This is a genomic window from Streptomyces sp. NBC_00503, from assembly GCF_036346895.1.
GTDB lineage: Bacteria > Actinomycetota > Actinomycetes > Streptomycetales > Streptomycetaceae > Streptomyces.
The window spans coordinates 3,625,729-3,679,982 of the sequence record NZ_CP107855.1 but is presented as its reverse complement, the minus strand read 5'-3'; the positions used below and the strand labels follow the sequence as shown (position 1 = coordinate 3,679,982).

The following is a 54,254-nucleotide window of genomic DNA, read 5'->3' as shown; positions in this document are numbered from 1 at the left end:
GGTGGAGAAACCTGCCGCGCCCATCGCGAGCGGCAGCCCGAACGACCCCTGCATGAAGATCAGCGAGATCAGGAACGACAGCCCGACCACACCCATGAACCGCCCGTCGCGCAGCACCGTGCCGAGCCCGACCTCCGGCTCGGCGGCGGCCTTCTCCGCCTCGGTCCGCACCGGCCGCGACTCGGGCAGCTTGACGTACACGAGCACCGCGCACACCAGGGTCATGGCGGCCTCGCCGAGGAACCCGGCCAGGTAGCTGTACTCGGCGACGAAGCCCGCCACCGTCGCACTGACGGCGAACCCGAGGTTGATGGCCCAGTAGTTCAGCGCGAAGGCCCGTACCCGGTCCTCGGGGCGGACGATGTCCGCCATCATCGCCTGCACCGCGGGGCGCGAGGCGTTCGAGGTCATGCCGACCAGCAGCGCCACCGCCGCGATCGCCGCCGGGTGTTCCATGAACCCGAGCAGCGCCACCGAGAACGCGGTCGAGGCCTGCGCCGCCATCAGCGTGGGACGGCGGCCGAGCCGGTCCGTCAGCACGCCCGCGACGATCGAGGACACCACACCGCCGAGACCGTGGAGCGCCACCACAAGTCCCACGAACGAGGCCGAATAGCCCCGTTCCAGGGTCAGGTACAACGTCATGAATGTGGCGACGAAGGCCCCGAGCCGGTTGACCAGCGTGCTCGTCCACAGCCACCAGAACTCGCGCGGCAGACCGGACACGCTCTCGCGCGCGGCCCTTCTCAAACTGGCAGCAGACATAAGGAGTCCCCCCGGCGGTGTAAGTGTCCCTCTAGCCATTCGGACCCTACGGACGCGTGCCCTCCAGGGCCACTGGATTGACGGCCGCCGTCAATCGGGACCCTCGCCGCACCCCTCCGGGACCTTTGCCGCACCCCTCCGGGACCCTTGCGCGGGCCCTCCACGCGCCGTACACACCGCGCGCGAGCGGCCGGGTGTGTCCATTAGGCTCGTACGCATGGCCGACGCACCGTACAAGCTGATCCTCCTCCGCCACGGCGAGAGCGAATGGAACGCGAAGAACCTGTTCACCGGCTGGGTGGACGTCAATCTCAACGAGAAGGGCGAGAAGGAGGCGGTCCGCGGCGGTGAGCTGCTCAAGGACGCCGGCCTGCTCCCCGACGTCGTGCACACCTCGCTCCAGAAGCGCGCGATCCGCACCGCGCAGATGGCGCTCGAGGCAGCCGACCGCCACTGGATCCCGGTCCACCGCTCCTGGCGCCTGAACGAGCGCCACTACGGCGCCCTGCAGGGCAAGGACAAGGCCCAGACCCTCGCCGAGTTCGGCGAGGAGCAGTTCATGCTGTGGCGCCGCTCGTACGACACCCCGCCGCCGGCCCTCGAAGACGGTACGGAGTTCTCGCAGTCCGAGGACCCGCGCTACGCCTCGATCCCGCCGGAGCTGCGCCCGCGGACCGAGTGCCTCAAGGACGTCGTCGTCCGCATGCTCCCGTACTGGTACGACTCGATCGTCCCCGACCTCCTCGACGGCCACACCGTCCTGGTCGCCGCGCACGGCAACTCCCTGCGCGCCCTGGTCAAGCACCTCGACGGCGTCTCCGACGCCGACATCGCGGGCCTGAACATCCCGACCGGCATCCCGCTCTCCTACGAGCTGGACGCCGACTTCAAGCCCCTCAACCCGGGCGGCACCTACCTCGACCCGGACGCCGCGGCGGCCGCCATCGAGGCCGTCAAGAACCAGGGCAAGAAGTAACCTTCGTCCACCAATCGCCCCCCATCCGCGGACCCTTCGCCGGTGGGGGGCTTTTCGTGGCCTCGCGGGTGGGTCTTGTGGGCGGGCCGGGGGCGTGGTCGGGTGGCGGGGTGGAAGCAATCATCGCCAGTGCGATCGCGGTTGTGGGGACGCTGCTCGGGTCGGGGGTGACCTTCGCCTTCCAGCAGCGGGTGGTGACGCGGGGGCAGGAGTTCACCCGGTCGGAGAAGCTGCGCCAGGAGCGGCTCGACGCCTACACCTCGTACGCCGGGGCGCTGGTGAACTTCCGGCGCACCCTCGTCCACCTGTGGTTCTGCACCACCGGTCAGCGCTCCGGGCGACCCTACGGGCCGTACGAGGACCCGGCCGTGGTCAAGGCACGCTCCTACGACCTGCGCTCCAGCGCCCAAGAGGCCCTCTTCCGGCTGCAGATGCTCACCGCCGACGAGGCCCTGAGCACCCGGGCGCAGGCGCTGCTCTCCGAGATCTCCGTGGTGCACCGGACGGAGAGCCGGGCGGAGTTCCAGACCCGCCGCGACCGCACCCGCCAGGGCATATCCGACCTGGTCACCGCCGCCAAGCGGCAGCTTTGAGAGGAACAGGGACATGAGCCGTCGGCGCTACGTGGCCAGGGGAGTGCCCGGTGGCTACCGGATCTGGGACAGCACGGGGCGGCGCTGGTGGGGCGACCACTACGAGCTGTGCCCGGACGGCCTGCTGACGGAACTGAACGGCGGGGCCGACCCGGTCAAGCTGACGGTGCTCCTCAAGCGCTACAGGGCCCTGAAGCGGTGAACCCTTCCGGGCAGCACCTCCAGGCCGTCTCTTCCGGATCTTGCCGGGAACGGTGCGAAGGGCCCCGGCCGACGGTGGGTCGGCGGGGCCCATCGGGTACCTCGGGTGCGTCGAACGGGCGGAGGCGGTCAGCCGCCGCACTGGCAGGGGGCGCCGGACTGGCAGCCGCAGCCGCAGCCCGAGCCGCAGCCGCAGGCCGCCAGCAGCGGGAGCCGCAGGACTTCCGTCGGCTGGGGCTGTGCTTCCGCTCCCGGCGTGATGGGGACGGGGGAATCGGGCATGGATCCTCCTCGTAGGCGTTGTGCCTTCGACCTCATTCATGCCCAGCCGAACCCTTGCGTCAACGGCGCATTGGGGGCTCGTTGTTGATCCCGGACATCAAGGCCGACGCCGACCGGTCCCGCCCGATCCGGCCCCGTCGCGGCTCAGACGCCTTCGACCTGCGTCGGCGGCTGGAGCTCGTCCGCGTGCTCGCCCGTCACCAGGTAGACGACGCGCTTGGCGACCGATACCGCGTGGTCCGCGAAGCGCTCGTAGTAGCGGCCCAGCAGCGTCACGTCGACCGCCGTCTCGATGCCGTGCTTCCAGCGGTCGTCCATCAGGTGCTGGAACAGCGTGCGGTGCAGCTGGTCCATCTCGTCGTCGTCCTGCTCCAGCTGGAGCGCCAGGTCGACGTCCTTCGTGATGATGACCTCGGCGGCCTTCGCCATCAGGCGCTGCGCCAGCTGTCCCATCTCCAGGATGGTGGCGTGCAGGTCGCGCGGGACCGCGGTGTCCGGGAACCGCAGCCGGGCGAGCTTGGCCACGTGCTGGGCCAGGTCGCCGGAGCGCTCCAGGTCCGCGCTCATGCGCAGCGAGGTGACGACGATGCGCAGGTCGGTGGCGACCGGCTGCTGGCGCGCGAGCAGCGCGATGGCACGGGCCTCCAGGTCGTGCTGGAGGTCGTCGACCTTCTGGTCCGCGGCGATGACGCTCTCGGCCAGCTTCAGGTCGGCGTCGAGCATGGAGGTCGTGGCCCGCCCGATGGCGGAACCGACCAGCCGGGCCATCTCGACCAGGCCTTCTCCGATCGAGTCCAGTTCCTCGTGGTACGCGTCACGCATGTCTCGTGTCCCTCTCTCGACCTACTACTGCGGTACTGCCCGGTGGGGGCCGGGGCGGCCTGGCCCCACGTTTACACGTTGACCCCCGAACGCGACCGACTCCGGCATCACAAGTGAATCAACCCCGTCGTCAGGGTGAACTCTGGGCGACGAGTGTTCGAGCTGCCACCCGAACGGCTGTGGAAGTGTCCTCGCGCCTGCTTAACCTGGAGTCATGGACGTGAACGCGGCGGTCGCCGCAGCTGCAGCGATTGCCGGTCTTTGTACCGGCGTCATCGCGATGCTGGCGTTCCGCTGGAGCGAGCGCGACCAAGCCCGCCCCACCCGGAGCTCCATGCGCCCCGACATCAATGCGGTGCTCCCACCCGGTGTGGACACCGTGCTTTCCGTACTGCGCTCCTCCGCCGTGGTCCTCGACGAGGGCGACGCGGTGGTCAAGGCCAGCTCGGCGGCATATGCCCTCGGCCTGGTCCGCGGCGGAAAACTGGCCGTGGAACCCATGCTCCACATGGCCCGCGACACCCGTCGCGACGGGGAGATACGCCAGGTCGAGCTGGACCTGCCCCGACGCGGCACCGGCCGCGGCGAAGCCCTCGCCGTCTCGGCACGCGTCGCCCCGCTCGGCTCCCGCCTGGTGCTCCTCCTGGTCGAGGACCTCACCGAGGCCCGCCGCATCGAGGCCGTGCGCCGCGACTTCGTCGCCAACGTGTCGCACGAGCTCAAGACCCCGGTGGGCGCGATCTCGCTGCTCTCCGAGGCCGTCATGGACGCCTCCGACGACCCCGAAGCGGTCCACCGCTTCGCGGGCCGCATGCAGATCGAGGCCACCCGCCTGATCAACCTCGTACAGGAGCTCATCGACCTCTCCCGGGTACAGAACGACGACCCCCTGGAGGACGCCGAGCCGGTACGGGTGGACACGCTCGTGGCCGAGGCCATAGACCGCTGCCGCCACACGGCGTCGGCGAAACAGATCACCATGGCCGCCGGCGGCACCGCCGACCTGCGGGTATGGGGAAACCGGGGGCAGCTCGCGGCCGCCCTCGGAAACCTGGTCGAGAACGCCGTCAACTACAGCCCCGCCCGGACCCGCGTCGGCATCGCCGCGCGCCGGGTCACCGCGCCGGGTGGAGACTTGATCGAGATAGCCGTGACCGACCAGGGCATCGGCATCCCGGAAAAGGACCGCGAGCGCATCTTCGAACGCTTCTACCGCGTGGACCCCGCCCGCTCCCGTGCCACGGGAGGAACCGGTCTGGGCCTCGCGATCGTGAAGCACGTAGCGGCTTCGCACGGCGGGGAGGTGTCGGTATGGAGCTCGGAGGGCCAGGGTTCCACTTTCACCCTGCGACTCCCCGAAGCGGCCGCGCCGACCCCGGCGACGGCTTCCGCACCCGCTCATCCCCAGCTCGAACCTCAAACCGCACCAGCCATTCCTGCCCCGGAGGTCCTTCCGTGACCCGAGTGCTTGTCGTCGAGGATGAGGAATCCTTCAGCGACGCCCTGTCCTACATGCTCCGCAAGGAGGGCTTCGAGGTCGCGATCGCCGCGACCGGGCCCGACGGGCTCGACGAGTTCGAGCGCAACGGCGCCGACCTCGTCCTCCTCGACCTGATGCTCCCCGGCCTGCCCGGCACGGAGGTCTGCCGCCAGCTGCGCGGCCGCTCCAACGTCCCCGTGATCATGGTGACGGCCAAAGACAGCGAGATCGACAAGGTCGTCGGGCTGGAGATAGGAGCCGACGACTACGTCACGAAGCCCTTCTCCTCGCGGGAGCTGGTCGCCCGCATCCGTGCGGTCCTGCGCCGCCGCGGCGAGCCGGAAGAGGTCACCCCGGCCGCGCTGGAGGCCGGACCCGTACGGATGGACGTCGACCGCCACGTGGTCACCGTCGCCGGAGCCAAGGTGGACCTCCCGCTCAAGGAGTTCGACCTGCTCGAGATGCTGCTGCGCAACGCGGGCCGCGTACTGACCCGCATGCAGCTCATCGACCGGGTCTGGGGCGCCGACTACGTCGGTGACACCAAGACCCTCGACGTCCACGTGAAGCGCCTGCGCGCCAAGATCGAGCCGGACCCCGGTGCGCCCCGCTACCTGGTCACGGTCCGCGGCCTCGGCTACAAGTTCGAGCCGTAAACCGGCCCGGCCCGGAACACAAGAACGGCCCCCGTCCGCATCGAGCGGACGGGGGCCGTTCCCTTGTTCCTGCTGCTGTTCCTCTACGTTCTCCCGCGCTCGGTCAGTGACCGGCGCTGGAGGACGGGGACCCCGACGGGGTGCCCGCGGGGGAGCCGGAGGGGCTGCCCGACGGGGTGGTCGAGGGCGAGCCCGAGGGGCTGCCGGACGGGCTGCCGGACGGGGTCGCGCCCGCGGCCGGGGCGTCCGTCGGGCCGAAGCCCGCGTACATGCCGACGGCCGGGACGACGAAGGCCTGGAGCGCCACGTCACCCTCGGTGCTCAGCTTGAAGACGACCTTCTGCACGTTGCCGTCCTCGACGGCCTCGCGGCCGTTCGCGATGGAGGCCGAAGCGTTGCCCTTGCCGCCCAGGACGACGGAGCCGCCGGCCGGGACGACGACCTTGGACGCGCCGCTCGCGGGCGTCAGCACGATGGCGCCCTTGGCACCCTGGAGGGTGACGCCGTCGAGGGTCTGGTCCTTGGTGCCGGAGTTGAAGAGGGTCGCCGAGATGGCGGCCGAGCCCTTCTTATCCTTCTTGTCCTTCTTGTCCTGGGTGATCACCAGGGCGTTCTGGATCCTGATGTCGCCCTTGGTGATGGCGGCGTTGTCCGGCTTGACCTGGAGGGTCTGCGCGTCGTGGCCTGCACCACACGCGGCCAGCGAGGCGATCGAGAACACGACGGCGGTGGCGGCGAGGGCGCCGCGTCGAAGGCTGCGGCTCACGGCGGAGGCATCTCCTTGGACGTACGAAGCGGAAAGGTGGACGCTCGGAGCAGCCGAAGTAAAGCCGCTCTAAGGGTGTGTCAGCGGGCTTAGGTTACCGAGCCGCCGCCCCGCCCCCGCACCCGACCCTCCGCAGTGAGGGGGCGGCCCTGTCCGGGCGTCACCCCGGCCGCGCCGCGCGCGGACGATCAGTGGACGATCGGCGGGCGGGCGCCAGTGGATCAGTGCCCGATCGCCGGGTGGATCACCAGCTGGATCACCAGGGCGATCGGTCGCGCATCGGCCGACCGATCAGTCGGGCGATCTTCCATTCGGATAAGGCCCGCCGGCGGCCCGTTGATCAATTCCGGGATTCCTTCGAACACCGCTCGGTGATCAAATTGCGGATTGGGCCGGAACGGGACCGTACGGGTGGCCGCCAGTCGAACGGAGTAGTTCGGTTTCCTGCCCCGGAAACCGGCAAAACAGGACGTACATCACACCGGCGGGGTCCTCGGGCAGGTGTAACGTAGCCGTTTCGCCCGGTCCGCACAGAGCCTCCGACCTGCGAATACCCCCTTCCGGAAGCCTCCCGCAGCACGTTCCTGTCTGTGTTGTCAAGCCCCGAGATGTGCCCTGACCTGCGAAAACGCCATTCATAACAGTCAGTTCTCGTGTTACCCTGGATAGCCACGGAAGGGGTACCTGTCACATGACGTTCAAGGTTGGCGACACCGTGGTCTATCCCCATCACGGGGCCGCGCTGATCGAGGCTATCGAAACTCGCCAGATCAAAGGCGTGGACAAGACCTACTTGGTGCTCAAGGTCGCCCAGGGTGACCTGACCGTTCGCGTACCTGCGGACAATGCGGAGTTCGTAGGCGTTCGCGACGTAGTCGGCCAGGACGGGCTGGACCGGGTCTTCGAGGTGCTTCGCGCACCGTACGCAGAAGAGCCGACGAACTGGTCCCGGCGCTACAAGGCAAATCTGGAAAAGCTCGCTTCTGGCGATGTCATCAAGGTCGCCGAAGTTGTGCGTGACCTGTGGCGTCGTGAGCGTGAGCGCGGGCTTTCCGCGGGTGAGAAGCGCATGCTCGCGAAGGCGCGTCAGATCCTGGTGAGCGAGCTCGCGCTCGCCGAGAACACCAACGAGGACAAGGCCGAGGCCCTCCTCGACGAGGTGCTCGCGTCCTGACGCGATCGCCCGTACGTGTGGTCGTACACAGTTGTGCCGCGGTGCCCGATGACAAGGTGACTTGTTGCCGGGCGCTGCGGCATGTCTGGACCCATGTAGGCGCCCGGACCTATGTGGGCGCCCGGACCCATGCAGGCATCCGGACCCATGCCGGTACTGGTGTGCCGGGTCCGGTCAGCCGCCTCGACCGGTCGTCACGGAAGGGGCGAGGGGCGTCGCACCCGGCACCCTTCAGGCCATACCCATGTCGGCCGAAGTCACAAACCTGGCTCGGAGCTACTGATGTCTGACGAATCGCGCCCCCACCGCACCGCCGCGGTGATCCCGGCCGCCGGACGCGGAGTCCGCCTCGGCCCCGGCGCCCCCAAGGCGCTGCGGACCCTGGGCGGCATCCCCATGCTCATCCACGCGGTCCGCGCCATGGCGCGCTCCCGCGCCGTCTCCCTGGTCGTCGTCGTGGCTCCGCCCGACGGCGCCGCGGAGGTACGCCGCCTCCTGGACGAGCACGCGCTGCCCGAGCGCACGGAGATCCTCGTGGTCCCCGGCGGGGAAACCCGGCAGGAGTCCGTGCGCGCCGGCCTGGAGGCCCTCCCGGCCGATGTCGACGCCGTCCTCATCCACGACGCGGCCCGCCCGCTCGTCCCCGTGGACACCGTCGACTCGGTGGTCGAAGCGGTCCGCGGCGGTGCGCCCGCCGTCGTACCGGCCCTGCCGCTGGCCGACACCGTCAAGGAGGTCGAACCCGGCGTGCCGGGCGAGCCCGAGCCGGTCGTCGCCACCCCCGTCCGGGCCCGGCTGCGCGCCGTCCAGACCCCGCAGGGCTTCGACCTGGCCACGCTGCTGCGTGCGCACGAGAAGATCGCCGTGGACGGCGAGGGTGCCACGGACGATGCCGGGATGGTGGAGCAGCTCGGCGTCACCGTCGTGGTCGTACCCGGCCACGAAGAGGCCTTCAAGGTCACCCGCCCGCTCGACCTGGTCCTCGCCGAGGCCGTACTCGCCCGCCGGAGGGCCACCGATGTCTACTGACCAGCCCGCCCCCCTCATCCCGCTCGTCGGCATCGGCACCGACGTCCACGCCTTCGAGACCGGCCGCGAGCTGTGGTGCGCCGGCCTGCTCTGGGAGGGCGAGGACGGGCTGGCCGGGCACTCCGACGGGGACGTCGCCGCGCACGCCGCCTGTGACGCGCTCTTCTCCGCGGCCGGCGTGGGCGACCTCGGTGCGCACTTCGGCACCTCGCGCCCCGAGTGGTCCGGCGCCGCCGGGGTCACCCTGCTGGCGGAGGCCGCCCGGATCGTCCGCGCCGAGGGCTTCGAGATCGGCAACATCGCGATCCAGGTGATCGGCGTACGCCCGAAGATCGGCAAGCGGCGCGAAGAGGCGCAGAAGGCGCTCGCCGCCGCCGCGGGCGCCCCCGTGTCCGTCTCGGGCACCACCACCGACGGACTGGGGCTCACCGGCCGGGCCGAAGGCCTGGCGGCCATCGCCACGGCCCTCGTGTACCGGACGAACCGGGCCTAGTACCCCGTACGGGGGCCGCACCTGCGGCTCTTCGACAACAAAGCGGGCCCCGCGTACCGAAAGGGTCGCGGGGCACTGCTACAGGCCCACTACCCTGGATGCCGTGACTATTCGCCTGTACGACACCAGCGCCCGGCAGATCCGCGACTTCGTCCCGCTCGTTCCGGGCTGCGTCTCGATCTACCTCTGTGGCGCCACCGTGCAGGCGGCACCGCACATCGGGCACGTGCGCTCGTACCTGAACTTCGACATCGCGCGCCGCTGGTTCACCTACCGCGGCCTCGACGTCACCTTCATCCGCAACGTCACCGACATCGACGACAAGATCATCGCGAAGTCCGAGGACCAGGGGCGTCCCTGGTGGTCCATCGGCTACGAGAACGAGCGGGCCTTCAACGACGGCTACAACGCGCTGGGCTGCCTCCCGCCCACGTACGAGCCGCGCGCGACCGGCCACGTGCCCGAGATGATCGAGATGATGCGCGGCCTCATCGAGCGCGGTCACGCGTACGAGGCCGACGGCAGCGTCTACTTCGACGTCCGCTCCTTCCCCGGCTACCTGGAGCTGTCGAACCAGAACGTCGACGACCTGCGCCAGCCCGACGAGGGCGTCGCGGGCAAGCGCGACCCGCGCGACTTCGCGATGTGGAAGGCCTCCAAGCCCGGCGAGCCCGACTGGGAGACCCCGTGGGGCCGCGGCCGTCCCGGCTGGCACCTGGAGTGCTCCGCGATGGCGCACAAGTACCTCGGCAGCGCCTTCGACATCCACGGCGGCGGCCTCGACCTGATCTTCCCGCACCACGAGAACGAGATCGCCCAGGCCAAGGCCTACGGCGACGAGTTCGCGAAGTACTGGATGCACAACGCCTGGGTCACCCTCTCCGGCGAGAAGATGTCGAAGTCGCTGGGCAACTCCGTCCTGGTCTCCGAGATGCTCAAGGTCTGGCGCCCGATCGTGCTGCGCTACTACCTCGGCACCCCGCACTACCGCTCGATGATCGAGTACAGCGTGGACTCGCTGCGCGAGGCGGAATCCGGCTTCGCGCGCATCGAGGGCTTCATCCAGCGCGTCATCGAGAAGGCCGGCCAGACGGTCGAGCCGGCCGCCGAGGTCCCGCCCGCCTTCGCCGAGGCCATGGACGACGACATGGGCGTCCCGCAGGCGCTCGCGATCATCCACACCACCGTCCGCCAGGGCAACAGCGCACTCGCCGCCGACGACAAGGACGCCGCGATCGCGCGACTGGCCGAGGTACGGGCCATGCTGGGCGTCCTGGGCCTCGACCCCCTCGACCCCCACTGGGCGGGCGAGGCGGACCGCGGGGAAGACCTCCACGGCGCCGTGGACACCCTCGTGCGCCTGGTCCTGGAACAGCGCGAGTCCGCTCGCGAGCGCAAGGACTGGGCCACCGCCGACGCCATCCGCGACCAGCTCCAGCAGTCGGGCCTGGTCATCGAGGACAGCCCCACCGGACCCCGCTGGACGCTCGGCCCCCGCTGAGCCCCCGGAGCGTCCCTCTGGAGCATTCAGATTGGGCCGCCCGGCGTTCCGGGCGGCACACTCTTCATACGTACATATCGCAGCATCAACGAAACAGGTAGAGGTCATGGCCGGGAACAGCCAGCGCAGGAACCGCCGCACGTCCAATAAGAAGGGCGCGACGGTTGGCAGCGGTGGCCAGCGGCGCAGGGGTCTCGAAGGCAAGGGCCCCACGCCCAAGGCCGAGGACCGCAAGAAGCACAAAGCCAACCGCATCAGCAACGCCATGGCCCGCCAGGCCGCCAAGCGCCGTCCGGCCCCCCGCCGCGGCGGCCCCAAGGGCACCAGCGAGATGGTCGTCGGCCGCAACCCGGTCTTCGAGGCGCTGCGCGACGGCGTACCGGCCACCACCCTCTACGTCCAGCAGTTCATCGACAACGACGAGCGCGTCCGCGAGGCCCTCCAGCTCGCGGCCGAGCGCGGCAACATCAACCTGATGGAAGCCCCGCGCCCCGAGCTCGACCGGCTGACCAACGGGCTCAACCACCAGGGCCTGGTCCTCCAGGTCCCGCCGTACGAGTACTCGCTCCCGGACGAGCTCACCGCCAACGCGTACGACAACGGCGAGGACCCCCTCATCGTCGCCCTCGACGGGATCACCGACCCGCGCAACCTCGGCGCGATCATCCGCTCCGTCTCCGCCTTCGGCGGCCACGGCGTGGTCGTACCCGAGCGCCGCGCCGCCAGCATGACCGCCGGCGCCTGGAAGTCCTCGGCCGGCACCGCGGCCCGTACCCCGGTCTCGCGCGTCACCAACCTGACCCGCGCCATCCAGGACTACAAGAAGGAAGGCCTGACCATCGTCGGCCTCGCCGCCGAGGGCACCCACGAGGTCCACGAGCTCGAGGCGCTGGGCGGCCCCGTCGTCATCGTCATCGGCTCCGAGGGCAAGGGCCTCGGCCGTCTCGTCGGCGAGAACTGCGACTACCTGGTCCGCATCCCGATGCCGGGCGGCGCCGAATCCCTCAACGCCGGTGTCGCCGCGGGCGTCGTCCTCTACGAGGCCGCCCGCCGCCGCGCCACCCGCGGCCGCGTCTGAGCACCACGAGCGCCCGCCGCTTGATCCACTTGGCTCACCGGACGTGACCCGTGAGCGTGCCACCCCGCCCCTTCCGGGCGGGGTGGCTTGATTTGACGGGTCTCGGACACATCCCTGATGTCAAGGCAGTGTCCTAAACACTCATCACTCGGTTAGATGAGTGTGGACACCAGAACGCCAGGGTTCGACGACCAGCCCGCGCTGAGCATGGTCAAGGTGCCGTGCGACCCCGCACAGGTCATCGTCAACCACGCCAGCTTCCGCGTGCGGCTCGCACCAAGCCCCAGCGCGCGTCCCAAGCCCGCGGGCATCGCCGGCCTCGCCCCCGCGCTCGGAGGGGCCCTCGCGGCCGCCGGAGCCGGCGCGGGCCGCCGCCGCCCCGTCGTCTGGAGCGGCAAGTCCGCCCCTGGTGACGCCGCGGCCAGCGCCGCGATGGGAGGCCTGCTCCAGGCCGTACGCGAGCACGGGCGCGGCCACGACGAGTACGACGGCGGAGCCACCCAGGTCATCCCGCGCATCGACCTCGCCCACGACCTCGCCGAGGACACCCTCGCCACCCCGACCGTCATCGGCCAGCGCAGCTACGGCGACCCGGACGAGACCCGCATCCAGCCCGCGATCCGGGAGCTCTCACCGGAGGCCTACGAGGCCTACGGGGCCGCGCTCGCCGAGGGCTCCGGACCCGGCGCGGACACCCGCCGGGCACCGGGCGACGCCCGCGCGCAGGCCCAGTACTACCCCGGCCGCCGGATGAACCTGGGCGTCGTGCTGCTCCCGCTGCGCGTCTTCCTCGGCTTCATCTCCATCTACGCCGGCATGGGCAAGCTGTGCGACCCCGTCTACTTCGACGGCGGCGAGCGCGGCTCGATGGTCACCTGGCTGCAGACCCTGCACCCCTGGGCGCTGGCCGAGCCGCTGCGCGACTTCGCCCTCGCGCACCCCGTGGGCGCCGGGCTCAGCGTGGCCTTCCTCCAGGTGATCGTCGGCGTCCTCACGGTCTTCGGCCTGTGGCAGCGGTTCGCGGCCTGCTTCGGCGCGCTGCTCTCCGCCGCGCTGCTGATGACGGTCAGCTGGAAGACCGTGCCCGCCTACGACGCGCCCGACATCATCTACCTCGCCGCCTGGAGCCCCCTGATCATCGCGGGCGCCCCGGTGTACTCGCTGGACGGGCGGCTCGCGGGCGAGGCCTGGCGCACGCTGGGCCCCCGCACCGAGGTCTGGCGGCTGCGGCGGCGCGTGCTGCGGCGCGGGGCCGTCATGGCCACCGTGGTCTGCGGGCTCACCCTGCTCGTCGGCTCGCTCCTCGGCGGGGCCGTCCGCTCCACCACCGTGGTCACCGTGCCCGGGCCCGGCCAGGCCCCGAGCAACTACCTCCCCGGGCGGCCGCTGCCGCGCACCCCGCAGCAGCAGCCGACGCAGACGGCCCCCTCGAAGCCGGCCGCGCAGCCCTCGGCCGCAGCCTCCTCGCCGGCCGCCAAGTCCGGCCGCGGCGCGACCGGTTCGGCCACCCCGGGAGCCACCGGCTCCGGGACGCCCTCCGCCACCAAGGCCGCCGGCAGCAGCCCGCGGAGCACGCCCCGCCAGTCCACCCCGCAGAAGCCCCCGGCCTCCCCCTCGGGGACGGGCAGCGGCGGGTCCACCGGGGACACGGCGCCGAAGAAGCCCGGTCTGGTGGGCGGCCTCCTCGGCTGAGGGGGGCACGGACGGCATCACGAAGAGGGCCCGGCACGCGACACGCGTACCGGGCCCTCTTCGTTCGTTCGCGGTGCGGGCAGCCACCGGAGCCCACCGGAGCCCACCGGAGCCACCGGATCCCGCAGAGCCGCCAGGAGCCGCTAGGAGCCGCTCTGCGCGGCCAACTCCCTTGCGGCCTCGGTCAGGTCCTTCGCCGTGTCGATCGCCCGCCAGTAGGCCCCCTGGGGCAGCGGGAAGCCCGCGAGGCGCCGCTCGCGCGCCAGGCGCGGGAACGTCGTACGTTCGTGGTCCCCCAAGTCCGGCAGCAGCGCGGCGAATTCGGGCCCGAAGACGTACACCCCGGCATTGACCGGGTACGGGGACTGCGGCGCCTCGATGAAGTCCAGGACGTGCCCGTACTCGTTGATCTCCACGACCCCCCAGGGGATCCGCGGACGGGCCAGCGCGAGGGTGGCCGTCGCCCCGCGCTCGGTGTGGAAGGCCGCCATCTCGCGCAGCGAGAAACGCGTCCACACATCGCCGTTCGTCGCGAACCAGGCCCGGTCCGGGTGCGGAAGGTGGCGCGCGGCGTACTTGAGGCCGCCGCCCCGGCCCAGCGGCTCGTTCTCCACGACGGTGGTCACGCGCAACGGCAACACGGCCTCGGCCAGCCACTCCTGGAGCACCTCGGCGAGGTGCCCGCAGGAGACCACCGCGTCGGTCACCCCCTCGGAGGCCAGCCAGGCCAGTTGGTGCCCGATGATCGGCAGCCCGGTACCCGGGATCTCCACCATCGGCTTCGGACGGTCGTCCGTGTACGGCCGCAGCCGCGACCCCTGGCCACCCGCCAGGACCACTGCCTGGGTCGGGGAAGCCGGGAACGCGGCTGCGTGCGGGCGGGAAGGGAACGCGGCGTCGGCCGGATCGCTCATGTCGGTGTGCGGTGCGGTACGGGAGCTGTGTGCGGTGGCCGTCAGCCCATGGAGGCGACGCCGGACGCGTACCCGGTGTCGCACACCGGCCGCGCGAACGACTGCGCCTTCGTGGGCCCGTAGGCGTCGACGGCCGCCCGGCCCAGGGCGCGCGCGATCCCCACGCAGTGCTCGGCCAGCGAAGGCCGCCTGTCGACCTCCTGCTGGAGGTGGGTCAGTACGTCACCGGGCTGCTCGCCCTGTTGGATCTCGCTCACCAGCTTGTCGCGGAGCAGGTCCTGCGCGGGACGGGGCTTCGCGGGGACGGAGACGTCCTCGGCGGACGCGGTCAGGATCTGGGAGGGGGTGTTGTCCGCCCAGGGGACCATGGTGACCGCGAGGGTCCCGGACAGGACCAGGACGACGGGCAGGACCAGGGCGAGGGATCGGCCGATACGGCGGGCAGTGTGGGTCACGAGGGCGAGAGTAGCGCTCGGTGAAGATTTGGCGACATTTAGTCACCCGGTCGGGGGATGGTTCGACGTGGCTTTTCGAATTAAGGGTTGACGTGCGGGGCCGAATGGCCCGATCTGTCGGAAGTTGCGAAACCTTCCGAACCTCAGGAACTAGCGCCGAAGGGGCGCCCCTTGACGGGACGCCCCTTCGGCGGGTCCAACAGGTGGAGCGGACGGATCACTTGGTGAAGCGGGAACCCGAGTTGGAGAGACGGGCACCGGAGGACGTCGAGAAGACGTGGATCTCGTCGGCGCGCGGGACGACGTGCAGCGTCGAGCCCTTCTCGGGCACCTGGCGGCCGTTGACGCGCACCACGATGTCCTGCGAACCCTCGGAGTGCGAGGTCGAACCGTAGACGTAGCCGTCGGCGCCGAGCTCCTCCACCACGTTCACGGTGATGGTCAGGCCGCCCGTCTCGGCGACGTCGAAGTGCTCGGGGCGCACGCCGACCGTGACGGTGCGGTCGCCCGCGTCGGCGGCGGCGGTCAGCGCCTCGCGCGACACCGGGACCACGCTGTCGCCGAACTTCACGCCGCCGTCGGTGATCGGGACCTCGACCAGGTTCATGGCCGGGGAGCCGATGAAGCCGGCCACGAAGAGGTTCGCGGGACGGTCGTACATGTTGCGCGGGGTGTCGACCTGCTGCAGCAGACCGTCCTTCAGCACGGCCACCCGGTCACCCATCGTCATGGCCTCGACCTGGTCGTGGGTGACGTAGACGGTGGTGATGCCCAGGTCGCGCTGGAGCGCGGCGATCTGGGTACGGGTGGACACGCGGAGCTTGGCGTCGAGGTTCGACAGCGGCTCGTCCATGAGGAACACCTGCGGCTTGCGGACGATCGCGCGACCCATCGCGACGCGCTGGCGCTGGCCGCCGGAGAGCGCCTTCGGCTTGCGGTCGAGGTACTGGGTCAGGTCCAGCATCTTCGCCGCGTCCTCCACCTTCTTGCGGATGGTGGCCTTGTCCTCACCGGCGATCTTGAGCGCGAAGCCCATGTTGTCGGCGACGGACATGTGCGGGTACAGCGCGTAGTTCTGGAACACCATCGCGATGTCCCGGTCCTTGGGCGGCAGGTGCGTGACGTCGCGGTCACCGATGCGGATCGCGCCGCCGTTGACGTCCTCCAGGCCGGCGAGCATGCGCAGCGAGGTGGACTTGCCGCAGCCGGAGGGGCCGACGAGGACGAGGAACTCGCCGTCCGCGATCTCCAGCTCCAGCTGGTCGACGGCGGGCTTGTCGCCGCCGGGGTACAGACGGGTCGCCTTGTCGAAAGTGACAGAAGCCATGGTGATGAATCCCTTCTACCGGCAGGAACGTGCCGGACGATCCGAGTGGAAGGTCTAGTCCAGTGACCTGGACTCGGCCCGACGCTACCGGGCCGCGCCCCTCCTGTCAGTACCCGGACCGCAGTGACTTCCCCGACCTTCGCGGACGACTGTCAGAGGCGGCTGCTTTGATCACGCCCATGACCATCTACGACCTCACCCGCGCCCTGCCCGACCCGCAGACCCTGCGCGACCGCTGCCGGGCGCTGGCGGCACTGGAACTGGTGATCAGCGGCAACGAGGACGGCGGCTACTTCTCCTACGACCCCGCGTGGGGCCCGGGGGAGGAGGCGGCCTTCATGGAGAACGGCTCGGGCGACGAGTACGCGATCGTCTTCACGGAACACGGGGTCTTCGGACTCGGATTCGCCCACGAGTCGCCCATGAGTCCGTGGGGCGACGAGGACACGGCGCTGTGGCCCGGACTGCTGGACGGCATACCGGAGGCCTTCCGGCCGCAGCTGACGGAGCCGGCCTTCTGCGAGGAGGAGGGCGTGCTCCAGGCCACGGCCGTCTTCTGGCGTGAGACCGCAGACACGGCCTGGCGCGCGGGCAAGGTCGACTTCCCGGCGGACGAGCCCTACGCGGACGGGGTGGACGACCTCTTCGAGGTCCTGGCGGCAGGCACCCCGGAGGCCTACCGCGCCTTCGCCGAGGACTACTACGAGACCGACCTCCCCCTGGAAGCGATCCGCCACGTCTGGGAGCTGCGCCCCCTCACACAGGAGATCGTGGACGCCCTGAACCCGGGACTGCCACTGGAGGCGGTGGGTCCGCGGGTTGCCCGCTGCGGGTACCCGCAGCTGCGGTAAAGGGGCGGAAAGCCCTTCGCTGCGTGGTCTTGCCGATGTGTAGAGTGAAGGCGATTCCGTGCGCTGCACGGGGTCGTATGCCTCCTTAGCTCAGTCCGGCCAGAGCAACGCACTTGTAATGCGTAGGTCGTCGGTTCGAATCCGACAGGGGGCCCCGTTCCAGGTCAGAGGTTTGCCGGCCCAGGGGATTCGTACGGAAGCGGAAGGCCCCGGGTGATCACCCGGGGCCTTTCTTCGCCTGGTCAGCCGCGGCCCGAGATGCGGTCTGCCAGGCGGGCCAGGGGGGTTGTGGTCGGGGTGTGGGTGGTGGATTCGCGGCGGTCGGCCTCGCGGTAGGCGGCGTAGAGGGCCTGGACGCCGAGCCAGCGGAAGGGCTCCGGCTCCCAGCGGCGGACGCGGTGGTTGACCCAGGGGAGGGTCGTCAGGTCCGTCTTGTCGCCCAGGACCAGGTCGCGCAGGGTGCGGGCCGCCAGGTTGGCGGTGGCCACGCCGGAGCCCACGTAGCCGCCGGCCCAGCCGAGGCCGGTGGTGGCGTCCAGGGTGACCGTGGCGCACCAGTCGCGGGGGACGCCCAGGACGCCGGACCAGGCGTGGGTGATCTCCACGCCGGTGAGGGCGGGGAAGAAGGATTCCAGGAGGTGCGTGAGGGAGGCGATGGTCGCGGGCTGGGTGCGGCCGTCGTTGTCGGTGCGGGAGCCGTAGCGGTACGGGACTCCGCGGCCGCCGATGGCGATGCGGTCGTCGGCGGTGCGCTGCGCGTACATGTAGGCGTGGGCCATGTCGCCCAGGGTTTCGGCGCCGGACCAGTTGAGCTGGGACCAGAGGTCTTGGGAGAGCGGGGCCGTCGCGATCATCGAGGAGTTCATGGGGAGCCATGAGCGCTTCTGGCCCTTGAGGGCGGCGGTGAAGCCCTCGGTGCAGCGCAGTACGTACGGGGCGCGGACCGTGCCGTAGGGGGTGAGGGCCCGGCGCGGGGCGATCTCGGTGACGGGGGTGGATTCGTGGATGACCACGCCCAGGCGTTCGCAGGCGGCCGCCAGTCCCTTGACCAGCTTCAGGGGGTGGATGCGGGCTCCGTGCGGGGTCCAGCTGGCGCCGACGGCGTCGGCGACGTTGATGCGGGCGCGGGCGTCGGTGGCGTCGTAGAGCTCGCGGTCGGTTTCGCCGAAGGCGAGCTCGGCGGCGTGGAAGGCCTTGAGGCGGGTCAGTTGGGCGGGGGTGCGGGCGACTTCGAGGACTCCGCCACGGTGGATGTCCGCGTCGATGTTCTCCTTGGCGGCCACGTCGATGACTTCGGTGACGGTGTCGTTCATGGCGTGCTGGAGGCGCTGGGCGGCCTGGTGGCCGTGGAGGGCGGCGTAGCGGTCGCGGCCGGCGATCCCGTTGTAGAGCCAGCCGCCGTTGCGGCCGGAGGCCCCGTAGCCGCAGAACTTCTGCTCCAGGACGGTGACGCGCAGATCGGGGGCGGCGGTCTTGAGGTAGTAGGCGGTCCACAGGCCGGTGTAGCCGCCGCCGACGATGACGACGTCGGCGGTGGCGTCGCCGGTGAGGGGGGTGCGGGGTGGGTGGTCGGTGGCGGTCTCGTCCGTCGCGTACCAGAAGGAAATTCCGCCGTTGATGGTCATGGGGGAGTTGGTACACGGCGTTTCGGAGGGGTGTCCAGGGTCGTGATGTCGGGTTTTGAGGTGCGAGGGGTGGCCGAATGGTTGATGTGGGGGAGGGGGTTCCGTCTTTAGGGTGAGGCGGGGGTTTTGTTGGGTTTTTGCATGAGAGGTGCGGTTCGTATGGTGCGGGTTGTGGTGGCGGGACGGGTGGTCGCGGCGGTTGCGTCGGTGGCGCTGCTGGGCGGGGCCGTCATCGGCTGCGGGTCCGGAGCGGCGGGCGAAGGGGTGTCCTCGGTCGCCTCCGACGTGCAGGTGCGGACCAGTCCGATCGCCGATCGGCTCGCGAAGCTGCCGGCCGCGGTCGACGGGGACAAGGTCGTCGTGGGCAGGCCGGACGCGCCGTGCACCGTGCAGGTGATGGTGGACCCGAAGTGCGGCTACTGCGCGAAGTTCGAGGAGGCGGGCGGCGAAACGCTGTTCAAGCTCGCGGATGCCGGGCAGGTGAAGATCGAGTACCTGCTGGCTTCGTTCCTGGACCAGGGCGGGCAGAGCGGTTCGGTCAGGGCGGTGAACGCGCTGCGCGCGTCCGTCGACGCCGGGAAGTTCGCGGAGTACCACGCGGCGGTCTTCGCGAGCCAGCCGAAGGGGAGGTTCACCGACGAGGTGCTCCTGAAGATCGCGGACGCGGTGCCGGGGCTGCGCGGGGCCGGGTTCGACAAGGCCGTGAAGGACCAGACGTACAAGGAGTGGGTCGGCGAGGCCGAGAAGGGCTTCGAGGCGACGGGGGCGCAGGGCACGCCGTTGGTGCTGGCGGACGGGAAGCCGGTCGGGGCGAAGGACGGGTCGATGTTCGACGCGAAGGGGTTCGCGGAGGCGTTGAAGGCGGTCGGGGTCGGGGCTTCGTAGGCTCGGCGGATGCGCAAGGGTGAGGGTGAGGGCGGACTCGGCTGGGGCGGCCGGATTCCGGACGGGCTGGTGCGGGCGCAGCTCGATGACAACGGCGCCGCCGGGCGGGAGTTCGTCGACGGGCTGCCGGGCCGGGTGGCGCTGTTCCTGGAGCGGTGGGAGCTGCGGACCACGGGGCCCGGGATGTACGGAGTGACGGCCCTGGTGCTGCCGGTGGAACGGGCGGACGGGACGGCGGCCGCGCTGAAGCTGCCCGCGCCGGACGAGGAGAACGCGGGGGAGGCGCTCGCGCTGCGCGCGTGGGCCGGGGAGGGCTGCGTACGGCTGCTGGAGTCCGACGCGGCCACCGGGACCCTGCTGCTGGAACGCCTCGACGAGGCTCGGCCGCTGTCGGCGCTGGCGGTACGGGACTCCCGGCGCGCGGTGGCGGTCGTCGGGGAACTGCTGGCCCGGCTGACGGCGGTGCCCGCACCGGCGGGGCTGCGGCGGCTGGGGGACATCGCGGCCGGGATGCTGGAGGCGGTGCCGGGGGCGCTGGAGCAGGTGGCGGACGGCCGGGCGCGGGGGCTGGTCGCGGACTGCGCGGCGGCGGTCGCGGAGGTGGCGGGGGAACCGGGGGACCGGCTGCTGCACTGGGACCTGCACTACGACAACGTGCTGGCGGGCGGCGCGGGCGGCGCGGGCGGCGGGGGAGCCGGTGGCGGCCGTGCGGAGTGGCTGGCGATCGATCCGAAGCCGCTGTCCGGGGACCCGGGGTTCGAGCTGCTGCCCGCGCTGGTGAACAACTTCCGGGCGGGGGAGGTGCGGTGGCGCTTCGATCTGCTGGCGGAGGCGGTGGGGGCCGACCGGGAACGGGCCCGGGCGTGGACGCTGGGCCGGGTGCTGCAGAACTGCCTGTGGGACCTGGAGGACGGGGACCAGCCCGCGCAGGCCCAGCTGGCGGTCGCGGAGTCGCTGAGGGCGTGAGGGCGTGAGGGCGTGAGGGGCATGAGGGCGTGAGGACGGGGAGAACCGGGGCCTCGTAGGGTGCGGGGATGATCCGTAACGCAGTCGTCAGCGACATCCCCGTGATCCACGCCATGATCCGCGAGCTCGCGGACTACGAGAAGGTGCCGGACGAGGCGCGCGCCACCGAAGAGCAGCTGAGGGAGGCGCTGTTCGGGGAGCGGCCGGCGGCGTTCGCGCACATCGCGCAGACGCCGGAGGGCGAGGCGGTCGGGTTCTCGCTGTGGTTCCTCAGCTTCTCGACGTGGCGCGGGGTGCACGGCATCTACCTGGAGGACCTGTACGTACGCCCCGGCGTGCGCGGTGGCGGCCACGGGAAGGCGCTGCTGCGGGAGTTGGCGCGGATCTGCGTGGAGCGCGGCTACGAGCGGCTGGAGTGGTCGGTCCTGAAGTGGAACGAGCCGACGATCGCCTTCTACGAGGCCCTGGGCGCGCGGCCGCAGGACGAGTGGTCGGTGTACCGGCTGACGGACGGGGCACTGTCGGAGCTGGGCTCGGCCTAGGCCGAAGGAGACGGCCTCCAGCCGACGCGCCCTACGGCTCCAGGACGACCTTTCCGGTGGTGGCGCGGTTCTCCAGGTCGTGGTGGGCCGTGGCCGCCCGGGCGAGGGGGTAGCGCTGGAGGGCGGGGCGCAGGCGGCCGGAGGCGGCTTCGGCCAGGGCGCGGGTTTCGAGGAGGCGCATCGGATCGTCGCCGCCGGCGCGCTGGAGCATGGCGGGGCCGAGGACGTTGCGCGTGGTGATACCGCGGGCGTCGAGGGCGGCCCGGTCGGCGTCGGTGAGGGGGATCGGGCCGCCGGACCAGCCGAAGACGACGTGGGCGGCGCCGTCGGCGAGGAGGTCGAGCGCGGTGCGGGCGACGGTCCCGCCGACGGAGTCGAAGAGGACGGTGGCGCCGCCGGGGTGGTGCGCGCGGACGGCTTCGGCCCAGTCGGGGCGGGTGTAGTCGAGGGCGAGGTCGGCGCCGTTGGCGGCGGCCATGGCGGTCTTGCCGGGGCCGCCTGCGAGGGCGACGACGGTGGCTCCGGCCTGCTTCGCGTACTGGACGAGCAGCGTGCCGATGCCGCCCGCGGCGGCGGGGACCAGGACGACGGAGCCGGGGCCGAGGTCGGCGAACTGGAGGATCCCGAGCGTGGTGCGGCCGGTGCCGATCATGGCGACGGCGGTGGCGGGGTCGAGGCCGGCCGGGATGGCGTGCAGCCGGTCGGCGTCGGCGACGGCGTACTCGGCGTAGCCGCCGGGGGCGAATCCGAGGTGGACGACGACGGGGGTGCCGAGCCAGGCCGGGTCGGTGCCGGGGCCGAGGGCGTCCACGGTTCCGGCGACCTCGCGGCCGGGGATGGTCGGGAGCTCCGGGAGGGGTGAGGGCGGGCCCTGGACGCCGCGGCGGAGCATGGTGTCGAGGAGGTGGACCCCGGCGGCGGCCACGGCGATGCGGACCTGGCCGGGGGCGGGGACGGGGAGCGGCGCGGGTTCGTAGGTGAGGTTCTCGGCGGGGCCGAAGGCGTGGAGCCGGACGGCGTGCATGGCGCCGGGGGCGCCCGGGGCGTGCATAGCTCCGGCTCCGGGTGCGGGCGTGGGTTCGGGTGAGGGCGCGGCTGCGTGTGCGTGGGTGGTTGGCATGCGGTCAGCCTGTTACCTCAAGCGGGGTTGAGGTCAAGGGTGTGTGCGGGGGCGCGGGTCTGTCAGTGGGGTGGTCCAGGATGGGGGAATGGCACGCAAAGGGCACGAGCAGGGTGTGAAGGCGGCGCGGCGGCCGGAGGTGCGGCTGCCGGAGCTGAGCGCGTGGGAGGGCGGTGAGCTGGAGCCGGACGGGGACTACGACGGGCTGGAGCTCGTCGACGCGGACCTGGTGGGCCAGGACGGGGTGGGGGCCCGGTTCATGGACTGCGCCCTACGGCGCTGCGCGCTGGACGAGACCGGCCTGGCCAAGGCGCGGTTCCTGGACTCGGTCCTGGAGGGGGTCCGGGGAGTCGGGACCGACCTGTCGGGGGCTTCGCTGCGGGACGTGGAACTGCTGGAGGCCCGGCTGGGCGGTGTGCAGCTGCACGGGGCCGTGCTGGAGCGGGTCCTGGTGCGCGGGGGGAAGATCGACTATCTGAATCTGCGGACGGCGCGGCTCAAGGACGTGGTCTTCGAGGGGTGCGTCCTGGTGGAGCCGGACTTCGCGGGGGCGGTGCTGGAGCGGGTGGAGTTCAAGGACTGCACGCTGCGCGGGGCCGATTTCACGGGGGCGCGGCTGACGGACGTCGACCTGCGCGGGGTGGCGGAGCTGGACATCGCGCGCGGGGTGGAGGCGCTGGCGGGGGCGGTGATCAGCCCGGCGCAGCTCTTCGAACTGGCGCCGGCCATGGCCGCGCAGCTGGGGCTGCGGGTGGTGGCGTAGGCGGCGGAGGAGACGCAGGCCGGGCGGGGGGCCGGCCGGACCGGGGCCGGGGCGGCTACGCCGGGACGCGGGGGAAGCGGGACTGCAGGGACCAGATGACCGGGTTGTCGCCGAGGCCCTCGTGCATGTCGACGAGGTCCGCGATCAGGTCGTGGAGGAAGTCCCGGGCTTCGCGGCGCAGCAGCCGGTGGCTGAAGGTCAGCGGGTCCTCCTCCGACGGCATCCAGTCGGCCTCGACGTCGACCCAGCCGAAGCGGCGCTCGAAGAGCATGCGGTCGCTGGACTCGGTGAAATCGAGCTCCGCGTACTGCCGGTTGGCGGAGCGGCTGCCGCGCGGGTCCTGGTCGAGCTGCTCGACGATGTCGCAGAGCGCCCAGGCGAAGTCCAGTACCGGCACCCATCCCCAGGCTGTGGACACTTCCCGGTCCGCGTTGGTGTCGGCGAGGTAGACGTCACCGCAGAACAGGTCGTGGCGCAGCGAGTGGACGTCCGCCGAGCGGTAGTCGGTCTGCGGGGGGTCGGGGAAGCGCCGGGAGAGGGAGTAGCCGATGTCGAGCACGTACCCGATGGTGTCACGCCCCCGGCGGTCCCCCCACCGGGACCGGCGCCGGAGCGGGCCCGGGCCCCGGGATCGGCGGCCGCGACCGGCCGCCGGGTCTCAGGGGAGGAGGCGCTGCTCCTTGGCCACGGCCACCGCGCCCGCGCGGGTGTCGACGCCGAGTTTGTCGTAGATGCGGCCCAGGTGGGTCTTGACCGTGGCTTCGCTGATGAACAGGGCGCGGGCGATGTCGCGGTTGCCGAGGCCGCGGGCCAGCTGGCCGAGGATGTCGAGTTCACGGTCCGTCAGGGTGGGGCGGGTTCCGCGCATGTGGGCCATCACGCGGCTGGCCACGGGCGGGGAGAGGGTGGTGCGGCCCTGCGCCGCCGAGTGGATCGCGGAGAACAGCTCCTCAGGGCGCTCGGCCTTGAGGAGGTAGCCGGTGGCGCCCGCGCCGATGGCCCGGGTGATGTCCGCGTCCGTGTCGTAGGTGGTCAGGACCAGGACGTGGGGCGGGTTGTGGCCCGCCGTGATGCGGCGCGTGGCCTCGACCCCGTCGATGCCCTCGCCGAGCTGGAGGTCCATGAGGACCACGTCGGGGCGGAGCTTCGCCGCGAGCGCGACCGCCTCCTCGCCGCTGCCGGCCTCGCCGAGGACCTCGATGTCCGGTTCGCTGCCGAGGAGGGCGAGCAGCCCGGCGCGGACCACGACGTGGTCGTCGCACAGGAGGATCGTCGTCATGGTGTGGGCTCCAGGGGGATCGAGGGCGACACGGGGATCGAGGCCGAGAGGACGGTGCCCTCGCCCGGGGCGGATTCGACGGTCAGGGTGCCGCCGAGCTGGCGGACGCGGGCGCGCATCGCGGGTAGCCCGTGGCCCCGGTTCTCCGGTCCCGCGTCCGGTGCCGTGTCCTGGGCGAAGCCGTGGCCGTCGTCCGCGATGTCCAGGACCACCTGGTCGCCCAGGAAGCTCAGGGTGATGGCGGCGGTACGGGCCCGCGCGTGTTCCCGTACGTTCGCCAGCGCGCCCTGAGCGATGCGCAGCAGGGCCGACTCCGCGCGGTCGGGCAGCGGGACCGGGGTGCCCTCCAGGTGGAAGCGGACCTCGATGTCGGGGCCCGCGCCCAGTGCGCGCAGGGCGTCGGCGAGGCCCGCGCCGTCGGCGAGTTCGCGGGGCGCGAGGTCGTGGACCAGCCGGCGGGCCTCGGCGAGGCCGCGGGCCGTGATGTCGGTGGCGGTACGGACGTGCGCGCGGGCGGTGCCCGGGTCCGTGTCCCAGGTGCGGTCGGCGGCCTGCAGCAGCATCTGCTGACTGGACAGGTGCTGGGCCAGGGTGTCGTGGATCTCCATGGACAGGCGCTGGCGCTCGGCGAGGGTGCCTTCGCGGCGTTCGGTGGCGGCGAGTTCCCGGCGGGTGCGGATCAGGTCGTCGATCAGGGTGCGCTGGGCCTGGGCCTGGCGCTCCATGTGGATGAACACGGCGGTCGCGAGCGCGGCGACGGCGGGCGGTGCGAGGAGCAGGTTGGGGTCGAAGGGCTCCCCGGCGCCGGTACGGGCGGACAGCTGGAGCTGGGCGGCCACGACGAACACCGTCAGCAGCGCGACGAGGACCACGGCCGCGCGGGGCGGGAGGGTGCGCAGCGCGGTGTAGAAGAGCGGCACCGCACACCAGGCGAAGCTCGGCGCGAGGACGACCAGGACCACCCAGACGGCGACGACCAGGCCGAGCCAGAGGAGCCGGCGCAGGGTGGGGGCGGCGGTGCCGAGGGCGGGGCCGAGGACGTAGAGCAGGGCCAGGGTGATGCCGAGGGCCAGGATCCACGGGGTGCGGGGCTCGCCGGGGTGGCGCAGGAGGAAGCGGGCGATGGAGGCGCCGAGGAGGAGGAAGAAGGTGGTGTGCATGACCGTGGCGAGGGCGCGGGTGCTCTGTGGGGGTGGGGTGGGGATCCCACTGCGTGGGGGCGCGCTGGTCACGGGGGCTCCTGTGTTGTGGTGCGTATGTCCATGGTGCGGGGTGGTTGCGGTGGGTGCCGCTGCGCGGGGCTCTCCCCTACCCGCCCTTCCACCGTTCCCCGGGGCTCCGCCCCGGACCCCGCGCCTCAAACGCCGGCGGGGCTGGAATTTGCCCGGCGGGGCTGGAGGGTGTGGCCGGTGGGAGACCAGGTAAGCCGTCGCCGGAACCGCACCGCATCAGCCGATCGGTTGACCCCGGGGTCAACCGGTGCGCTGGCCGTTGGGAGCCGGTACGGGGACGGGTGGGCGGGGGGTGCGGGGAGAGGGTGGGAACACGGCAGGACACGGCAGGACCGCCCGCCGAGCCGACGACGTTCTCAGGAGCAGCAGACATGAACACCCGCACCCGCGTTCTCACCGGTACCGCCCTCGCCGTCGCTCTCGGTGCAGGCACCTTCGGCGCCGTCAGCGCCACCGCCGCGCCCGCCCCGGCGGCTGCCTCCGCCAAGAAGGACAACGACCGCAACTTCACCACCTCCACCCACCTCACGATCGACGCCGCCACCCGCGCCGCCCAGGCCGCGCTGGAAGCCGCCGAGAAGGAGAACCAGAAGGTGACCGTCGCGGTCGTCGACCGCAACGGGAACACCATCGTGACCCTGCGCGGCGACGGCGCGGGCCCGCAGTCCTACGAGTCGGCGCAGCGCAAGGCCTTCACCGCCGTGTCCTGGAACGCCCCGACCTCCGTGCTCGCGGGCCGCCTCGCGCAGGCCCCGAACCTGAAGGACATCCCCGGCACCCTCTTCCTCGCGGGCGGCACCCCGGTGCAGGCCAAGGGCGCCCCGGTCGCGGGCATCGGCGTGGCCGGCGCCCCGAGCGGCGACCTGGACGAGAAGTTCGCCAAGGCCGGCGCCGACTCGCTCGACAAGTAGTCCGAGCAGTCACACCGGAGAGGGAAGTAGGGTCGAGAGCGTGTATCCGCGCTCTCTTTCCCGTCTCGCCGCCCCCGCCGTCGCCGCCCTGCTCGCCCTCACCGCGGGTTGTACGGGCAGCACCGTGCAGGGGCGGCCGGGGGCGTCGGGGGTGCGCGACCCGTTCTTCCCGAAGGCCGGCAACGGCGGTTACCAGGTCGACCACTACGACTTGGACTTCGACTACGACCCTGCCACCGGGAAGATGGACGCCACGGCGGTCATCACCGCGCGCGCCGAGCAGGGGCTCAGCTCATTCAACCTCGATCTCAGCGGGCTCGACGTCGAGGAGGTCACCGTTCAGGGTGCCGGGGCCCGTTTCAACCGGACCGGCAAGGAACTGACCGTGCGCCCCGCGAAGGATCTGAAGCGGGGCGAGGTCTTCGTTGCGGAGATCGACTACGCGGGCGTGCCCAAGCCCCTCACGGATCCCGACGGCTCCCAGGAGGGCTGGATCCCGACCGCGGACGGGGACGGTGCGGTCGGCGTCGGCGAGCCGGTCGGGTCGATGGCCTGGTTCCCGGGCAACCACCACCCGAGCGACAAGGCCACCTACGACATCAGGGTCACCGTGCCCAAGGGGTACGAGGCCGTGTCCAACGGGGAGTTGAGCTCCCGGACCGAGGAAGCGGACGGGCGGACGGCGTTCGCCTGGCACAGCCCGGAGCCGATGGCGAGCTATCTGGCGACCGTGGCCGTCGGGAAGTTCGCGGTGACGACGGGGAAGACCGCCTCGGGGATCCCCGTCCACAACGCGGTGGCGCCCAAGGAGGCCGCGGCGAGCGCGGCCGTGCTCGCGCGGCTGCCCGAGATGGTCGAGTGGGGCAGCGCCAGGTTCGGCCCGTACCCCTTCTCCACGACGGGGGCGATCGTGCTGGCCAAGGGCACGCTCGGCTACGCATTGGAGACCCAGACCCGGCCCGTCTTCTCCGGTGCGCTCACCGGCGCCCGCGGCGAGTCGTTGCTCCTGCACGAGCTGGCCCACCAGTGGTTCGGGGACTCGGTGTCGCCGAAGTCCTGGAAGGACATGTGGCTCAACGAGGGGTTCGCGACCTACGCCGAGTGGCTGTGGTTCGAGGAGCACGGCGGGCCCAGCGCGCAGGAGCGGTTCCAGGCCTTCCTCGACGGTGACACCGATGTGGACGACGAGGCCGCCTCCGACTGGGCCGCCTTCCCACCGGCCGCCCCGCCCGGCGCCAAGGAGATCTCCGATCCTCCGGTGTACGCGCGCGGGGCGATGGTCCTGCATCGGGTCCGGCAGGAGGTCGGCGACGAGAAGTTCTTCGCCCTCGTGCGCGGCTGGGCCGCCGACCACCGGCACGCGAACGCGAGCACGGCCGATTTCACCGCCTACGCGCAGGAGAAGACGGGCCACGACCTGAAGAAGGTCTGGGACGTCTGGCTGTACGGGACGGAGCACCCCAAGGCCCCGTAGGCCCGCAGCCCCGTAGGCCCGCGTCCCCATCCCGTAGGCCCGGGTCCTATGCGTCCTGGAGCGGCTTGCGCAGCACCGTGCACGGGCGGCCCGCCTCGCGGTCGGCGGCCTGGCGCAGGGGTGCGTAGCCCTGGGCCTGCCAGAACGCGAGGCCCTTGGTGTTGCCGTCCAGTACGGCGATGCGTACGCCCGCGCGTCCGGCGGCCCGGAAGCGGTCCTCGACCAGGGCGGCCATGGCGCGGCCGTGGCCCCCGCGGTGTGCGGTGGCGTCGATGAGCAGCAGGCCGATCCACGGGTCCGGGTCCCCGGAGGCCGGGTCTGGGTGGTGGGCCCGGGTGGCGGCCAGGCCTACGAGGCGGCCGGCCGAGCGGGCGAGGAGGACTTCGGCGCCCTCGTGCGAGAGCTCGTCGGCGAGGGAGGCCGCGACCTGTTCGACCGTGATGCGGCCGGCGTCGGGGAAATCGCCGCTGAGCTCGAAGAACGCGTGGTTGGTCGCGTAGAGCGAGGCGATTTCGGTCAGGACCGGGCCCGGTAGGGCGCCGTCCTCGGCGGGGACGAGCGGGAGGAGGATCACCTACCGAACGGTAGCGAAGCCCCCTCCCCGGACGGCCGGGAGGGGGCTTCGGCTGTGCCGGCGTCGTGCGGCGTCAGGCCGGGGGCCTGGCGCCGTCGGACTCGGCGGTCGCTCGGACTCAGACGTTGACGCCGAAGTCCTGGGCGATGCCGGTCAGGCCCGAGGCGTAGCCCTGGCCCACGGCGCGGAACTTCCACTCCGCGCCGTTGCGGTAGAGCTCGCCGAAGACCATGGCGGTCTCGGTCGCCGCGTCCTCGGAGAGGTCGTAGCGGGCGATCTCGGCGCCGCCGGCCTGGTTGATGACGCGGATGTACGCGTTGCGGACCTGGCCGAAGTTCTGGCTGCGGGTCTCGGCGTCGTAGATGGAGACCGGGAAGACGATCTTGTCCACGTCGGCCGGGAGGCCGGCGAGGTTGACGTTGATCGACTCGTCGTCGCCCGAGCCCTCACCGGTGCGGTTGTCGCCGGTGTGGACGATGGTCTGGTCCGGGGTGGACTTGTTGTTGAAGAAGACGAAGTGGCCGTCGGAGACGACCTTGCCCATGGGGTTGACCGCGATGGCCGACGCGTCGAGGTCGAAGTCGACACCCGTCGTGGTCCGTACGTCCCAGCCGAGGCCGACCGTGACGGCCGCGAGGCCCGGGGCCTCCTTGCTGAGCGAGACGTTTCCGCCCTTGGAGAGGCTTACTGCCATGGTGACTGGTGTCCCTTCCTAGTCTCACGTGATGCCGCACTTGGTCCCGCTTGTCCCGACTTGTCGGTGACCGGCTTGTCGTATGACCGCGAGATTGCCCAAGTTACCGCTGCCCTCCATAACGCCGGGAGGGGGTCGGTAGGTTCCGGATCCGCGAAATGCGCGTGACGCGGGGTGGCGGGGGGCGGATCATAGGGGGCATGCCTGGTCCCCATGTCATCCGCGGTTCCGTCGTGCTCCCCGAGGGCGAGCTCGCCTGGCGCTTCTCGCGGTCCTCGGGTCCGGGCGGCCAGCACGTGAACACCTCCGACTCGCGCGTGGAGCTGCTCTTCGACCTCGCGGCGACCAAGTCGCTGCCGGACGTGTGGAAGGAGCGCGCCCTGGAGCGGCTCGCCTCGCGGCTGGTCGACGGCGTGGTGACGGTACGGGCCTCCGAGCACCGCTCGCAGTTCCGTAACCGGGAGATGGCGCTGGTCCGGCTGACCTCGCTGCTGGCGGAGGCGACGGCGCCGCCGCCGAAGGCGCGGCGGGCGACGAAGATCCCCCGGGGGATCAATGAGCGGCGGCTGCGCGAGAAGAAGGCCCGCGGCGAGACCAAGCGGGGCCGGAACGCCCGGGACTGGTAGGCCCGTGGCCCCCGGGGGCCACTGCCCCGCCTACGGGGCCAAGTGGCGGTAGCGCCCCCGGAAGTACGTCAGCGGCGGGGAGTCGGGCGAGGGCTGGGCGGCGGCCAGGACGCGGCCGATGACCAGGGTGTGGTCCCCGGCCTCGACGCGGTTCTCGGTACGGCACTCCAGGGTGGCCAGCGCCCCCGTCAGGAGCGGGGCTCCGGAGATCTCGCCCCGCACGTAGGGCACGTCCGCGAAGAGCAGGCGGTCGCTGATGCGGCCCTTCATCGAGAACCGGCTCGCGATCTGGACCTGCTGGTCGGACAGCACCGACACCGACCACAGCGGCTGCTCCGCCAGGAGGTCGTCCATCCGGGAGCCCTCGCGCAGGCTGACCAGGACCAGCGGCGGGTCCATGGACACGGACATGAAGGCGGTCGCCGTCATGCCGGCGTCCTCGCCGCGCGGGGCGCCCGCCCCCAGCGAGGGTTCGTGCGCGGTGATCAGGCACACGCCCGCCGCCAGTCGGGACATCGCGGCCCGGAATTCGTCGTTGCTCACCCCCTCAGGATGGGGTGCGGGGACGGAAAGCGTTGTCGTGGGGGTCGTGTTCGGCACGCTTCGGACGCTACTGCCGCCCTCCCGCGCGGCACATCGGGCCGAGGTCCTAGCCGCGTCCCCGCCCCTCGGCCTAGGACCGGGCGTAGGCTTTGCTTCCGGGAACGAACCGGCGCGCGGAGCGCGTGCGGAAACGGGTCGTGCGGGACACCTTTATTCATCTCATGTGACTTGAGTCACAGAGGGCAAGATTTGTTGACCCTGTGTACCTGCCGCACAGCTCACTGTGATTCAGTGGACGGGACACCGCAACGAAACGCCGATGACAAACCTGGAGTTGCTGTCGAGGTCTCGGGGAGAGCGAGCAATGGAGACCGAGTCGGAGCCGTACGTCCGTCTTGCGACCCTGCGGCAGCTGCACCAAGTGGTGGCCGAGCTCAATACGGCCAGGAGCCTGGCTGACACCCTGCAGACCGTCGTGGACGGCATCGTCGTGGGACTCGGCTACGAACTCGCCTGCGTCAACCTCGTACGCCCCGACGGAGACCTCGTCGTCGCCGCCTTCGCGGGCGACCCCGCCGCCGAAGCCCTGATCACCGGACGGGTCGGCTCGCGCGCCTCCTGGGAACGCCGCCTGACGATGGGTGAGGACTGGGACGGGCTCCGCTTCATCCCGCACACCGAGGGCTGGGTCCTCGTCGAGGACGACGTCCCCCAGTGGCACACCGAGGGCCCCGACCCGCGGTTCGAGGACGAATGGCACCCCGAGGACCGGCTCTACGCCCCCATGTACGCCTCCGGCGGCGAGCTGCTCGGCGTGGTCTCCGTGGACCGGCCGCGCAACGGGAGACGGCCCGGAGCCTGGGGCCGCGAGGCGCTCCAGATGTACGCCTTCCAGGCCGCGATTGCCATCAGCAACGCCCGACTGCGAGCCAACATGCAGCGGGCGCTGGTGCGGCTGGAGCGTGAACAGCAGGCGCTGCGCGCGAGTGAGGAGTCGTTCCGCCAGGCCTTCGAGTACGCGCCCAGCGGCATGGCCATCGCCGAGATGGGCGGCGACCAGCACGGCCGGCTGCTGCGCACCAACGACGCCCTGTGCCGGCTCCTGGGCCGGCCCGCCTCCGTGCTGCGCCGGTACTCCTTCTCCGACCTGGTCCACCCCGAGGACATCGGCACCCTGCTGCGCACCTCCGCCGAGGGCGGCCGGGCCGAGCTGCGGCTCGGGCGGCGCGACGGCACGTACGTATGGGTCTCGCTGCGCAATTCCGTGGTCGCGGACGCCGCCGACGGGCCCCGGTTCCTGCTGACCCACGTCGAGGACATCGAGGAGCGCAAGCGGCACGAGCTCCAGCTCGCCCACCGCGCCAGCCACGACTCCCTGACCGGCCTGCCCAACAGCGCCGAGCTGCGCTCCCGGCTCGGTGCCCGGCTGTGCCGCCGGCCGCAGTCCGTGCGCGCCACCGCCGTGGAGGCCCTGGACGCCGCCTTCGAGACGCGGCCCGCGGTGGACGGCGGCTCCGGCGAGCACGGCTTCAGGCCCGACGGCTTCCCCGACCCCTTCGAGTTCCCCGGCGGGCTGGGCGGGCAGGGCGGTCCCGGTTCGGCCGGAGCGGGCCCGTACGAGCACCACGTGCACACCGTCGCGCCCGCCACCGACATCGACGACGGTACGAAGGGGCTCGCGGTGCTCTTCTGCGACCTCGACGGCTTCAAGTCGATCAACGACCGGTTCGGGCACCACACCGGCGACGCGGTGCTGATCGAGGTCGCCCGGCGGCTGACGACCGGTGTCAGGGACGGGGACACGGTCGCCCGGCTGGGTGGTGACGAATTCGTCGTCCTCGCCGACGGCCTGGGCGCGGCCGACGCCGCCGACCTCGCCGTACGGCTGCGCAACGCGATCATCCCGCCGATCCGGGTGGACGGCCGCGCGGTCCGCGTGGGAGCCAGTTTCGGCATCGGCTGGGCCAGCTGCGGGATGTCCGCGGACGAGGTCCTGCGCTCCGCCGACCAGCGGATGTACATCGAGAAGCGCTCCCGCTCCAAGGCGCACCGGCGGGCCGGGTGAGGTCGCGGTCCACCCGTGGGCGCACCTGTTCGGGGTAGGCTCCCCGGGGTCGAAAGGAGTGACCTGCGATGACGACGCCCGCGAACCACGGCTCGAACAACGGGGCGAACAAGCCCGAGGATGACGATCCGTTCGGCTACCTCTACGAGGACGGCCAGGCCGCGGGGGCCACCCCGCCCGGACAGGGCGGCGGGTACGGCTACCCCGGACCCACGGCCGGCGGTCAGCCCGGCGTGCCCAGGACCTCGTACAACCAGGTCCGTACGGTCGGTGAGCGGACCTATGGCGGCCAGCGCGGGCCCCTTCCCTACCAGCAGGGTCCGCAGCAGCAGCAGCCTCCGGCCTACCAGGCCCAGTACCAGTCTCCCGAGGCGCTCCAGGCCGGCGGCTACGGCGTTCCCCCGCAGGGGCAGCCCCCGCAGCAGTACACGCAGTCCGTTCCGCTGCCGGGCGAGGGCCACGGCGGTCGCGGGAACGGCGGCGGGTCCAGTCGCAGGGGCATGCTCATCGCCGCCGTGGCGGTGGTCGTGGCGGTCGCGATCGGCATCGGCGCGGCGGTGGTCTTCGGCAAGAAGGACAACGACCAGAACGGCAAGAACAACGCGACCTCCGGCCAGAACCAGTCGGCGCCCCCGGTCAAGCCCTCGGGCCAGCCGAGCGGCTCCGCGTCCCCGGTGGCCGAGATGCCGAAGGGTGACGCGGGCGGTCCGGGCATGGTGATCTCCGGCGGCGCGGCGCTGCAGAACGCGGTGCAGGGAGCGAAGAGCGCGGGCGGCCAGTACGTCGGCAACTTCAACCAGCCGGGCGCGGCGGTGACCTGGACCCTGGACGTGCCGAAGGCGGGCACCTACCGGTTCTACGTGCAATTCGGCATCCCCGGCGAGGACGCGAACGGCACCCTCACCGTGAACGGCAAGCCCAACAGCTCGCCGATCAGCATGCGCAACTTCGCCAATTCCCCCAAGGGGGACTGGGAGAAGGGCTGGCAGTCCACCTGGGGCCAGGTGACCCTCAATCAGGGCAGCAACACGATCAAGCTGTCGTGCGAGGCGGGCAACAAGTGCCAGTTCAACATCGACCAGTTCTGGCTCCAGCAGGGCTGATCTAGGCCTCCGTGACCTTCACCGACCCCCGTACCTCCTCGTAGGTGCGGGGGTCGAATTCTCCCGCCGCGGGGGCCCGGACCGTGGCCGCCGAGAGGGCGACCGCGCGGATCAGGCGGTCCGGCCAGTCCAGGCCCTCGACGAGCCCCGACAGCAGGCCCGCGACCGCGGAGTCCCCGGCGCCCGTGGGGTTGCCCGCCAGGGTGCGGGGCGGGGCGGCCTGCCAGCTGCCCTCGGGGGTGGCGGCCAGGAGTCCGGCCGGGCCCAGCGAGGTGATCACCGCGTGGGCGCCGCGGCGGCGGGCGTCCCGGGTGGCGGGCAGCGCGTCCCGCGATCCGGTCAGCTCGGCGAGCTCCGCGGCGTTCGGTTTGATCATCTCGGGGCGGGCGGCGACCCCGCGGCGCAGCGCTTCGCCGCTGGTGTCCAGGAGCACGGGCACCCCGGCCGTGCGGGCCGCCCGTACGAGGACGGCGTAGGCCCCGACGGGCACGCCGGGGGGCAGGCTGCCGCACAGGGCCACCGCGCGGGCGCCGCCCGCCAGCAGGGCCTCGTAGGCCTCCAGGAACGCCGACCACTCGGCCGAGGTGATCAGCGGGCCCGGTTCGTTGAACTGCGTGGTGTCGCCGGAGGCCGCGTCGGCCACGGCGAGGGTGCGCCGGGTGGTTCCGGCGCAGGGGACCAGTGCGTCGCGCACACCGGGGGAGGCGGCGAGCAGTTCGCGGACGACGGCTCCGGTGGGGCCGCCCGCGAAGCCGGTCGCGGTCACCTCGTGGCCGAGCGCGGCGAGCACGCGGGCGACGTTGAGGCCCTTGCCTCCCGGCCGTTCGGCGACGTCGGTGACGCGGTGGGAGGTGTGCGCGTGCAGGCGCGGTACGCGGTAGGTGACGTCTAGCGCGGTGTTGAGCGTCACGGTAAGGATCATGGCAGGCCCCGGTCTCGGTGTGTGCCGACAGCTTCCAGGCCGACACGCGTTCCGAACAAGAGAGCGGTCGGCCCGGTGCCCGGGGCCGACCGCTTTTCTCAGCTCTTCTCAGCTTTTCTCAGTTCTTCTCGGCGCGGTTCGCTCAACTCTGTGCCGCGGCGGGGCGCACGATCCATTCGCCGCGCCGCATGACGCCCTTGACGTCGAAGGCGGCGTCGAGGACGACGAGGTCCGCGTACTTGCCCGGCTCCAGCGAGCCGACCTGGTCGTAGACGCCGATCAGCTTGGCCGGGTTGACGGAGATCGCCTGGACCACGGACTCGACGGGGAGCTTGTCGAGGGTGACGGACCGCTTGAAGGCGGTGTCCAGGGTGAGGGTGGATCCCGCGATGGAGCCGCCCTCGACGAGGCGGGCGACGCCCTCCTTGACCTCGACCGCCAGCGGACCGAGGTGGTAGATCCCGTCGCCGAACCCGGCCGCGTCCATCGCGTCGGTGATCAGCGCCACCCGGTGCGCGCCCGCGTGGTGGAAGGCCAGCTCCAGCATGGCCGGGTGCAGGTGGGTGCCGTCGTTGATCAGCTCGACGGTGACCCGCTCGTCCTCCAGCAGCGCCGCGATCGGGCCCGGGGCGCGGTGTTCCATGCCCGGCATCGCGTTGTAGAGGTGGGTGGCCACGGTCGCGCCGGCGTCGATGGCCTGGAGCGTCTGCTCGTACGTGGAGTCGGTGTGGCCGATCGCGGCGATGACCCCGTGCTCGGCCAGCAGTCGTACGGAGTCCAGGCCGCCCGGGAGCTCGGTGGCGAGGGTGAACATGCGGGCGGCGCCCTGCGAGGCGTCGACCAGCTTGCGGACCTCGGCCGGGTCGGGGTCGCGCAGCAGGTCTTCCGCGTGCGCGCCCTTGCGGCAGGGGTTGATGAACGGCCCCTCGAAGTGGATGCCGGCGATGTCGCCCTGCTGGGTCAGCTCGGCGAGCAGCCCGGCGCGGCGGGCCAGCTCGGCGAGGTCCCCGGTGACGGTGGAGGCGACCAGGGTGGTCGTGCCGTGCTCGCGGTGGGTCCGTACGCCCGTGAGGACGTCCTCGGCCGTGCCGGAGGTGAAGGAGGCGCCGCCGCCGCCGTGGTTGTGCATGTCGACGAAGCCGGGAACGATCAGGCACCCGGACAGGTCGACCACGTCGGCGTTCTCGTGGGCGCTGCCGGCGATGCGCTCGCCGTCGACGATGAGGCGCCCGCCCTTGACGATGCCCGTGGGCAGCACCACGTCGGCGCCGGAGAGAACGGTGCTGCGGCCCACATGTGCGCTTCCGGACATCAGGCAGGTACCTCCGTGGCGAGTAGATCCCAGGCGAGCAGCCCTGCGCCCAGGCATCCGGCGGTGTCCCCGAGGGCCGCCGGAACGATGTGGGGCAGCCGCTGGAACGTCACGCGTTCCTCCACGGCCGTCCGTAGTGGTGTGAACAAGGTTTCCCCGGCCTCGGCCAGCCCGCCACCGATGATCAGCGTGCGGGGGTCCAGCAGGGTGATCGCCGTGACCAGCCCGTCGGCCAGCGCGCCGATGGCGGCGAGCCAGACCTCGCGGGCGCGGGCGTCACCGGATTCCACGGCCTTGGCGCAGTCCGCGGCGTCCGCCTCGGGGTCGCCGGAGGCGGCCGCCCAGGCCCGGCTGACGGCCGAGGCCGAGGCGAGGGTCTCCAGGCAGCCGCGCTGGCCGCAGCCGCAGGCGGGGCCGCCGGGGCGGACCACGATGTGGCCGATCTCGCCCGCGTAGCCGTGCGCGCCCGCTTCGATGCGGCCGGCGATGCCGATCGCTCCGGCGATGCCGGTGCCGAGGGGGACGAACAGGAAGCGGTCGGCGCCGCGGCCCGCGCCGATGCGGCCTTCGGCGAGTCCGCCCGTGCGGACGTCGTGGCCGAGGGCGACCGGGATTCCGCCGAGGCGTCTGCCGAGGAGCTCGCGCATCGGGACGTCGCGCCAGCCCAGGTTCGCCGCGTAGACGGCGATCCCGTTCTCGGCGTCGACGATGCCGGGGACCGCGACACCGGCCGCGGACGCGGTGGCACCGAAGCGCTGCCGGCCGAGTTCGAGGAGCTCGGCGGCGAACTCCTGGATCGTCTCGACGACGGCTTCGGCGCCCCGCTCGCGACCGGTGGCGCGGCGCGCCTCGTGGAGCAGGGTGCCGTCGGCCGCGACGAGGGCGGCCTTCATCCCAGTGCCGCCCACATCGAGGGCGATGACGTGTTTCACGGGTTTCACGGGTGACAGTCTCGCGTGCTCGGAGGGGAAAGGTCTAGTCCACTGAGGGGGGATTGTTGAGCAGCCATACAAATTCGGGACCTTGGTCGCGCGCAGGGGCTCTCGTGCAGGACGTGTGCACGTTCGGGGCCGGATGTTGACCGGCCGGGAGAGTGGTGTAGACCTTTATCTGAATCGTACGGAACAACCTGGGGTGGAACGAGAACAGTGAAGGCCCGAACTGTGCAGACCCGAAAGCTGAACCTGGCCGCGTCCGGCGTCGCACTGTGCCTGACCACCATGACGCTGACCGGCTGCGGATCCCTGTCGGGCGTCACCGGGAACAACGAGGTCACCCTGCGGGTCGTGGCGGCCGATTACGGAGACAATCCGGCGAACTCCTCCAAGGGCTACTGGAAGGACCTCGCGGCGGCCTACGAGAAGACCCACCCCGATATCAAGGTCGAGGTCGACGTCCTCTCCTGGTCCGAGGTCGACGCCAAGGTCGCCGAAATGGTCAAGGACGGAAAGGCCCCCGACATCGCCCAGATCGGCGCCTACGCCGACTACGCGGCCGAGGGCAAGCTCTACTCCGCCGACGAACTGCTCTCCGTCAACACCGAGGCCGACTTCCTCGCGCCGCTCGCCGACGCGGGCAAGGTCAAGCGCGTCCAGTACGGACTGCCCTTCGTGGCCAGCACGCGGCTGATGTTCTACAACGAGAAGCTGCTCACCGACGCCGGTGTCATAGGCAAGGACGCCAAGGGCCCCTGGCAGCCCAAGAGCTGGGCCGAGCTCGAAGCGGCCGCCAAGAAGCTCAAGGCGGCCGGCGTCCCGACCCCCTTCGCGCTGCCCCTGGGCCGTGAGGAGGCGCAGGCCGAGACGATGCAGTGGATGCTCGCCGGCGGCGGCGGTTACAGCGACAACGAAGACCAGTACGCGATCGACTCCGCGGACAACATCAAGACCTTCGAGTTCCTGCGCGACAAGCTCGTCGGACAGGGCCTGACCGGCCCCGTGGCGCCGGCCAAGCTCGACCGGCAGGCCGCCTTCGACTCCTTCACGCGCGGCGAGGTCGGCATGCTCAACGGCCACCCCACGCTGATCAAGCAGGCCTCCGACAAGGGCGTGAAGTACGGCATGACCCCCATGCCGACCGCCGACGGCGCCGAGCACTCGGCGATGGGCGTCGCCGACTGGGTGATGGCCTTCAAGAACGGCCACCCGAAGGAGGCCGGACGGTTCCTGGACTTCCTGTACGAGCCGAACAACCAGACCGCCTTCACCGAGAAGTACGACCTCCTCCCCGTCACCACGAGCGGTGTCCGCGCGATGGACGCCTCCACGGGGGCCACGTCGGCGCAGCTGAAGACCTTCCTGCACGCGCTGCCGAACGCGCGCCTGTACCCGGTGGGCAAGAAGTCCTGGTCGACGGTGAGCGAGGACATCAAGAAGAACATCGGCACCACCGTGCAGCCGGGCGGCCAGCCGGCGAAGGTCCTCGGCGACATCGCGGACGCGGGGCGCAAGGCTGACCCGCGCTGACCCGTGCCGACCCGCGCTGACGTGTGCTGACGTGCGCCGAGAGGGTGCCGGCGCGCGGGCCGCTGTCGGTGGGCGGCGTTAATCTGGCCGTATGACGGACGAGGAGCGGCCGGCGGCCGGGCCGGCCGGTCTGAGCGCCGAGGAAGCGGCGGTGCTCGCCTACGAAGGCCGGACCTGGCCCGGACCCGGGGCCAAGGAGCGGGCCATACGGGAAGGGCTGGGCATGCCTCCGGTCCGGTACTACCAGCTGCTCAACGCGCTGATGGACGACCCGCGGGCCCTGCGGCACGCACCCGGCACCGTGAACCGGCTGCGGCGCATCCGCGAAGCCCAGCGGGCCAGGCGGTAGCAGTGCCTCAGGCGGAGCCCCACGCGGCATAGCCGTGGCCCGGCGGGGCCGTTAGGGTCGAGCGTATGGGGAGCCATCCGCACGACCTGCCGATGCCCGTCACCGCCGCCGGACGCGAGGGACTCGAAGCCCTCCTCCGCACACCGCGCAGCTCCGTCGTCGCCCTCGACTTCGACGGAACCCTCGCCGAGATCGTCCCCGACCCCGACCAGGCCCGGGCCCACCCCGACGCCGTCGCCGCGCTCTCCGCGCTCGCCCCCGAAGTCGGGTCGGTCGCGGTGATCACCGGCCGGCCCGCCGGGGTCGCCGTCCGCTACGGGGGCTTCGCCGGGGTCCCCGGACTGGAGCACCTGGTCGTCCTCGGACACTACGGAGCCGAGCGCTGGGACGCCGTGACCGGCATAGTCCACGCCCCGGCGGAGCATCCGGGAGTGGCGGCCGTACGGGCCGAGCTGCCGGGATTCCTCGACGCGATCGGCGCCTGGCGCGGGACGTGGATCGAGGAGAAGGGCCAGGCCCTCGCCGTCCACACCCGCCGGGCGCAGGATCCCGAAGGGGCGTTCGCGGCCCTGCGGGAACCCCTGGCCGGCCTCGCCGCCCGGCACGGGCTGATGGTCGAGCCGGGGCGGGCCGTGCTCGAACTGCGGCCGCCGGGGATGGACAAGGGCGTCGCCCTGACGGAATACCTCGCGGAGGTCGGAGCCTCGGCCGTCCTGTACGCCGGGGACGACCTGGGCGACCTGGCGGCGTACTCGGCGGTGGAGAAGCTCCGGGCGGACGGCCTGCCGGGGCTGCTGGTGTGCAGTGGCTCCGCGGAGGTCCCCGAACTGGCCGCCCGGGCCGACCTGATCCTGTCCGGCCCCGGGGAGGTTGTGGCCTTCCTGGCCGACCTGGCCGCCGCCGTCGCCGCCTGACGGGCTGGAAATGCCGCTGCGCGGCAAATCCAGCCTCGCCGGCGTTTGAGGCGCGGGGTCCGGGGCGGAGCCCCAGGGAACGGGCGAAGGGCGGGTAGGGGACAGCCCCGCAGGGCGGCGGGTCAGCCCCGTACGGCGGCCAGCTGGGCGGCGAGCCACGCCGCAGGCGGCAGCGCCGTGGCCGCCGCGGCCAACCGCTTCGTGCGGTCCGCGCGCTCGGCGGACGGCATGGACAGGGCTGCGTGCAGGGCCTCCGCCGTCTCCGTGACGTCGTACGGGTTCACCGTCAAAGCGTCCCGGCGGAGCTCCTCGTACGCCCCCGCCCCCGTGGACAGGACCAGCGCGCAGCCGGCCTCCGAGACCACCGGGATCTCCTTCGCCACCAGGTTCATGCCGTCCCGCACCGGGTTGACCAGCGCCACGTCCGCCAGCCGGTACGCCGCCAGGGAGCGGGCGAAGTCGTCCTCGACGGAGACGAGGACCGGCTGCCAGTCGGGCGTTGCGAACTCCGCGTTGATCGTCGCCGCCAGCTCGCGCACCGAGTCCGTGTACGCCCGGTACACCGACAGGTCCTGCCGGGACGGATAGGCGGAGGCCAGGTGCACCACCCGCTCCCGCCACTCGGGGTGGGTCGTCAGGAGCTCCCGGTACGCCAGGAGCCCGCGCAGGATGTTCTTCGACAGCTCGGTCCGGTCCACGCGGACGATCGTCCGCAGTCCGCCGACCTCCGCCCGCAGGGCCGCCAGCTTGTCGTTCACCTCGGGGCGGTGCGCGAGTTCGCGCAGCTCGTCCCCGTCCACCCCCAGGGGGAACGCCGCCACCGGCGCCGCCGCACCTGCCGAGTCCGTGAACTCCCGGGCCCACGCCTCGGTGTGGAAGCCCACCAGGTCCGCGCCGAGCATGCCCCGTAGCAGCTGTTCGCGGATGTCCGACGGGAGCAGGTCCAGGTACTGCTTCGAGGCCCACGGCGTGTGCGTGAAGTGGCCGATCCTCAGGTCCGGGCGCAGCTCGCGCAACTGCCCCGGGGCCAGCGCCAGGTGGTAGTCCTGGATCAGGACCGCCGCCCCCTCGGCGGCCTCTTCGGCCAGGGCCTCGGCGAAGGCGCGGTTGTAGGCGACGTAGGAGTCCCAGCGGCGGCGGAAGTCCGCGTCGAAGACCGGCTCGCGCGGGATGTCGTACAGGTGGTGGTGGAGGAACCACAGCACCGAGTTCGCGATCCCGTTGTACGCGTCGTCGTATACCTGCGGATCGATCGCGAGCATCCGTACGCCCGGCTCGGCCACGTCCCGGCGTACCGCCTCCCGGTCCGCGTCCGACAGCGCCGCGCAGATCCACAGCGCCTCCGGCTGCTGGGCCAGGGCCGCGGAGAGGCCGGATACGAGGCCGCCCCCGCCCCGGCGGGCACTGAGCGTGCCGTCCGTGGCGAGGGCGTACGAGAGCGGGCCGCGGTTCGCGGCGACGAGCACCTGGGAAGCCATGCGGCGAACCTAGCCCGCCCCGTGCCCGGTCAAACTTCAGTTCCTGCGTGTCCGGCGAACCGAGACGAAGACCACGGCACCGAGGACCGTCAGGGTGGCGGCCGCGCTGCCCATCAGCCAGAGCTCACGGCTGTCCGAGCCGGTGTTCGCCAGGTTTCCGCCCCCGGGGCCTCCGGTGCCGTCCTGCGCGGGGGGTTCCGGCAGCGGGCGGGGCTGCTGCGTGGTGGAGGGGGAGGCGGAAGGGGAGGAGGAAGGGTCTGTCGACGGGGACGGGCTCGGCTTCGGGTCCGTGGACTTCGACGGGGATGGCGACGGCGACGGGTCCGGGGTTTCGATCACCGGCGGGACCGGGGCGCACGCCGGGTCCTTCGAGCCGTTCTCGCAGTTGGTGCGGCCGCTCTGCGCGACGACCTCGTTCGTCAGCTTTCCGTCGCCCGTCAGCGGGTCGTTGACCTTCACCTTGTAAGTGATCGTCGCGGTCTTCCCCTTCGGGACGTCGCCCGTCCAGGACACCTTCGGCGCCGTGTAGGAGGGCGAGCCGAGGTCCGCCGTGACCACCCCGTCGAAGGCCGCGTCGTCGAGGAGCTCGGTGAGGTCGTCGGTCAGCTTCGCGTTCGGGTAGTCCAGGCTGCTGATGTTCTTCGCGGTGATCGTGTACGTCACCGTGTCGCCCGGCTTCACCGACTTCGCGGGCGAGGCCGTCTTCTTCACTTCCAGGTCCGGTACCGGCACGGCCAGGGCGAACTGCGAGATGACGTACGTGTCCCCGCGGGTGCGGAAGGTCAGGTCCGCGGAGGTGGCCCCGGGTGGCAGGGCCGTGGCCGGGATCTGGAAGGACTTGGCGTCGATGCTGAGGTTGTCGGGGTGGTCCGGGCTCAGCGAGCCGTCGGCCGAGCTGGTGAAGAAGTTGTCGGTGGCCTTGTCGCCGGGGTTGGCGATGTTGGCGGCGTTCACCCGGAACTGGTCGCCCTTGGTGTTCCGGTCGCCCTCGTACGCGGTGGCGCTGGCCCGCACCGGGCCGTCGCCCGTGCGGTAGAAGCCGTCGACCCGGACGGTGGTGTCGGGGCTGGTGGAGCGCTGGAGCACGTGGCCGCCGTAGACGTAGACGTTGCGCCGCTCCGGCGCGTTCTCGTGCGGGCCGGGGTACTTGTAGACGACGGTCAGGGACCAGCCGGCGACGCAGCCGCGGCCCTGCGCGGCCCAGATGTCGCCGACGGCGACCGTGACCGGGGAGCCGGTGGGGACGTCCGCGAAGGCGGCGGTGACGTCGGACTCGCCCGTGTAGTAGTGCGGGCCGCCGGTCTGCGGCGGGTCCTGGACCATGTTCGACGGGGTCACCGGCCGGGCGGCGCCCGCGCCGACCTTGAGGACCGGGCGGGTGTTCAGTGGTTCGCCGGGGGAGGGGACGGCGTCCTCGCCCGAGACGTCGCAGCGCTTGATGAGGTTCGAGCCGAGCCGGTACCCGCCGTTGTTGCCGCCCCAGAACAGGCGCGCGTACGCCACCTCCGCGCCGGCGGGCACGGTGAGCCGGCCGGTGCTGGAGGTGCGGGTGGGCGTTTCGAGCCCGGCCGCGTCGATCGGGCGGGCGACGAAGTCGTTGTTGTTCTTCGTGCCGCCGCCCTGCTGGACCTCGGCGCACTCCGCGGCGTCGGCGGGCGGTGCCTGGGGGCATCCCATCACCGTGTTGCCGAGGGTGATGAAGTCCCCGTAGAGCGCCTCGTCGTACCGCTTCTCGAAGGGGGAGACCACCTCCGCGGCCGCCGGTCCGCTCAGCGAGCCGACCAGCAGGGCCGTACCCCCGGCCACCGCGAGGGCAGCACCCCATACATGTCTGAAACGTGTAAACCCCATAAAAGGGAAATTAGACCGATTGGGGCGGTTTCTGTGGTTACGCCACGCGACGCCGCGCGTACTCCTCGATGTCCCGCATCGGCGGCCGTTCCTCGGTGTCCACGGCGTAGGTGTGCGGCACGAACCCCTCCGGACCGCGCTCGAACTGCGTCAGCTCCGGCCGTACGAGGTGCCCGCGCGAAAGCCGCAGCAGCGCCGTCCGGTAGATCGCCGCGGCCATCCGCCCCAGCGCCAGGCCGTCCTGGTGGCGGTGGAGCCGTACGCCCACGTCCACCTGGGCCAGCGCGTCCAGCCCGACCGTGTGCAGCGAGTCCACCAGCAGGCCCAGCTCCACGCCGTACCCGACGGGGAACGGCAGCCGCTCCAGCAGGTCGCGCCGTACGGCGTACTCGCCGCCCAGCGGCTGGACGAAGCCGGCCAGCTGGGGCCAGTGCAGGTTGAGCAGGGGGCGGGCGACGAGCTCCGTCACCCTGCCCCCCTGCTCAGCGCCGCCGGGAGCCCGGGTGGGGGCGGGGCCGTCGTACTCCCGGGCCAGCGGGCGGTCGTACATGGCCTTGACGAAGGACACGTCCGGATCCGTCAGCAGCGGCCCGACGATCCCGGACACGAAGGTGGAGGAGAAGTCCCGCAGGTCGGCGTCCACGAAGCAGACGACGTCCCCGCTCGTGGCCAGCAGCGAACGCCACAGCACCTCCCCCTTGCCGGGCAGGGCCGGCAGCCGCGGCAGGATCTCGTCGCGGTGCACCACCCGGGCCCCGGCCTTGGCAGCCACCTCCGCCGTACGATCGGTGGAGCCCGAGTCCACGACGACCAGTTCGTCGACCAGGGGCGCGCCGTCCATCAGGTCGCGCCGGATCACCTCGACGATGGCCCCGACCGTGGCCTCTTCGTTGAGCGCGGGCAGCACCACGCTGACCGTCGTACCGGCTGCCCGTTTCGCGGAAAGCAGCTGGTCGAGCGGTCGGTCGGCGGCGGACCAGGAGCGGGCGGACAGCCAGCGCTCCACCTCTTCCAGCACCTTCGGAACTCCTCTGTCGGTCGGCGGGGCGCAGGCGGAACGCCGGTGCTTTCCGCCGATATGTGATCCATCTCGCCGTTCGGACGGCTGTCTCAACCACCCGGGGCTTCGGTTACAGTCTTGAACAACGCAAAGGCCCACCGCATGCCGGGGGGCCTCGCGAACAAAAGCCCGGGCGCGCCGCAGAGCGTGTCGCCCGGTGCCATACCGCTCATCCAGAGGGGCAGAGGGACACGGCCCGTTGAAGCCCCGGCAACCCTCCAGTCGGTTCTCGCGATCGCTCACGCAGCGACTCAGCGGGGTCCCCGGCTAGGGAAGGTGCCAATTCCGTCTCATGGCGACGTTCGTCATGGGGAAGATGAGGAGAAAGGGCCTCGCCATCATGGCTGCACAGACTGCCGATACCTCTGCCGGAACCTCCAACACCGGCGCCTCTGTCGATCTCGGTCCCGCCACCGGCCTTTCCTGCCGGGAATGCGGCACCCGCTTCGAGCTCGGCCCGATCTTCGCCTGTGTGGAGTGTTTCGGACCGCTCGAAGTCTCGTACGACCTGCCGCTGGGCGACCCCGAGGCGCTGCGCGCCGCGATCGAGGCCGGCCCCGACAACATCTGGCGCTACGCGCCGCTGCTGCCCGTCCCCGCGGACGTGGCCTCCAAGCCGAGCCTGAACCCGGGCTTCACCAAGCTCGTGGACGCGGCCAACCTGGCCAAGGAGCTGGGCTTCACCGGCAAGCTGTACGTCAAGGACGACTCCGGCAACCCGACGCACTCCTTCAAGGACCGCGTCGTGGCCATCGCCGTCGAGGCCGCCCGCGCCTTCGGCTTCACCACCCTGTCCTGCTCCTCCACCGGCAACCTGGCCGGCGCCGTGGGCGCCGCGGCCGCCCGTGCCGGTTTCCGCTCGTGCGTCTTCATCCCGCACGACCTGGAGCAGGGCAAGGTCGTCATGGCCGGTGTCTACGGTGGCGACCTGGTCGGCATCGAGGGCAACTACGACGACGTCAACCGCTTCTGCTCCGAGCTCATCGGCGACCCGCTGGGCGAGGGCTGGGGCTTCGTCAACGTCAACCTGCGCCCGTACTACGGCGAGGGTTCCAAGACCCTGGCCTACGAGATCTGCGAGCAGCTCGGCTGGCAGCTGCCCGACCAGCTCGTCATCCCGATCGCGTCCGGCTCGCAGCTGACGAAGATCGACAAGGGTCTGCAGGAGCTGATCAAGCTCGGCCTCGTCGAGGACAAGCCCTACAAGATCTTCGGTGCCCAGGCCGAGGGCTGCTCGCCCGTCTCCACCGCCTTCAAGGCCGGTCACGACGTGGTCCGCCCGCAGAAGCCGAACACCATCGCCAAGTCGCTGGCCATCGGCAACCCGGCGGACGGCCCGTACGTCCTGGACATCGCGCGCCGCACCGGCGGGTACGTCGAGGACGTCAACGACACCCAGGTCGTCGAGGCCATCAAGCTGCTCGCCCAGACCGAGGGCATCTTCGCCGAGACCGCGGGCGGCGTGACCGTCGGCGTGACGAAGAAGCTCGTCGAGAACGGTCAGCTGGACCCCTCGCTGACCACCGTGATCCTGAACACGGGTGACGGCCTCAAGACCCTTGAGGCAGTGGCCGAGGGCGGCGGTCAGACCGCCACCATCCGCCCGAGCCTGGACGCGTTCCGCGCCGCCAACCTGGCCTGATCTCCCTCCTCCCCGCACACCGGAAAGGCAGTAGCGCCATGAGCGTCAACGTCCGCATCCCCACCATCCTGCGCACCTACACCGGCGGCAAGGCCGAGGTCTCCGCCGAGGGCGCGACCCTCGCCGAGGTCATCGAGTCCCTGGAGAAGAGCCACCCGGGCATCGCCGCGCGCGTCCTGGACGACCAGGGCAAGCTCCGCCGCTTCGTGAACGTCTACGTCAACGACGACGACGTGCGCTTCGAGGGCGGGCTGCAGGCGTCCACTCCGGACGGCGCCGGCGTTTCCATCATTCCCGCCGTCGCGGGCGGCTGCTGACCTTCGGCTGCTGGTCTTCGGCTGCCGGCCTTCCGGTCGGCCGCCGCGTCCTCCTCGTAGAGGTGCGCAAACCTGAATTGCCCCTTCCGCTAATAAGCGGAGGGGGCAATTCTGCTTGATTGGGCACGGTAGAGTTGGGGAAGTCCCCACCGCTGCTCTTGCCCGCCGCATATGAGCGGGCCGCGGAAGGGTTGACATTGAGTCAACATGCAAGTGCGCTATGGGTCCTTGGCGCAGTTTGTCCGGCCCGAGTTGCCCTGGAATATTCCGGGTTTTCACCCTATTTCAATCTTTTGCCGTGTCCAGAATTCTCGTCGGAATGACCTGTTGCAGACAGCAGCGGTGCGGATACATTCAGCCCCGGTCGAGGCGTTCCGGCGCAAGTTCTGACCCGGGACCGCGAAGTGCGGTCCTGCGCAAGGGCCAGTAATAGGGGAGTTAGGCATGGCTCAGGGCACCGTCAAGTGGTTCAACGCGGAGAAGGGCTACGGCTTCATCGCGGTCGACGGTGGTGCGGATGTGTTCGTCCACTACAGCGCCATCCAGATGGACGGGTACCGCACCCTTGAAGAGGGTCAGCGGGTCGAGTTCGAGATCTCGCAGGGCCAGAAGGGTCCGCAGGCGGACATGGTCAAACTCGCCGTCGGCTAGTCCGGGCGCGATCGACCACCGACACGGCGTACGACTGCGACTGCGACTGCACCGCATACATACGAGGTACGTACGAGGTACGTACGAGGGGCCCACATCCTGGACACGGGATGCGGGCCCCTCGTGCGTGGGGTGCTCGCGGGCCTTGCGGTGCCCGGGTGTTCATGCGCGGTTCCTCGAAGCCGCTTGCACTCGGGGGTGCCGAGTGCTAATCATTGGCGTTAGCACTCTCCTAGTGAGAGTGCTACCTAAACGAGGACCGGGTCAGTGAGGCCCGCAGGGTCTGGCGGGAAGAAACCGCCGGGCACGCAGGCCGTCCGTCGCGGGCGCGGGCGCGGTCCAGGAGCAATCCACCGCTGTCCGGGAGGACCACTTCAGATGGCCAAGATCATTGCGTTCAACGAGGAGGCCCGGCGCGGTCTCGAGCGAGGCATGAACCAGCTCGCCGACGCCGTCAAGGTCACCCTTGGCCCCAAGGGTCGCAACGTCGTCCTTGAGAAGAAGTGGGGCGCCCCCACGATCACCAACGATGGTGTCTCCATCGCCAAGGAGATCGAGCTCGAGGACCCGTACGAGAAGATCGGCGCCGAGCTGGTCAAGGAAGTCGCCAAGAAGACGGACGACGTCGCCGGCGACGGTACGACCACCGCCACCGTTCTCGCCCAGGCGCTCGTCCGCGAGGGCCTGCGCAACGTGGCCGCCGGTGCGAACCCGATGGCCCTCAAGCGTGGCATCGAGAAGGCCGTCGAGGCCGTCTCCGCCGCCCTGCTTTCCCAGGCCAAGGATGTTGAGACCAAGGAGCAGATCGCTTCCACGGCCTCCATCTCCGCCGCTGACACCCAGATCGGCGAGCTCATCGCCGAGGCCATGGACAAGGTCGGCAAGGAAGGCGTCATCACCGTCGAGGAGTCCCAGACCTTCGGGCTGGAACTCGAGCTCACCGAGGGCATGCGCTTCGACAAGGGCTACATCTCGGCGTACTTCGCCACCGACATGGAGCGCATGGAGTCGTCCCTCGACGACCCGTACATCCTGATCGTCAACTCCAAGATCGGCTCGGTCAAGGACCTGCTGCCGCTCCTGGAGAAGGTCATGCAGTCCGGCAAGCCGCTGCTGATCATCGCCGAGGACGTCGAGGGCGAAGCCCTGTCGACCCTGGTCGTCAACAAGATCCGCGGCACCTTCAAGTCCGTCGCCGTCAAGGCTCCGGGCTTCGGCGACCGACGCAAGGCCATGCTCGGCGACATCGCCATCCTCACGGGCGGCACGGTCATCTCCGAGGAGGTCGGCCTCAAGCTCGAGAACGCCGGTCTCGACCTGCTGGGCCGCGCCCGCAAGGTCGTCATCACCAAGGACGAGACCACCATCGTCGACGGTGCCGGTGACAGCGACCAGGTCGCCGGTCGCGTGAACCAGATCCGCGCCGAGATCGAGAACTCCGACTCGGACTACGACCGCGAGAAGCTCCAGGAGCGCCTCGCGAAGCTGGCCGGCGGCGTGGCCGTCATCAAGGCCGGCGCCGCGACCGAGGTCGAGCTCAAGGAGCGCAAGCACCGCATCGAGGACGCCGTTCGCAACGCGAAGGCGGCCGTCGAAGAGGGCATCGTCGCCGGTGGCGGCGTGGCGCTCCTGCAGGCCTCCTCGGTCTTCGACAAGCTCGAGCTCACGGGCGACGAGGCGACCGGCGCCAACGCCGTGCGCCTGGCGCTCGAGGCCCCGCTCAAGCAGATCGCCGTCAACGGTGGTCTCGAGGGTGGCGTCGTCGTGGAGAAGGTCCGCAACCTGCCCATCGGTCACGGCCTGAACGCCGCGACCGGCGAGTACGTCGACATGATCGCCGAGGGCATCATCGACCCGGCGAAGGTCACCCGCTCTGCCCTGCAGAACGCGGCGTCGATCGCGGCCCTCTTCCTCACCACCGAGGCCGTCATCGCCGACAAGCCCGAGAAGGCCGGCGCCGCTGCCGGCGGCGGCATGCCGGGCGGTGACATGGACTTCTGATCGACCCCCGGGCTCCGGCCCGAAGGCCGATCGGCTGTTCTCGTACCGAGGGCGGCACCCCTTCTTCACGAAGGGGTGCCGCCCTCGGGCGTTTCCCCGGGGCGTGCGTACAGGGTCGCTCGGCGTTATCACCCGTTGAGCTCGTCGCGCCCCCCGGACGCCCCGCCGATTGCGCCGAACGCTCCCAGCAGGGCCGCGAGCCCGACCGCGAAGAGGGTCGCGAAGCGCAGCCCCCAGGCGTGGAGGTCCTCGGGCTTCTGCGGCTCCACCTCGCCCCGGGGGTCGTAGACCAGCCGCAGTTCTCCGCCGGCCTTCGCGATCTCCCGCTCCCTGGTCAGCCGGGCCGGAGCGCCCGGCGGGCAGTCGAGCCGGTGGTCGTACTTGACGGTGTGGGTGAGGTGCTGGCCCTCGGGGGCGAAGGTGGAATCCGTCTCGACTCGGGAGGTCACCTCCCTGACCACGCAGGTGACCTCGACCCCCCGGTCCCGCAGCACCAGGTCGTCCACGCCCATCAGGGCGATGAACACGCCGACGACCGCGGGCACCCCGGCCAGGACGGCGAGGGCAGCGGCCGGGCCCGCGCGCCCGCCGCTCTGGGCGAAGGCGTGCAGGGCGAGGCCGCACAGGGGCAGGAAGAGCCCGAAGAAGGCCACCCACCCGTCGCCCAGCCACCCGCTCGCCCCCGCCCACCCGACGCCGAGGGCGACCCCGGCGGCCGCCGCCGGCGCCCCCACGGCGACCAGCACCGGCCCGAGGGCCGCCCGCGCCCGGGGCCCCACCGTGTTCTTCTCCCTGCGGGCCATCTCCCGCTCCCCCCGTCGTTCCCGTGTTCCCTTCCGGGGGCTTACACGCGGGGGAGGGCCGGATGGTTGACCGGGGGCATGACTGAGGGCGGCGGCCCTTCTTCGCGAAGGGGCGCCGCCCTCGGGCGTTCCGCGTGTTTTAGAAGCCGGTGGTGTCGACCGTGCAGTCGAACGGCTCCGGGACGTGCAGGTCCTCGCCGAAAGACACTGTCTTACGGGAGCGGTATCCGTGCGGGGAAGGGTCGGAGAAGCAGGTGATCTCCGATTCCTGCATGTCGACGACCAGGTAGACGGGGACGAGCTGCCCGTACACCTCCAGCTTCTCGTTCCAGTCCGCGTCCTTCGTGGAGACGGAGGTGAACTCCGCTACCAGGGACAGGGCTGCCCCGTCCGCGTGGCGGCCTTCCTCGTCGAAGGCGGCTTCGTCCGCGACGAAGAGGTCGGGACCGTAGCCGCGCTCCGCAGCCGGGAACCGGAAGAGGAACGGTGCGTAATCTGCGATGTGCCCCTTGGGGGCGTGGGACTGGAGTTGCTCACGGAGCGCACGCATGGGGCGGAAGTAGCGAAGCTTGGAAAACGGCGACACGACGATCTTCCCCCGGATGAGCTCGGCCTTGAAGCCGACTGGTGTGTCCATCTCCGCGACCGTGCGCAGGAGGTCCTCGAAGGTGGTCGGTGGTGCCGACAGCGTCTCTACCGGTGTGGTCCGCTCGGTCATGATCGTCACCGTCATCCTCCGGATGGCGTTCCGTGCCCTGAATGTGCGCCTCGTCCCAGGCTAGCGGCGGGGAGGCGGCCGTGCCCGGCCCATGGGACACATCGTCGGGGACCGGCCGGGTTTGGTTGACTGGTGCCATGACCGACGGGACGAGTGTGTTCATCAAGATCTGCGGACTCAAGACCGCGCAGGACGTCGCGGTGGCCGTGGCCGCCGGGGCCGATGCCGTCGGGTTCGTCTTCGCGCCCGGGAGCCCCCGTACCGTCGATGCCGCCACCGCGCGGGAGCTCGTCGCCGGGGTACCGGACGGGGTGCTGACCGTCGGGGTGTTCCGCGGGCAGCCGGTGGACGAGGTGCGGCGCTTCGCCGAGGAGAGCGGCGTACGGGCCGTGCAGCTGCACGGCGAGGAGGGCCCCGAGGACTTCGCGGCGCTGCGCGCCGAGGGCCGCACCCTGCTGCGGGCCACCGCGCGGCACGTGGAGCGCTGCGGCGAGTACGGGGAGGACCTGCTCCTGATCGACGCCCCCGACCCCGGCTCCGGCAAGCCGTGGAACTGGGGGTCGGCGGAGTTCACCGCGCCCGCGGGCCGGTGGCTGCTGGCGGGCGGGCTGACGCCGGAGAACGTAGGGGAGGCCCTGTCGGTCACCGGGGCCTGGGGCGTGGACGTGTCCAGCGGGGTGGAGCGGGAGCGGGGCGTGAAGTCCCCGCAGCTGATCAGGGCCTTCATCACGGCGGCGCGGGGCGAGGCTTAGGCCGCGGGCGGCCGGGGCCGTGGTCGGTGGCCGCTCGGGCCTTCGGACCCCCTGGAGACGGACGTAGGTCCCTGTCGGTGGGCCTTCCGCCCCGGCGACACTTCGAATCATGGACACTCTGGATTCGGTGATCGTCAATGTGAACGACCACCTCTGGACCTACCTGCTGATTCCGCTGGTGGTCGGTGCGGGCCTGTACTTCACGGTCCGCTCCCGGGGTGTGCAGTTGCGCCTGCTTCCCGAGATGTTCCGGGTGGTGAAGGAGAAGACCCCGCCGCGTGCGGACGGCCGCAAGCAGGTCTCGTCCTTCGGCGCGTTCACCATCTCGGCGGCCGCGCGCGTGGGCACCGGCAACATCGCCGGTGTTGCCGCCGCCATCACCCTGGGCGGCGCGGGCGCCGTCTTCTGGATGTGGATGATGGCTCTGATCGGCGCGGCCTCCGCCTTCGTCGAGTCGGCCCTCGCCCAGCTCTACAAGGTGCGCAATTCCAGCGGCGCGTACCGCGGCGGTCCGGCGTACTACATGCAGCGCGCGCTCGGTAAACGCTGGCTCGGGGTGCTCTTCGCGGTGACGATCACCGTCACCTTCGGCTTCGTCTTCAACGCGGTGCAGGCCAACACCATCACCGCCGTGGCCGCCGGTTCGCTGGCGGACGCGGACGGGTCGAACTGGTTCGGCCCCTCGCTCGGCGTGCTGCTGGCCGCGCTGCTGGGCCTGGCCGTGTTCGGCGGGGTCAAGCGGATCTCTTCGATCACCACCGTCCTGGTGCCGGTGATGGCGATCGTCTACCTGCTGCTCGGCGTCGCGGTGGTCCTGCTCAACATCACCGAGTTCCCCCGGGTCATCGCGGACATCGTCGGCGGCGCCTTCGGCTTCCGCGAGCTCGCGGCCGGCGGGATCGGCGCGGCCATCCAGCAGGGCATCCGGCGCGGCATGTTCTCCAACGAGGCGGGCCTCGGCTCGGCTCCGAACGCGGGGGCCGCCGCCGAGGTCTCGCACCCGGTCAAGCAGGGCCTCGTGCAGTCCCTGGGCGTCTTCTTCGACACCCTCCTCGTCTGCACGATGACCGCCTTCATCGTCCTGGTCACCAACCCGGAGCTGTCCGGCCGCCAGGGTGCGGACCTGACGCAGACGGCGCTGAGCGACACGCTGGGCTCGTGGGCCGGGCACCTGCTTACGGTCGTGGTCTTCATGCTCGCCTTCAGCAGCATGATCGGGAACTACTACTACGGCGAGACGAACATCCAGTTCATCACCCGCAAGCGGTGGGTCCTGCCCGGCTACCGGGCACTGGTCCTGTCGGCGGTCGTCCTGGGCTCGCTCGGCTCGGTGTCGATCGTCTGGAACCTGGCGGACGTGTTCATGGGCCTGATGGCCCTGATCAACCTGGCCGCGATCATCCCGCTGTCGGCCATCGCCTTCCGCCTCCTGGACGACTACCTCGCGCAGCGCCGCGCGGGCCTGGAGCCGGTCTTCACCCGCGACCGGATGCCGGACCTGAAGGGCGTCCAGTGCTGGGACCCGGTCCGCACGACGGTCCCGTCGGCGGCGGCCCGGGAACGGGTGTAGCGGGGTCCGTCGGCGCGGAGGTTACTGCGTGCGCCACTCGATCGTGGGACGGGGAAGGCAAGCGCCCGCCACCCGTCGGCGGCCCGCCCTACCCTCGCTGGCATATGCCACCGCCGAGGGGATCCGCGATGACCGCAGCCACGCCCGAGACCGGCGGCAACGCCGACGGTCACCCGTGGGAGTACCTGCTGCGGAGCTGGTGCGACCTGGACGTGCCGAAGGGCTGGCGGGCCGAGATCGACGGCGGTCGGATCACCTTGGACCCGCCGCCCCACCGTCACCACCACGCCGTCGCGGCCACGGTGCAGCGCGCCCTGTACGGGGTCCTGCTGCCCGAGTGGGGTGTCTACCAGTGGCTCGGCATCCACGTCGCCGCGCTCGGCAACCTCTGCGTGCCCGACCTCGTGGTCGCCCCGGCAGCCCTGGTCGATGACGTAGGACCCGAGGTCTCCGACCCCGTCGACGCGGCCGAGGCGCTGCTCGTCGTGGAGATCACCTCCAGGAGCAGTGCCGAGGACGACCGGAAGAAGAAGCTCTGGGCCTACGCCCACGCCCCGGTCCCGGTCTACCTCCTGATCGACCGCTTCGACGAGCACGGCCCCACGGCCACCCTGTTCACCGAACCCCAGAACGGCGCGTACAAGCACGCCGTCCGGGTGGCCTTCGGCGACGAGCTGCGGCTCCCCGAGCCCTTCCCCCTCACGCTGGACACGGGCGGCTTCCCGCACTGATTGGGGGGCGGAACGGGGACGGCTCTCAGAAGGCGGCGGGGCCGGAGGCGGACGCGGTGCCGTCCTTCTCGACCGATTCCACCACCGCGGTCGTCCGCAGGGCTTCGACCTGCTCGGGGGAGAGGCGGGCGCTGAAGCCGTTCAGGACGTTGCGGTAGACGTGGATCGGGGTGATCCCGTAGGCGTCCGCGACGGCGGCCGGGTCGAGGCCGGGGTGCACGGTGACGACGTACGCGGGCCACTCGGCCGGGGTCGGGGCGGCCGCGCGGGACGCGGGTGCGGGTCCGGGTGAGGCGGCGGTGGTGGTGGCGGCGTGTGCGGGCAGGGCGGCCACGGCGGTCAGTGCGAGGGCGGCGACGGCCGTCGGCAGGGTCCAGCTCGGTCGGGTGCGCATGACGGCGAGGCCACCACGTACGGCCCGCCCGGTCAACGACCCCGGGCGGCGCGGCGGAGGCCGGTGGTGGTGAACGGCGAGTGCGCCCCTCGGCGGATGCGCGCGGTTCCTTCCATACGGGTGAACTTGCGGGCCCGCGCCCAGCGGCGCGAGGGTGTTCGCGCAGAGTCCGCGCAGAGGGGGAGGGTCCCGGACACCCGGGGGAGAGAATCCTTTCTTCGGTAGGTAGGAAGACCGGCCCGCAGACGGGCCCCCGCGCGGGCGGACAGGAGGTGCGGGCCGGTCAAGTCCCCCCGGCGGCCCGCCGATGAAGGGGGAGAGCCGCACTCCGGGACGCCTTCCGCGTCGAACGGAGGCGGCTCTCGTATGCCGACCCCCACCTTCAGGAGCCCCCTCTATGTCGATGCGCCTGATCGCCCGTGTGGCCACCGCCGCCCTGCTCGCCGCCGCCCCGGTGGCCGCCGGAGCCGCGTCCGCCGACGCCTTGCCCGAGCCGACCCCCGTGCCGCTGACCATTTCGGCCAACGCCATCCCCGGGCAGTACATCGTGACGCTGGAGCCGGGCTACGACCCGGCCAAGGTGGCGGAGCGGCTGAAGCTCAAGCCGAAGTTCCTCTACACCAAGGCCATGAACGGCTTCGCCGTACCGATGACCAAGCTCCAGCTGGACATCGCCCGGGTGAGCCTGGGCGTGAAGTCGGTGGAGGCGGACGCGAAGGTTGCGGCCCCGTCGATGGCCTCGGTCCCCGGCGACGGCGTCCGTGCGTTCGGACCCTCCTCCTCCTGGGGCCTGGACCGGATCGATCAGAAGGCGCTGCCGCTCGACATCACCTTCACCACCCAGGGCAACGGCGCCGGGGTGAACGC

The 54,254-nt window shown here is 71.4% G+C and carries 57 protein-coding genes, 1 tRNA gene and 1 riboswitch (2 of these 59 only partly in view); of the genes, 33 read left to right on the top strand and 25 right to left on the bottom strand.

The window, feature by feature from the left end:
• Positions 1-765, bottom strand: partial view of an MDR family MFS transporter gene (locus OG490_RS17175; protein WP_330297180.1) — the 5' portion only. The gene continues 549 nt to the left of window position 1, outside the view; 765 of the gene's 1,314 nt are visible here — the first part of the coding sequence; the start codon lies at positions 763-765; the stop codon falls past the left edge of the window.
• Between the two features lie 217 nt (positions 766-982).
• Here OG490_RS17175 and OG490_RS17170 point away from each other — a divergent pair, with 217 nt between their 5' ends.
• The 3 genes from OG490_RS17170 to OG490_RS17160 all read left to right on the top strand — a co-directional run bounded on the left by OG490_RS17170 (position 983) and on the right by OG490_RS17160 (position 2,536).
• The gene (locus OG490_RS17170) at positions 983-1,741 is read left to right on the top strand and encodes a phosphoglyceromutase (RefSeq protein ID WP_330297179.1); all 759 of its coding nucleotides are present in this window, start codon (positions 983-985) and stop codon (positions 1,739-1,741) included.
• A gap of 110 nt (positions 1,742-1,851) precedes the next feature.
• Positions 1,852-2,334, top strand: a complete 483-nt coding sequence (locus tag OG490_RS17165) for a hypothetical protein (protein ID WP_330297178.1) — start codon at positions 1,852-1,854, stop codon at positions 2,332-2,334.
• A 13-nt stretch (positions 2,335-2,347) separates the two neighbouring features.
• Entirely contained in the window at positions 2,348-2,536 is a 189-nt protein-coding gene (locus OG490_RS17160) for a hypothetical protein (RefSeq protein WP_330297177.1), read from the top strand.
• A 128-nt stretch (positions 2,537-2,664) separates the two neighbouring features.
• Here the strand turns inward: OG490_RS17160 and OG490_RS17155 are convergent, their stop codons facing one another.
• Positions 2,665-2,817 carry a hypothetical protein gene (locus OG490_RS17155; protein WP_330297176.1) on the bottom strand — a complete coding sequence of 51 codons (153 nt, stop codon included), beginning with the start codon at positions 2,815-2,817 and terminating at the stop codon, positions 2,665-2,667.
• A 144-nt stretch (positions 2,818-2,961) separates the two neighbouring features.
• Positions 2,962-3,639: a phosphate signaling complex protein PhoU gene (gene phoU, locus OG490_RS17150; RefSeq protein WP_112449136.1), complete on the bottom strand. Its 678-nt coding sequence runs from the start codon at positions 3,637-3,639 to the stop codon at positions 2,962-2,964.
• Positions 3,640-3,853: 214 nt separating this feature from the next.
• On the opposite strand from phoU, the gene OG490_RS17145 reads away from it, so the two are divergent.
• Positions 3,854-5,098, top strand: a complete 1,245-nt coding sequence (locus tag OG490_RS17145) for a sensor histidine kinase (RefSeq protein ID WP_330297175.1) — start codon at positions 3,854-3,856, stop codon at positions 5,096-5,098.
• The gene (locus OG490_RS17140) at positions 5,095-5,775 is read left to right on the top strand and encodes a response regulator transcription factor (RefSeq protein ID WP_007265514.1); all 681 of its coding nucleotides are present in this window, start codon (positions 5,095-5,097) and stop codon (positions 5,773-5,775) included. The genes OG490_RS17145 and OG490_RS17140 overlap by 4 nt, the downstream gene beginning before the upstream one ends.
• Positions 5,776-5,878: 103 nt before the next feature.
• On the opposite strand, the gene OG490_RS17135 is transcribed toward OG490_RS17140, so the two are convergent.
• Positions 5,879-6,541, bottom strand: coding sequence for a DUF461 domain-containing protein (locus tag OG490_RS17135; protein WP_330297174.1), 663 nt, complete (start codon positions 6,539-6,541; stop codon positions 5,879-5,881).
• A gap of 221 nt (positions 6,542-6,762) precedes the next feature.
• Entirely contained in the window at positions 6,763-6,906 is a 144-nt protein-coding gene (locus OG490_RS17130) for a hypothetical protein (protein ID WP_330297173.1), read from the bottom strand.
• 326 nt (positions 6,907-7,232) lie between these two features.
• Here OG490_RS17130 and OG490_RS17125 point away from each other — a divergent pair, with 326 nt between their 5' ends.
• The 6 genes from OG490_RS17125 (at position 7,233) to OG490_RS17100 (ending at position 13,508) form a co-directional block, all read left to right on the top strand.
• Positions 7,233-7,715 (top strand): CarD family transcriptional regulator, encoded by a 483-nt coding sequence (locus OG490_RS17125; RefSeq protein ID WP_003953493.1) that lies wholly within the window; start codon positions 7,233-7,235, stop codon positions 7,713-7,715.
• A 282-nt stretch (positions 7,716-7,997) separates the two neighbouring features.
• A complete protein-coding gene (gene ispD, locus OG490_RS17120) occupies positions 7,998-8,744 on the top strand; it encodes a 2-C-methyl-D-erythritol 4-phosphate cytidylyltransferase (RefSeq protein ID WP_330297172.1) in 747 nt (248 codons plus the stop codon).
• Positions 8,734-9,237: a 2-C-methyl-D-erythritol 2,4-cyclodiphosphate synthase gene (gene ispF, locus OG490_RS17115; protein WP_330297171.1), complete on the top strand. Its 504-nt coding sequence runs from the start codon at positions 8,734-8,736 to the stop codon at positions 9,235-9,237. The genes ispD and ispF overlap by 11 nt, the downstream gene beginning before the upstream one ends.
• Positions 9,238-9,340: 103 nt before the next feature.
• Positions 9,341-10,738, top strand: a complete 1,398-nt coding sequence (gene cysS / locus OG490_RS17110) for a cysteine--tRNA ligase (RefSeq protein ID WP_330297170.1) — start codon at positions 9,341-9,343, stop codon at positions 10,736-10,738.
• Between the two features lie 106 nt (positions 10,739-10,844).
• The gene (rlmB, locus tag OG490_RS17105) at positions 10,845-11,816 is read left to right on the top strand and encodes a 23S rRNA (guanosine(2251)-2'-O)-methyltransferase RlmB (protein WP_330297169.1); all 972 of its coding nucleotides are present in this window, start codon (positions 10,845-10,847) and stop codon (positions 11,814-11,816) included.
• A gap of 156 nt (positions 11,817-11,972) precedes the next feature.
• Entirely contained in the window at positions 11,973-13,508 is a 1,536-nt protein-coding gene (locus tag OG490_RS17100; protein ID WP_330297168.1) for a DoxX family protein, read from the top strand.
• Between the two features lie 143 nt (positions 13,509-13,651).
• Here the strand turns inward: OG490_RS17100 and OG490_RS17095 are convergent, their stop codons facing one another.
• From OG490_RS17095 to OG490_RS17085, 3 genes are all read right to left on the bottom strand, one after another.
• On the bottom strand, positions 13,652-14,422 hold the full coding sequence (locus tag OG490_RS17095; protein ID WP_330297167.1) for a nucleotidyltransferase family protein: 771 nt from the start codon (positions 14,420-14,422) through the stop codon (positions 13,652-13,654).
• 41 nt (positions 14,423-14,463) lie between these two features.
• On the bottom strand, positions 14,464-14,877 hold the full coding sequence (locus OG490_RS17090) for a hypothetical protein (RefSeq protein WP_330297166.1): 414 nt from the start codon (positions 14,875-14,877) through the stop codon (positions 14,464-14,466).
• Positions 14,878-15,094: 217 nt separating this feature from the next.
• On the bottom strand, positions 15,095-16,204 hold the full coding sequence (locus tag OG490_RS17085; RefSeq protein WP_330297165.1) for an ABC transporter ATP-binding protein: 1,110 nt from the start codon (positions 16,202-16,204) through the stop codon (positions 15,095-15,097).
• A 179-nt stretch (positions 16,205-16,383) separates the two neighbouring features.
• Between OG490_RS17085 and OG490_RS17080 the strand changes: the two genes are divergently transcribed.
• Positions 16,384-17,055, top strand: a complete 672-nt coding sequence (locus OG490_RS17080; RefSeq protein ID WP_330297164.1) for a hypothetical protein — start codon at positions 16,384-16,386, stop codon at positions 17,053-17,055.
• Positions 17,056-17,134: 79 nt separating this feature from the next.
• Positions 17,135-17,209, top strand: a tRNA-Thr gene (locus OG490_RS17075).
• An 88-nt stretch (positions 17,210-17,297) separates the two neighbouring features.
• Here OG490_RS17075 and OG490_RS17070 read toward each other — a convergent pair.
• Positions 17,298-18,680 (bottom strand): NAD(P)/FAD-dependent oxidoreductase, encoded by a 1,383-nt coding sequence (locus tag OG490_RS17070; protein ID WP_330297163.1) that lies wholly within the window; start codon positions 18,678-18,680, stop codon positions 17,298-17,300.
• Between the two features lie 159 nt (positions 18,681-18,839).
• On the opposite strand from OG490_RS17070, the gene OG490_RS17065 reads away from it, so the two are divergent.
• From OG490_RS17065 to OG490_RS17055, 3 genes are all read left to right on the top strand, one after another.
• Complete coding sequence (locus OG490_RS17065) at positions 18,840-19,565, top strand: DsbA family protein (protein WP_330297162.1); 726 nt, start codon at positions 18,840-18,842, stop codon at positions 19,563-19,565.
• A gap of 9 nt (positions 19,566-19,574) precedes the next feature.
• On the top strand, positions 19,575-20,531 hold the full coding sequence (locus tag OG490_RS17060; protein ID WP_330297161.1) for an aminoglycoside phosphotransferase family protein: 957 nt from the start codon (positions 19,575-19,577) through the stop codon (positions 20,529-20,531).
• Between the two features lie 68 nt (positions 20,532-20,599).
• Positions 20,600-21,073: a GNAT family N-acetyltransferase gene (locus OG490_RS17055; RefSeq protein ID WP_330297160.1), complete on the top strand. Its 474-nt coding sequence runs from the start codon at positions 20,600-20,602 to the stop codon at positions 21,071-21,073.
• Between the two features lie 31 nt (positions 21,074-21,104).
• Here the strand turns inward: OG490_RS17055 and OG490_RS17050 are convergent, their stop codons facing one another.
• Positions 21,105-22,097: a zinc-binding dehydrogenase gene (locus OG490_RS17050; RefSeq protein WP_330300960.1), complete on the bottom strand. Its 993-nt coding sequence runs from the start codon at positions 22,095-22,097 to the stop codon at positions 21,105-21,107.
• A gap of 184 nt (positions 22,098-22,281) precedes the next feature.
• On the opposite strand from OG490_RS17050, the gene OG490_RS17045 reads away from it, so the two are divergent.
• A complete protein-coding gene (locus OG490_RS17045) occupies positions 22,282-22,956 on the top strand; it encodes a pentapeptide repeat-containing protein (protein WP_330297159.1) in 675 nt (224 codons plus the stop codon).
• 55 nt (positions 22,957-23,011) lie between these two features.
• Here the strand turns inward: OG490_RS17045 and OG490_RS17040 are convergent, their stop codons facing one another.
• The 3 genes from OG490_RS17040 to OG490_RS17030 all read right to left on the bottom strand — a co-directional run bounded on the left by OG490_RS17040 (position 23,012) and on the right by OG490_RS17030 (position 25,395).
• Positions 23,012-23,515 carry a hypothetical protein gene (locus OG490_RS17040; protein ID WP_330297158.1) on the bottom strand — a complete coding sequence of 168 codons (504 nt, stop codon included), beginning with the start codon at positions 23,513-23,515 and terminating at the stop codon, positions 23,012-23,014.
• 99 nt (positions 23,516-23,614) lie between these two features.
• Positions 23,615-24,235 carry a response regulator transcription factor gene (locus OG490_RS17035; protein ID WP_330297157.1) on the bottom strand — a complete coding sequence of 207 codons (621 nt, stop codon included), beginning with the start codon at positions 24,233-24,235 and terminating at the stop codon, positions 23,615-23,617.
• Positions 24,232-25,395, bottom strand: a complete 1,164-nt coding sequence (locus OG490_RS17030) for a sensor histidine kinase (protein ID WP_330300959.1) — start codon at positions 25,393-25,395, stop codon at positions 24,232-24,234. Before OG490_RS17030 ends, OG490_RS17035 begins: the two co-directional genes overlap by 4 nt.
• A 443-nt stretch (positions 25,396-25,838) precedes the next feature.
• Here OG490_RS17030 and OG490_RS17025 point away from each other — a divergent pair, with 443 nt between their 5' ends.
• Positions 25,839-26,378: a GlcG/HbpS family heme-binding protein gene (locus OG490_RS17025; RefSeq protein ID WP_330297156.1), complete on the top strand. Its 540-nt coding sequence runs from the start codon at positions 25,839-25,841 to the stop codon at positions 26,376-26,378.
• Positions 26,379-26,418: 40 nt separating this feature from the next.
• On the top strand, positions 26,419-27,852 hold the full coding sequence (locus OG490_RS17020; RefSeq protein WP_330297155.1) for a M1 family metallopeptidase: 1,434 nt from the start codon (positions 26,419-26,421) through the stop codon (positions 27,850-27,852).
• Positions 27,853-27,898: 46 nt separating this feature from the next.
• Here the strand turns inward: OG490_RS17020 and OG490_RS17015 are convergent, their stop codons facing one another.
• Together OG490_RS17015 and OG490_RS17010 are read right to left on the bottom strand one after the other, a co-directional pair.
• Complete coding sequence (locus OG490_RS17015) at positions 27,899-28,426, bottom strand: GNAT family N-acetyltransferase (RefSeq protein ID WP_330297154.1); 528 nt, start codon at positions 28,424-28,426, stop codon at positions 27,899-27,901.
• Between the two features lie 118 nt (positions 28,427-28,544).
• A complete protein-coding gene (locus OG490_RS17010; RefSeq protein ID WP_330297153.1) occupies positions 28,545-29,120 on the bottom strand; it encodes a TerD family protein in 576 nt (191 codons plus the stop codon).
• 200 nt (positions 29,121-29,320) lie between these two features.
• Between OG490_RS17010 and arfB the strand changes: the two genes are divergently transcribed.
• On the top strand, positions 29,321-29,746 hold the full coding sequence (arfB, locus tag OG490_RS17005) for an alternative ribosome rescue aminoacyl-tRNA hydrolase ArfB (RefSeq protein WP_330297152.1): 426 nt from the start codon (positions 29,321-29,323) through the stop codon (positions 29,744-29,746).
• A 30-nt stretch (positions 29,747-29,776) separates the two neighbouring features.
• Here the strand turns inward: arfB and OG490_RS17000 are convergent, their stop codons facing one another.
• A complete protein-coding gene (locus OG490_RS17000; protein WP_330297151.1) occupies positions 29,777-30,346 on the bottom strand; it encodes a flavin reductase family protein in 570 nt (189 codons plus the stop codon).
• Between the two features lie 307 nt (positions 30,347-30,653).
• On the opposite strand from OG490_RS17000, the gene cdgB reads away from it, so the two are divergent.
• Both cdgB and OG490_RS16990 read left to right on the top strand, forming a co-directional pair.
• Positions 30,654-32,354 (top strand): diguanylate cyclase CdgB, encoded by a 1,701-nt coding sequence (cdgB, locus tag OG490_RS16995; protein WP_330297150.1) that lies wholly within the window; start codon positions 30,654-30,656, stop codon positions 32,352-32,354.
• A 68-nt stretch (positions 32,355-32,422) separates the two neighbouring features.
• Positions 32,423-33,457 (top strand): CBM35 domain-containing protein, encoded by a 1,035-nt coding sequence (locus tag OG490_RS16990; RefSeq protein ID WP_330297149.1) that lies wholly within the window; start codon positions 32,423-32,425, stop codon positions 33,455-33,457.
• Between the two features lies 1 nt (position 33,458).
• Here OG490_RS16990 and OG490_RS16985 read toward each other — a convergent pair whose 3' ends face one another.
• The 3 genes from OG490_RS16985 to OG490_RS16975 all read right to left on the bottom strand — a co-directional run bounded on the left by OG490_RS16985 (position 33,459) and on the right by OG490_RS16975 (position 36,623).
• Positions 33,459-34,379 (bottom strand): 1-phosphofructokinase family hexose kinase, encoded by a 921-nt coding sequence (locus OG490_RS16985; protein ID WP_330297148.1) that lies wholly within the window; start codon positions 34,377-34,379, stop codon positions 33,459-33,461.
• A 142-nt stretch (positions 34,380-34,521) separates the two neighbouring features.
• A complete protein-coding gene (nagA, locus tag OG490_RS16980; RefSeq protein ID WP_330297147.1) occupies positions 34,522-35,691 on the bottom strand; it encodes an N-acetylglucosamine-6-phosphate deacetylase in 1,170 nt (389 codons plus the stop codon).
• A complete protein-coding gene (locus OG490_RS16975) occupies positions 35,691-36,623 on the bottom strand; it encodes an ROK family protein (protein WP_330300958.1) in 933 nt (310 codons plus the stop codon). Before OG490_RS16975 ends, nagA begins: the two co-directional genes overlap by 1 nt.
• A gap of 231 nt (positions 36,624-36,854) precedes the next feature.
• Here OG490_RS16975 and OG490_RS16970 point away from each other — a divergent pair, with 231 nt between their 5' ends.
• The 3 genes from OG490_RS16970 to otsB all read left to right on the top strand — a co-directional run bounded on the left by OG490_RS16970 (position 36,855) and on the right by otsB (position 39,419).
• On the top strand, positions 36,855-38,156 hold the full coding sequence (locus OG490_RS16970) for an extracellular solute-binding protein (protein WP_443065830.1): 1,302 nt from the start codon (positions 36,855-36,857) through the stop codon (positions 38,154-38,156).
• Between the two features lie 91 nt (positions 38,157-38,247).
• A complete protein-coding gene (locus OG490_RS16965; protein WP_330297146.1) occupies positions 38,248-38,505 on the top strand; it encodes a DUF3263 domain-containing protein in 258 nt (85 codons plus the stop codon).
• A gap of 65 nt (positions 38,506-38,570) precedes the next feature.
• Positions 38,571-39,419 carry a trehalose-phosphatase gene (gene otsB / locus OG490_RS16960; RefSeq protein WP_330297145.1) on the top strand — a complete coding sequence of 283 codons (849 nt, stop codon included), beginning with the start codon at positions 38,571-38,573 and terminating at the stop codon, positions 39,417-39,419.
• Positions 39,420-39,541: 122 nt separating this feature from the next.
• Here otsB and OG490_RS16955 read toward each other — a convergent pair whose 3' ends face one another.
• From OG490_RS16955 to OG490_RS16945, 3 genes are all read right to left on the bottom strand, one after another.
• Complete coding sequence (locus OG490_RS16955; protein WP_330297144.1) at positions 39,542-40,897, bottom strand: alpha,alpha-trehalose-phosphate synthase (UDP-forming); 1,356 nt, start codon at positions 40,895-40,897, stop codon at positions 39,542-39,544.
• A 36-nt stretch (positions 40,898-40,933) separates the two neighbouring features.
• Positions 40,934-42,703: a DUF7927 domain-containing protein gene (locus OG490_RS16950; protein WP_330297143.1), complete on the bottom strand. Its 1,770-nt coding sequence runs from the start codon at positions 42,701-42,703 to the stop codon at positions 40,934-40,936.
• 82 nt (positions 42,704-42,785) lie between these two features.
• Entirely contained in the window at positions 42,786-43,766 is a 981-nt protein-coding gene (locus tag OG490_RS16945) for a glucosyl-3-phosphoglycerate synthase (RefSeq protein WP_330297142.1), read from the bottom strand.
• A 208-nt stretch (positions 43,767-43,974) separates the two neighbouring features.
• Positions 43,975-44,131, top strand: a riboswitch (SAM riboswitch).
• A 17-nt stretch (positions 44,132-44,148) separates the two neighbouring features.
• Between OG490_RS16945 and thrC the strand changes: the two genes are divergently transcribed.
• The 4 genes from thrC (at position 44,149) to groL (ending at position 48,419) form a co-directional block, all read left to right on the top strand.
• Complete coding sequence (thrC, locus tag OG490_RS16940) at positions 44,149-45,450, top strand: threonine synthase (protein WP_330297141.1); 1,302 nt, start codon at positions 44,149-44,151, stop codon at positions 45,448-45,450.
• Between the two features lie 38 nt (positions 45,451-45,488).
• Positions 45,489-45,767, top strand: coding sequence for a MoaD/ThiS family protein (locus OG490_RS16935; RefSeq protein ID WP_330297140.1), 279 nt, complete (start codon positions 45,489-45,491; stop codon positions 45,765-45,767).
• Positions 45,768-46,211: 444 nt separating this feature from the next.
• The gene (locus tag OG490_RS16930) at positions 46,212-46,418 is read left to right on the top strand and encodes a cold-shock protein (RefSeq protein WP_003967346.1); all 207 of its coding nucleotides are present in this window, start codon (positions 46,212-46,214) and stop codon (positions 46,416-46,418) included.
• 378 nt (positions 46,419-46,796) lie between these two features.
• A complete protein-coding gene (groL, locus tag OG490_RS16925) occupies positions 46,797-48,419 on the top strand; it encodes a chaperonin GroEL (RefSeq protein WP_330297139.1) in 1,623 nt (540 codons plus the stop codon).
• Between the two features lie 128 nt (positions 48,420-48,547).
• On the opposite strand, the gene OG490_RS16920 is transcribed toward groL, so the two are convergent.
• Both OG490_RS16920 and OG490_RS16915 read right to left on the bottom strand, forming a co-directional pair.
• Positions 48,548-49,222, bottom strand: coding sequence for a hypothetical protein (locus OG490_RS16920; RefSeq protein WP_330297138.1), 675 nt, complete (start codon positions 49,220-49,222; stop codon positions 48,548-48,550).
• Positions 49,223-49,361: 139 nt separating this feature from the next.
• Positions 49,362-49,955, bottom strand: coding sequence for a Uma2 family endonuclease (locus tag OG490_RS16915; RefSeq protein ID WP_443065829.1), 594 nt, complete (start codon positions 49,953-49,955; stop codon positions 49,362-49,364).
• A 122-nt stretch (positions 49,956-50,077) separates the two neighbouring features.
• On the opposite strand from OG490_RS16915, the gene OG490_RS16910 reads away from it, so the two are divergent.
• The 3 genes from OG490_RS16910 (at position 50,078) to OG490_RS16900 (ending at position 52,993) form a co-directional block, all read left to right on the top strand.
• Positions 50,078-50,692 carry a phosphoribosylanthranilate isomerase gene (locus OG490_RS16910; protein WP_330297137.1) on the top strand — a complete coding sequence of 205 codons (615 nt, stop codon included), beginning with the start codon at positions 50,078-50,080 and terminating at the stop codon, positions 50,690-50,692.
• Positions 50,693-50,801: 109 nt separating this feature from the next.
• On the top strand, positions 50,802-52,262 hold the full coding sequence (locus OG490_RS16905; protein WP_330297136.1) for an alanine/glycine:cation symporter family protein: 1,461 nt from the start codon (positions 50,802-50,804) through the stop codon (positions 52,260-52,262).
• Between the two features lie 128 nt (positions 52,263-52,390).
• Positions 52,391-52,993, top strand: coding sequence for a Uma2 family endonuclease (locus OG490_RS16900; RefSeq protein WP_330297135.1), 603 nt, complete (start codon positions 52,391-52,393; stop codon positions 52,991-52,993).
• 25 nt (positions 52,994-53,018) lie between these two features.
• On the opposite strand, the gene OG490_RS16895 is transcribed toward OG490_RS16900, so the two are convergent.
• Positions 53,019-53,387, bottom strand: coding sequence for a protease inhibitor I9 family protein (locus OG490_RS16895; protein WP_330297134.1), 369 nt, complete (start codon positions 53,385-53,387; stop codon positions 53,019-53,021).
• Between the two features lie 403 nt (positions 53,388-53,790).
• Between OG490_RS16895 and OG490_RS16890 the strand changes: the two genes are divergently transcribed.
• Positions 53,791-54,254 carry the start of a S8 family peptidase gene (locus OG490_RS16890; RefSeq protein ID WP_330300955.1) on the top strand. The gene runs 730 nt beyond the window's last position, so 464 of the gene's 1,194 nt are visible here — the first part of the coding sequence; it begins with the start codon at positions 53,791-53,793; its stop codon lies off the right edge, out of view.

Coding starts and splice junctions, on each gene's coding strand:
- OG490_RS17155 (WP_330297176.1), bottom strand. CDS start 2,817: ATGCCCGATTCCCCCGTCCCCATCACGCCGGGAGCGGAAGCACAGCCC.
- OG490_RS16905 (WP_330297136.1), top strand. CDS start 50,802: ATGGACACTCTGGATTCGGTGATCGTCAATGTGAACGACCACCTCTGG.
- OG490_RS17160 (WP_330297177.1), top strand. CDS start 2,348: ATGAGCCGTCGGCGCTACGTGGCCAGGGGAGTGCCCGGTGGCTACCGG.
- arfB (WP_330297152.1), top strand. CDS start 29,321: ATGCCTGGTCCCCATGTCATCCGCGGTTCCGTCGTGCTCCCCGAGGGC.
- OG490_RS17065 (WP_330297162.1), top strand. CDS start 18,840: ATGGTGCGGGTTGTGGTGGCGGGACGGGTGGTCGCGGCGGTTGCGTCG.
- OG490_RS17095 (WP_330297167.1), bottom strand. CDS start 14,422: ATGAGCGATCCGGCCGACGCCGCGTTCCCTTCCCGCCCGCACGCAGCC.
- OG490_RS16985 (WP_330297148.1), bottom strand. CDS start 34,379: ATGATCCTTACCGTGACGCTCAACACCGCGCTAGACGTCACCTACCGC.
- OG490_RS17055 (WP_330297160.1), top strand. CDS start 20,600: ATGATCCGTAACGCAGTCGTCAGCGACATCCCCGTGATCCACGCCATG.
- OG490_RS17170 (WP_330297179.1), top strand. CDS start 983: ATGGCCGACGCACCGTACAAGCTGATCCTCCTCCGCCACGGCGAGAGC.
- OG490_RS17085 (WP_330297165.1), bottom strand. CDS start 16,204: ATGGCTTCTGTCACTTTCGACAAGGCGACCCGTCTGTACCCCGGCGGC.
- rlmB (WP_330297169.1), top strand. CDS start 10,845: ATGGCCGGGAACAGCCAGCGCAGGAACCGCCGCACGTCCAATAAGAAG.
- phoU (WP_112449136.1), bottom strand. CDS start 3,639: ATGCGTGACGCGTACCACGAGGAACTGGACTCGATCGGAGAAGGCCTG.
- cdgB (WP_330297150.1), top strand. CDS start 30,654: ATGGAGACCGAGTCGGAGCCGTACGTCCGTCTTGCGACCCTGCGGCAG.
- OG490_RS16930 (WP_003967346.1), top strand. CDS start 46,212: ATGGCTCAGGGCACCGTCAAGTGGTTCAACGCGGAGAAGGGCTACGGC.
- OG490_RS17060 (WP_330297161.1), top strand. CDS start 19,575: ATGCGCAAGGGTGAGGGTGAGGGCGGACTCGGCTGGGGCGGCCGGATT.
- OG490_RS17080 (WP_330297164.1), top strand. CDS start 16,384: ATGACCATCTACGACCTCACCCGCGCCCTGCCCGACCCGCAGACCCTG.
- nagA (WP_330297147.1), bottom strand. CDS start 35,691: ATGTCCGGAAGCGCACATGTGGGCCGCAGCACCGTTCTCTCCGGCGCC.
- OG490_RS17050 (WP_330300960.1), bottom strand. CDS start 22,097: ATGCACGCCGTCCGGCTCCACGCCTTCGGCCCCGCCGAGAACCTCACC.
- otsB (WP_330297145.1), top strand. CDS start 38,571: ATGGGGAGCCATCCGCACGACCTGCCGATGCCCGTCACCGCCGCCGGA.
- OG490_RS17125 (WP_003953493.1), top strand. CDS start 7,233: ATGACGTTCAAGGTTGGCGACACCGTGGTCTATCCCCATCACGGGGCC.
- OG490_RS16915 (WP_443065829.1), bottom strand. CDS start 49,955: ATGACGGTGACGATCATGACCGAGCGGACCACACCGGTAGAGACGCTG.
- OG490_RS17145 (WP_330297175.1), top strand. CDS start 3,854: ATGGACGTGAACGCGGCGGTCGCCGCAGCTGCAGCGATTGCCGGTCTT.
- OG490_RS17070 (WP_330297163.1), bottom strand. CDS start 18,680: ATGACCATCAACGGCGGAATTTCCTTCTGGTACGCGACGGACGAGACC.
- OG490_RS16955 (WP_330297144.1), bottom strand. CDS start 40,897: ATGGCTTCCCAGGTGCTCGTCGCCGCGAACCGCGGCCCGCTCTCGTAC.
- OG490_RS16990 (WP_330297149.1), top strand. CDS start 32,423: ATGACGACGCCCGCGAACCACGGCTCGAACAACGGGGCGAACAAGCCC.
- OG490_RS17025 (WP_330297156.1), top strand. CDS start 25,839: ATGAACACCCGCACCCGCGTTCTCACCGGTACCGCCCTCGCCGTCGCT.
- OG490_RS16935 (WP_330297140.1), top strand. CDS start 45,489: ATGAGCGTCAACGTCCGCATCCCCACCATCCTGCGCACCTACACCGGC.
- ispD (WP_330297172.1), top strand. CDS start 7,998: ATGTCTGACGAATCGCGCCCCCACCGCACCGCCGCGGTGATCCCGGCC.
- OG490_RS17045 (WP_330297159.1), top strand. CDS start 22,282: ATGGCACGCAAAGGGCACGAGCAGGGTGTGAAGGCGGCGCGGCGGCCG.
- ispF (WP_330297171.1), top strand. CDS start 8,734: ATGTCTACTGACCAGCCCGCCCCCCTCATCCCGCTCGTCGGCATCGGC.
- thrC (WP_330297141.1), top strand. CDS start 44,149: ATGGCTGCACAGACTGCCGATACCTCTGCCGGAACCTCCAACACCGGC.
- OG490_RS16920 (WP_330297138.1), bottom strand. CDS start 49,222: ATGGCCCGCAGGGAGAAGAACACGGTGGGGCCCCGGGCGCGGGCGGCC.
- OG490_RS16965 (WP_330297146.1), top strand. CDS start 38,248: ATGACGGACGAGGAGCGGCCGGCGGCCGGGCCGGCCGGTCTGAGCGCC.
- OG490_RS17035 (WP_330297157.1), bottom strand. CDS start 24,235: ATGACGACGATCCTCCTGTGCGACGACCACGTCGTGGTCCGCGCCGGG.
- OG490_RS17030 (WP_330300959.1), bottom strand. CDS start 25,395: ATGCACACCACCTTCTTCCTCCTCCTCGGCGCCTCCATCGCCCGCTTC.
- OG490_RS16900 (WP_330297135.1), top strand. CDS start 52,391: ATGACCGCAGCCACGCCCGAGACCGGCGGCAACGCCGACGGTCACCCG.
- groL (WP_330297139.1), top strand. CDS start 46,797: ATGGCCAAGATCATTGCGTTCAACGAGGAGGCCCGGCGCGGTCTCGAG.
- OG490_RS17100 (WP_330297168.1), top strand. CDS start 11,973: ATGAGTGTGGACACCAGAACGCCAGGGTTCGACGACCAGCCCGCGCTG.
- OG490_RS16895 (WP_330297134.1), bottom strand. CDS start 53,387: ATGCGCACCCGACCGAGCTGGACCCTGCCGACGGCCGTCGCCGCCCTC.
- OG490_RS17010 (WP_330297153.1), bottom strand. CDS start 29,120: ATGGCAGTAAGCCTCTCCAAGGGCGGAAACGTCTCGCTCAGCAAGGAG.
- OG490_RS16910 (WP_330297137.1), top strand. CDS start 50,078: ATGACCGACGGGACGAGTGTGTTCATCAAGATCTGCGGACTCAAGACC.